The organism is Rubrobacter tropicus, from assembly GCF_011492945.1.
Lineage (GTDB): Bacteria > Actinomycetota > Rubrobacteria > Rubrobacterales > Rubrobacteraceae > Rubrobacter_D > Rubrobacter_D tropicus.
In genome coordinates, this window is record NZ_CP045119.1 from 3,585,180 (window position 1) to 3,642,850 (window position 57,671).

A 57,671-nucleotide genomic window follows, 5' to 3' on the forward strand; every position below is an offset into this window, starting at 1 on the left:
GATGGATGAGTACGGGCTGACGAAGCCCGCGGCGGACAGGTGGCAGGTATTGATCCAGTCCTTCTCGCCAGCGAGTCTCCAGAAGGTCCACGCCCTCGACCCGTCCCTCCCCCTCATCCAGCTCTTCTCCGGCGCCGAGACGAGCCAGACCATCCAGGCCCGCCTCGACGCGACCGCGGCCTACGCCGTCGGGATAGGCCCATCGAAGGGCGACGTGGACAAACCCCTCGTGGACGCCGCCCACGCCCGCTGCCTGGACGTCCACCCCTACACGGTCAACGAGACGCCCGAGATGGAGAAGCTTATCTCTATTGGCGTGGACGGCATGTTCACGAACTTTCCCGACCGCCTCGAAGCCGTGCTCGACAAGGAGGCCGCGAACGGCAAGTCAGGCGCCCGCCTCGCCGCCGACGCCTCCGAATCCTGCCGCGCCGGGATCGGGGTGTAAGGACGGATGAGGACGAAGGTACTACTCCTGGCCGCGCTCACGGCCGTCCTTCTGGCCCAGCCGGTCCTGGCCGGGACGAAGCAAAAAGAGCCGGAGACGACGCTGGAGGGACGGGCGATCTACCCGGCCGAACTCCGCGGCCAGGGGAGCCAGCCGGCCCCCAACCCCTTCCCCGACCAGCCGGTCGGAGGATACTCCGCCCTGCTCGACGCGAAGGGCGCCGACACCTACCTGGCGATGCCGGACAACGGCTACGGCTCGAAGGCAAACTCCCCCGACTTCATCCTGCGCGTGGACCGGGTGCGGGTGGATTACGAGACGGCGAGAGGCGGCAGCGGCGAGGTCGAGGTTCTCGATTACGTCCGGCTGCGCGACCCGGACGAGAAGATTCCATTCCCCATCGTGGACGAGAACGGCTCCGGGCAGCGTCTGCTGACCGGCTCGGACTTCGACCCCGAATCCATGAGGGTCGCGCGCGACGGAACCTGGTGGTTCGGCGACGAGTTCGGCCCGTTCCTGCTCCACACGGACAGCACGGGCAGGGTCCTCGAAGCGCCAATACCGCTCCCCGGCGTCAAGGCCCCGGAGGACCCGACACGTCCCGGACAGCCCGTGAACTTGCGCTCCTCTTCCGGCTTCGAGGGAGTGGCGATCTCCAAAGACCGCCGCTACCTGTACCCGAGCCTGGAGCGTTCCCTGAACGGCGAGGACATCCGTAAGCACCACATCTACGAGTTCGATCTGAGGGCCGGTGAGTACACGGACGAGCGGTGGACCTACCGCGCGGACCTTCCCATCCCGCCCGAGCAGGAGCACGTCATCGGGGACATGACGGCGCTAGACGCGAACCGCCTGCTCGTAATCGAGCGAGATTTCCTGCAGGGAGAGCGGGCGCAGTTCGAGAAGGTCTTCGTCGTAGACCTGAGAGAGACCGACGCCGAGGGCTTCCTCGTCAAGCGCGAGGTCGTAGACCTTCTGGACGTGAGGGACCCGGGGCTCATCTCGCTGCCGGGGCGCCCGGGCGACTACGGCCTCGGCGACCCGTTCGAGTTCCCCTACGTCACCACCGAGAGCGTCCTGCCCCTCGGGGGCCAGCGCCTCGCCATCGTCAACGACAACAACTTCGGCTCCGTCGGCGGGCGCAACCCGAGCCTCCCCGACTACACGGACTTCATAGTCGTGCGCGCCGAAGCCCTGCGCGGCGGGGTCTGAACCGCCCGCACGACGGCGTTTTCGGATTGCATGGAGGAGGCCCGCCCGGCACCGGGCGGGCCTCCTCCATCTCCGTGTAGAACCCCCTGTTGTTTAACGAGGGTTTTACCCGTGTGAAACAACGGGGGCGAACTTTGCTGGTACTTTATGCGGGGCCGGGGAACCGACCGGCTTCTTGAAAGTTTCCAACGAAGGTCGGAGGTTCGGGTTGTACGGTCTGCGTGTTCCGGCGGTCGTGTCAGGTGTCTTGCTCTCGTCGCTCGCGTTGCTCGTCTCGCTCGCGCCGGCGCTGGCGTCGCCCAACGGCGTCGTGATCTCCGAGCTTCGCGCCCGCGGGCCGGCAGGCGGCAACGACGAGTTCGTTGAGATCTTCAACACCTCTGCGGGCGACGTGGACGTATCCGGCTACAGGCTCCAGGGCTGCGCCGCCGCTTCGGGCAACCCCTCGGACCGGACCACGGTCCCGGCCGGCACGGTGCTCGACCCGGGCGACCATTACCTGTTCACCAACTCGGGCAGCGGCGGCTACTCCGGCGCCGTGCCGGGCGACCGGACCTACTCGACGGGCTTCACGGACTTCCAGGCGAACAACGCGAGCGGCGCCCGCCTCGTCGACGCCTCGGGCGCCGTCGTCGACGGCGTTGGTTCCCCGAACAGCCCGTGCCGCGAGGGGGCAGGCATCACGACGCCGGCCACGACCGGCGACAACTCCTTCGAGCGCAGGGACGGCGGCAGGCAGGACACCGAAGACAACGCGGCGGACTTCGTGGGACCGAAGGCGGGGGGGCCGCAGAACCTTTCGGGCGCCGGCGCTCCGGGGCCGGAGATCACGAAGATCCACGACGTCCAGGGCCCGGGAGCCGAATCGCCCATCACCGGCCGGACGGTCACCGTCGAGGGAGTGGTTACGGGGATAGACGACGAGATCGGGGCCAGCTTCGGCTCGGGCAACTCTATCCGCCGCTTCCCGGAGGACGCCGGTATCTTCGTCCAGGAGGAACCGGCCGACGCCGACCAAAACTCGGAGACTTCGGAGGGCGTCTTCGTCGGCTTCGTCCGGGACCGCGCGGCCTACACCTTGGGCGACGTGGTGCGCGTGAACGGCCGTGTGAACGAGAAGTTCGGGCACACGATCATCTCCGAAACCATAAACCGGGAACCGGAGAAGGTCGGCACCACCCCCGTCCCCGACCCGGTCGAGATCGACGCCGCGCGGGCGGAGGGCCAGGACCCGCAGGCCCGCCCGTACTACGAGAGCCTCGAAGGGATGCGCGTTCGCCTGGCGGTCGGCACCGCCAACTCGGGCGGCACCAACAAGTTCGGCGAGCTGTTCGTGACGCCTGGCACGGAGCAGGATCGCGTCTTCCGAACGGAGACCGAGCCGGCCCTCATCGCCACCGACGCCGACGCGGGCGCGGGCGACCCGGACAACCCCTTCCGCGACCCCGACGGCTCCACGACCGAGGTCGAGGCCGACCTCTTCGACACGGTGTCCGGCGCCACCGGCCCCTTGCTCTTCGCCTTCGAGAACTACCGCATCATGGTCCAGGAAGACGGGCTGCCGACCGTAACCGACACCGGTGTCACCTACCCCTACGAAGAGCTCTCCCCCTCCGGCCCGAAGCAGTTCCGCGTGGCCTCTTTCAACGTCGAGAACTACTTCCCCGTCGGCGGCGCGCTCGACGGCGGCAACGTTAGCCAAGAGGAGTTCGACGAGAAGACCGCCCGCCTCACGGACGCCACCAACGGCAGGCTGAAGCGCCCCGAGGTCGTCGCCGTGCAGGAGGTCTACGACCTCGCCACGCTCCGGGCGCTAGCCGCCTCGCTCGGCGGCTACACGGCCTACCTCGAAGAAGGCAACGACTCCCGCGGCATAGACGTAGGGTTCCTCGTCAAAGACGGGGTGAAGGTCGAGGGCGTCACGCAGTACGGCAAGACCGCGACCGCGCCGGACGGCCTCGACTGCTCCGACGTGCCGGGCGGGCTCTTCGACCGGCCGCCGCTCGCCATAGAGGTCCAGGCGAAGGGCTTCGGCGGGTTCACCGTCTTCTCGAACCACTTCGCCTCCAAGGCCGCCCCCGACGCGTGCCGCGAGGCCCAGGCCGCCTTCGTGCGCGACCGCGTCGCGGAGCTAGAAGACGCCGGGAGGCGGTCCATAGTCGCCGGCGACCTGAACGCCTTCGAGGACGAGTCGGCGCTACGGACGCTCGAAGACGGAGAGACGTCCCTGGACAACCTGTGGGACGCGGCGCCCGAGCAGGAGCGCTACAGCTTCGCCTTCCAGGGCAAGCTCCAGACCCTCGACCACGTCCTCGTAACCAGCGGCTTGAAGAACAGGATCGGCGACTTCCGCTACGCCCACTTCGACAACGACTACTTCGAGCGCGACGACCAGGCGGAGCCCGACGGCCACCACGTCTCCGACCACGACCCGCCCGTCCTCACCCTCTCGAAGTAACGAGGGCGGTGCAGAGGCTCTATGAGCCTCTGCACCGCGCGGTCAGCCATCAGCCCGCTCCGGCTTCGCCTCCGCTCTCAGCGGTCGGCTTTCTTGTTCTTGGCTGATGGCTGAATGCTGATAGCCGAAAGCTGATAGCCGAAGGTCCGACTTCTCGGAGGACCGCTTCGAGTTTTCCGGGCCGGTTCGTTTACGGAGAATTCATCCATATGAAACACTCTCCGCGGCGCGGGCTGCTATTCTGTTCGGGGCCGGGTATCTCCCGCCGCGTCACGAAGACCGGAAGAATCGGAGGGGTGGAATGGTAGTTACGTTGCGTGCGGCGCTGTTGCCGATAACGCTCGCGCTGGCCCTCATGCTTGCGCTTTTGGCGATACTGGCCTCGGGCGCGGAGTCAAAGCCGAAACCGACCAAGCCGGTGCCCGAGGACAGGACCAGCAACATCCAGCTCCTCGGCGTAAACGACTTCCACGGCCAGTTGGAGCCGACGACCCGCAGGGACGTTCCGGGCAGGACGCTCGGCGGCGCGGCCTACCTCGACGCCTACTTTGACCGCTACGAGGCCCGGAACCCCGAGCGGACCATCAGGGTCCACGCGGGCGACATGGTCGGCGCTTCGCCCCTGATCTCCTCCTACTTCCACGACGAACCTTCCGTCTACGCGATGAACGAGATGGAGATGGACGTCGGCACCCTGGGCAACCACGAGTTCGACGAGGGAGGCGAGGAGATGCTGCGCCTCATAAACGGCGGCCAGCGCTCCGACGGCAACCAGTTCAAGGACGGCCCCGACGGCGAGCCCATCAACACCTCCGACCCGGACTTCGACGGCGCAGACTTCCCCTACGTAGCCGCCAACACCGAGTACAAGGACTCGGGCGAAACGGTCCTGCCGCCGTACAAGATAGTCAAGAAGGACGGCATAAACGTAGGCTTCATCGGGGTGACGACGCTGGAGACGCCGAACATCGTGACCCCGGACGCGGTGGCGCCCTTCGACTACCTGGACATCTCGGAGACCGTCAACCGCTACGTCGCCGAGCTCAAGAGGAAGAAGGTGGAGACGGTCGTCGTGCTCGCCCACGCGGGCGGCGCGCAGACCACGGCGACGGAGGCCGTCGGCGAGATCGTCTCCGAGACCCAGCAGATGAGCGACGAGGTCGACGTCGTGGTCTCGGGGCACTCCCACTCGCAGCTCAACAACCGCGTCGGCAACAAGCTCATCGTGCAGGCCTTCTCGCTCGGCACCGCCTTCGACGCCGTCAACATGAAGATCGACCGCAGGACCAAGGACGTGGTCTCCTCCTCGGCCGAGATCGTCAACACCTTCAACGACGCCATCGCCCCGGACCCGGCGACGGCCGAGCTCGTCGCGGGCTACAAGGATCGGATCGACCCGATCGCCAACCGTGTCGTAGGTACCGCGGCCGAGAACGTGGTCCGCACGAACAACGCCGCGGGCGAGAGCCCGCTCGGCCAGCTCATCGCGGACGCGCAGAGGGACTTCGCGGGGACCCAATTGGCGTTCATGAACCCGGGCGGCATCAGGGCCGACATCGCGGCCGGGGAGGTAACGTACGCCGAGCTCTTCGCCGTGCAGCCCTTCGACAACCAGGTGGTGCGGCTGGAGATGACCGGGGATCAGGTCTACCGCGTCCTCGAGCAGCAGTTCCAGACGGACAACAACGGCAACCCGAGGACCCGCATCCTCCAGGTAAGCGGCCTCGAGTTCTCCTACAACTCGACGAACCCGGCGGGGCAGAGGATCACATCCGTCACCCTCCCGGGCGGGACCCCGCTCGACCGCGCCGCCACCTACACCGTCGCGGCCAACAGCTTTATCGCGACGGGCGGCGACGGCTTCACGGTCTTCAAGGAGGGCCAGAACCCCAACACCCTCGGCAGCGACCTCGACGCCCTCGAAGGGTACATCGACGGCCTGCCCTCGCCCTTTCCCGCCCCGGACCCGAACGCAGACCCGAGGATAACGAAGCAAGGGTAGGTTTCAGGCAACAGGCTTCAGGTATCAGCTTTTCGGGCGCGTCTTTCGGGACGCGCCTTTTTCGTGCCCGCGGCGGGGATATTTAACCGAGACTTTTCTGCGCGTTAACCCCGGCGCGTCCCGCCGCTCCTACACTTGTTACCGGCGTGAGAGACACGGCCAAGCCTACGAAGGGGGACTTTGGTGCAGGGTAGGGGAAGGTTGGGGGGGCACGTCGTCGTGGCGGTTCTGGCGGCGGCGATGGCCGTTGTCGCGGTCATGGTCGTGGCGACCGAGGGCGGGGCCCGGGGGTCGGAGCGGCGGGACGTGAGGGTGATGAGCTACAACATTCATCACGGAGAGGGGGCGGATGGCAGGCTCGACCTGGACAGGATAGCCGGTGTGATCCGGTCGGAGAAGGCGGAGGTCGTCGGCCTTCAGGAGGTCGACAGGTTCTGGCGCAGGAGCGACTTCGTTGACCAGGTAGATTACCTGGCCGAGGAACTCGACATGTACGCCGCCTACGGCGCGAACCTCGACCTCCCCCCGGATGACCCGTCACAGCCGCGCCGCCGGTACGGGACTGCGATCCTGAGCAAGTACCCCATCATCGAGAGCGGGAATACCTTTCTGCCCAGGCTCGGCACGAGCGAGCAGCGCGGCCTTCTGGAGGCCCTCATAAAGGTCAAGGGAGCCCCGGTCCGCTTCTACAACACCCACCTGCAGCACAACAGCAGCGAGGAGCGGGCGCTCCAGGTCCGCGCCATCATGGAGCACACGAAAGACGTCGAAGGGCCGCAAATCCTCGTCGGCGACCTGAACGCCCTCCCCGGGGCGCCGGAGCTCGCGCCCCTCTACGGGCGCTACGACGACGCCTGGACCCTCGGCGGCGAAGGCCCCGGCTACACCATAGGCGCCGAGAACCCCAACCGCCGCATCGACTACGTCTTCGTCACACCAGACGTGGCGGTGAGAAGCGCGTCCGTACCCCGGACCCTCGCCTCGGACCACCTGCCGGTCGTCGCGGAGCTCTCCGTGCCGAGGAAAGCCAGATAGAACGGCGGACTCGCCCGCAGCAGCCTTCGCGACCGGCCGCGGGCACATTTAACCCAGATTTTCGCGGGGATTAACCTACGAATCTCGGCCCTCCCTTATAGTTGCTGGCGTGCAGGCCGGGTGTCGCCGCGTGACGACTGGAAGGGGAGAGCCTTGAAGAGGAACCGCCTGTTGTTGGTCTTGATGGTGGCGGTTCTTATTGCCTCCTACTCGGCCGCGGCCGTTGCGAAGCCTCAGGGCTCAGGCAAACCTTTCGACGTCGCCCTGATCGGGGACATCCCCTACAACGCCCTGCAGGAAGTGCAGACAGCGAGGCTCTTCGAGGAGCTCGACCGCGAAAAGCTCGCCTTTATCTCCCACGACGGCGACATCAAGAGCGGCTCCTCGGCCTGCACGGACGACGTGTACCAGAAGGAACTCCGCCGCTTCGAGGACTCGAAGAACCCGCTCGTCTACACGCCGGGCGACAACGAGTGGACGGACTGCCACCGGCCTCCGAACCCGACGCCTGAAGAGGCCGACCCGCTGAACCGCCTCGACTACCTGCGCGGCGTCTTCTTCCCCGACGACGACTCGCTGGGCCGCAGGGAGATAGAACTCGAGCGCCAGAACCAGGACTACCCGGAGAACGCCCGCTGGCGGCGGGGCGGCGTGACCTTCGCCACCCTGCACGTCGTCGGCTCCAACAACAACCGCCCGACCACCCTCCCGGACGGGTCGGTTATCGGGAACGAGGAGGAGTACCAGGCGCGCAACGCGGCCAACCTGGAGTGGCTCGCGGAGACTTTCGACGAGGCGGAGGAGGACGGCAGCCCGGCGGTGATGCTCGTGATCCAGGCCAACCCTTTCGAAGAAGACACCGCCCGGCCATCCGGCTTCTCGGACTTCAAGGCCGCCCTCGAAGAAGAGGTCGTCGCCTTCGGCAAGCCGGTCGTCCTGGTCCTCGGCGACAGTCACACGTTCAGGATAGACAAGCCGGTCATCTCGGAGGAGCGCCCGCTCAACTTCACCCGCGTCGAGACCTTTGGCAACCCGGACGTTCACTGGGTAAGGGCCACGGTGGACCCGCGTGACGAGGAGGTCTTCTCCTTCGAACCGGAAATCATAGAAGAGAACGTCGCGCCGTAGAAGGCGCGGGGAGGAAGAGAGATGAAGCTTCAGAAAGGCCTGCTCTGCGTCCTGGCCGCCCTGATCCTGGGCACTCTAGGCCTGACTTCGGCCCTCGCAGCGGCCCCGAACGGCCCCGCCTACCGCGACGAGCTCCCGCTCGGCAACCCTGGCCTGAAGGAGACCCGGACGACCGAACAGGTGGCGCCCGGCGTCACCTACACGCGCGTCGTACGGGGGGAAGAGTCGAGGAAGGATTTCTATACCGTGGACGTGGCTTTCGAGGCCGGTCGAGCCGCGGCCGGGGACGTAGCGGACCAACTGCGCGCCGACGGCTACAAGGCCCGCGTCGAGAGGGTCTCGGACCGCGCCCCCGACGACCCGGCCGGCGGGCCTTCGGGCTACCTGGTCCGCGCCGGTAGGTTCGCCACCCAGGCCGGGGCCGACGCTTTCGGGGCCAGGCTGACGGCGGACGGCTACGCCGGAACGCGCACCGTCTACACCGGTGAGGACGGGGGGAAGACAACGGGGCCCTGGGTCGTGCACGTCCTGAAGGTCGACCCCGGCCTCTACGACGGCACGCTCGCGCCCGAGTTGGCAACGGAGGTCGTGCCGGAGCGCGAGCTCCTTACGGGCATCTCGGCGCGCACGGGGGCGCTTGCGGCCGTAAACGGCGGGTACTTCGTGATCGGCCCGAACGACGGCACGCCGAGGGACCTCGCCGGCATCTCCGTCCTGGGGGGCGGCGCCGTCAGCGAGGCCGTGGACGGCCGCACGAGCCTCGTCCTTCCCGAAGGCGACGGCGCCGGTTCGGACGTCGCGGCCCTCTCCGACAGCTATCTCGCCGCGTCCTCGGACGGGGCTTCGCTGCCCGTGGACGGTCTCAACCGCAAGCCCGGCCTGATCCGGGGCTGCGGCGGCGAGGGCGGCGACAACCCTACGGAAGAGCCCAAGCACGACTTCACCTGCACGGATTCGTCCGAGCTGATCCTGTTCACCCCCCTCTTCGGCGCGAACACGGAGCCGGGCGAAGGGGCCGAGGCCGTCCTCGACCCCTCGGGCCGCGTTACGGAGCTGCGCGAAGGTCGGGGCGGCCCCATCCCGCCCGGGGGCTCAGTCCTCTCCGGGACCGGCGCAGGCGCCGGCTGGCTCCGCGCCCACGCCGCACCAGGCGCGACCGTCAGCGTGAAGACCACCATCTCCGGCGAAGGCGCGCGCCTGGACGAAGGGACCGGCGTCGTCAACGGGGGCCCGAGGCTCCTGAGAGGCGGCGAGGAGGACATAACCGCGTTCGCCGAAGGCTTCGTCTACCCCGAGAACCCCGAGTTCTACTACCGCTTCGGCGAGCGCCGCAACCCGCGCACGCTCGCGGGGACGACGCCCGGCGGAGACCTGCTGCTCGTCGCCGTGGACGGCAGGCGTCCGGGCTACAGCGTGGGCGCCAGCTTCGAGGAAGGCGCGGGCATCATGGGCGCTCTAGGCTCCGACGAGGCCGTCAACCTCGACGGCGGCGGCTCGACGGGCATGACCGTGCGCCAGGGGCTGGTAACCCGCCCGTCCGACACGACCGGCGAGCGCCCGATAGGCGACGCGGTGGTGGTGCTTCCGTAGAGCGTTTCAGCCTGTCAGCACGCTGCGACCTGCTACGAGCAGGCCTCGATTTCGGCTTGTCAGCTCTGGGGTTCGGTGGGCGCGGGGGTTTCTGTGAGGCCGAGCTGGTGCAGAAGGCCCTCGGTGTCGGCCCGGCCCGAGTGTTCGACGAGCTTGCCGTCCGAGAAGCGGTCCACGAAGTCCGCGGTAAAGGTCGCGTGCCGTCCCGTGGGCGGGTACCAGAGGACGCCGCCCCTGTCGGTGCCGGAGAGGGTCAGGCGCGTCCTGACCAGGTTGCCCTCCGCCTCCTGCTCCTCGATGGAGACGGAAAGGTCGGGGTAGCTCTCCCACAAGGCAGAGAACACGCGTTTCATGCCGGGTTTACCGCAGCATGAAACGCGTCTGGGGTCGCGGAAGTCCTCCGAGACGAGGTCGTCTATGACGGAGGCGTCGTCAAGGCCCAAGCCCCGTTCGTAGAGGCGGCGGGCGGACTTGAGGTTCTCCCTCTCTCTGATGCGGAACGCCTCGCCGAGCGCGCTGCCGCGGGCGCGGCTCAAAAACACTAAGCCGAGCAGGACCCAGAGTGGCGCCTCGATCAGGCTGACACCCGCCGAATACCAGCCCACGAGGTAGAGAAAGATCTCAGTAGAAGGTTCGGCGTAGGTGCCGGTGTCGGGAGGGAACAACCAGAACCAGAGCGCCCCGAAGGGCAGGGAGAAAGAGAAGAGGCAGAGGAGCAGGACCCCGATCCTCTTCTCGCGGGCCACAAGCGCGAGCGCCGTGAAGGGCAGGAGAACGACGGGAGGAAGAAAGAAGATGGCGTAGAGAGCCGCGGCCTCCAGGCCCGGAAACGGGAACGCCGCGTAACCCTGCCACCTATCCCCCGTGCTCCAGTAAATAGAAGACGCGACGCCCACCGCTTCACCCATCAGCAGTAAGGCAAGCGACGCCATCCCCACAAAGGCCAGGCGTCTCCCCGTGCCGCCAAGGACGTTCCAGATCAGGTAGACGGCGCCAAGCAGAGACGCCATGGCAAACGCCTCCCCCACGAACCCCGGCACCTCCGCGAGCAGCAGCACCACCGGATCTACGTAGAACGAGTCCCCCAGGATAGCCCGCCGAATCGTGCCGAGAAGGCCGAGCCCGGCCCCCAAGAAAGCGGCCAGGGCGCCCCAGGAAAGCGGCTCTCTCAGCAGCTTCGCGCGGGGCCAGCCCGCTGCGGATACCCCGGCATGCACGACCCTGGTAACCTCCATTCCAAGAGTCTACCCGGGACGCGGACCACGTTCACCCCCGTCCGGGCGCCCCCGGCCAGAAGCGCATCCCCGGGATCGCCACGAGTTTCTCCACCAGTACGGTAGCGTGGTCTATCTCTCCGCCAGTACGACGAAGCGCGTGGGGAGGGGCTGTTCTGCCGCGCGAACGTTCGAGAACCCGGTCTCCACGAGCAAGCCGAGGAGCTGGCCCTTGGTGATCATGCCGCAGCCGACCACGGCCTCGTGCAACTGCACCCCGGCCAGCGCCTTGTAGACCGGCGACCTTCGGTATTCGTCGGGCGTATCCGGGTAGGGCAACTCAGAGACCGCCAGGGTCCCCCCCGGCTTGAGCGCGCGGCGCACCCGCCCCAGCACGTTCCGGTACTCCGGCGGACCGCCCGTCTCGTGCAGCGAGATGCTCATGGTGACCAGGTCGTAAGCGTCCTCCTCGGCAAGCTCGTTGGCATCGCCGTGGCGAACCTCGACCCTCCCACCCAGGCCGGCCTCCGAGATGGTGCGCCGGGCCAGATCCAGGCTCGGGCCGTCTATCTCCATGCCGACGATCCGGGCGTCGGGGAACCTCCCGGCGTAGTGCGCGAGGTGGTACCCGCCACCGGCACCGACGTCGAGCATCGTACCGCCCCGCTCCAGGCTCGCGAGCGCCTCGGGAGCCTGCGGCAGCACGTGCTCGGTGAGCACGACGCAATCGGGTTTCGTAAGGTTCTTGAGCGCCTCTATAAGGAAGGGATCGTGGTCGCCGCGCGGCCAGATCTCGCCCGCGCGCAAGAGCTCGGGGAAGGCCGCATAGTCTTCGAAGAGGGCGGCGTAGAACTGTATGCGGCCTCCCATGAAGTGCGGGTCCTCGGGATCCAGCAGCAGCGTTTCCATGTGCGGCGCCAGCCTGTAACCTGTCTGCTCGTCCCAGTCCAAGAACTCGAAGGCGTAGGCCCCCCGGCACCAGACCAGGACGTAGCGTTGGTCGAAGCCGAGTTTCTCCGACAACGCCCCCTCGGTAATTCCCCTTTCCCCGGCGTCGGCGATGGCGCGGAACAGCCCGGCTTTCAGGCCGATGTCCGCGATCCAGGTCGCCTGGTTGCCCAGGACGTGGTCGAAAAGCCTCTGCCACTGTTCTCGTTTGGCCGTGACCTCGGTGGACACGCTCTACCTCCTGACCGCGACTTCGGTGTTTGGCGATGACGCTCTGTTCCGGATCGGACGTCCCGGCGAAGCGCCCGTGGCGGCCCATCCGTCAGCTTGGGCCGGCATGACACGCCCCTAAAGCGTCTCGATGAACTTCAAGACCTCGCCGACGAACAACTCCGGCGCGGTGAGTATGGCCGCGTGCCCCTGGCCGGCCAGGATAGTGATGCTGGCATTCGGCAGGGTTCGGGCCAACGTCTCAGCATCCGCCCTCTCGTGGTCGGGGCTCTCACCGCCGACGAGCAGCAGGGTCGGCGACGCCAGCCCCTCGAAGCGAGGAGCTTCGAAGACGTAGTCGCGGTTGGCCCGAACCTCCCGGGGCACCGTGTGCGCGTTCGCCAGCCGTCTCTCCCAGGACGGTTGCGACCTCAGGTGCGAGATCTCCTCGGGGGACAGGCCCGCGAGCTCCAGAAGGGATGTTATTACCCCGTCCCGATCGTCCTCCGCAAGGAGGGCCTCCATCCTCTCCACGGCTTCGAGGGGGAGGATCCGGGCGTTGGGCGTGCTGATGTCGCCTTCGTAGAGAATCAGACCGCGAACTTTGTCGGTGAGGAGAGCGGCTTCGAGGGCACAAAGGGCCCCATACGAATGACCGAGCAGGTCGACCGCTCCGCCGATGGAGTCGACGACGGCGGCGATGTCTTCGAACTCGCGCTCGATCGAGTAGTTCGCGGAATCGGCGCTCTCCCCCCGCCCCCGGCGGTCGACCGCATAGACGGCGCAGCGCTCTTCGAGGGCGGGGAGGACGAAAGGCCAGGTGGTGGTATGGTCGGAGGAGGTTCCGTGCACGAGAACCAACGGCGTTCCCTCGCCGCCGCGCTCGTAGGCGATGGGGGTTCCGTCTTTGGAGGCTATCTTCTCCACGGAGGTTCTTCTCCCGTGATTGGCGAGGCCGAACGGCACAACCCGAGCAGCGGCGGCGCCCATGGAGTCTGTTGGACTACCGGGTACGCCCCAGCGCCCTCAGATATCGCCGCTCCTGGGACGTCTTACACTATATGTGTAGTAGTTGCTCGCGCCGAAAAACATGCCTTCGTCGGAGGCTTTGTGCAACGCGCCGGCCTCCGCCTCGGTCATCGCCCCGGACTTCGGCGCGAGCCCCTCGAACTCCGCAACACCACACGGGTCTCTTTTTGTTACATTCGTATCTTAACAAGGCAGTCTTCCCCCGATATCACGCAAATGAGTGATATCGGGCGGCGGTCGGCCGGGGGTGCGGGGTCTCCAAAAGCTGTAAGCTGACAGGCTGAAGTGCTGACCGGCTAGAAAACCGGAGGTTTTCGTGCAACAGACAAAGTTCCTTCTCGACGAGAAGCGCATCCCCGAGTCCTGGTACAACCTAGTGCCGGACCTGCCGTTCCAGTTGGAGCCGCCGCTCAACCCGGCGACCAGGGAGCCGGTGGGGCCCGAGGCCTTCGCGCCGATCTTCCCCGAGGAGATCATCCGCCAGGAAGTAACGGCCGAGCCCTACGTGCCGATCCCGGAAGAGGTGCGTGAGATCTACGCCCTCTGGCGCCCGACCCCCCTGTTCCGCGCCCGCCGCCTCGAAAAGCTCCTCGACACCCCCGCCCACATCTACTACAAGTACGAGGGTGTGAGCCCGTCCGGGAGCCACAAGCCGAACACGGCCGTCCCCCAGGCCTTCTACAACAAGCAGGAGGGCGTCCGCCGCCTGACGACGGAGACGGGCGCGGGCCAGTGGGGCTCCTCCCTCGCCTTCGCCTGCGAGACTTTGGGCCTCGACTGCACCGTGTACATGGTAAAGGTCTCGTACGGCCAGAAGCCCTACCGCCGGATCATGATGGAGACCTACGGCGCCGAGGTCCACGCGAGCCCGACGGACCTTACGCAGGCTGGCCGCGACATCCTCGAACAAGACCCCGACTCCCCGGGCTCCCTCGGCATCGCCATCTCGGAGGCCGTCGAGGACGCCGTAAAGAACGACGACGCGAAGTACTCCCTGGGCAGCGTGCTCAACCACGTCCTGCTCCACCAGACCGTGATCGGCCAGGAGGCCCTCGAACAGATGGAGCTGGCGGGCGAGTACCCCGACGTGGTGGTCGGCTGCGTCGGCGGCGGCTCGAACTTCGGCGGCATAGCCTTCCCCTTTATCCGGGAGAACCTCAAGGGCAACAAGGACACCCGCATCATCGGCGTCGAGCCCGCCTCGTGCCCGACGCTCACGAAGGGTCGCTACGTCTACGATTTCGGCGACACCGCGGGCACTACCCCAATGATGAAGATGTACACCCTCGGCCACTCCTTCGTGCCTAGCGGCATCCACGCGGGCGGCCTCCGCTACCACGGCGACTCGCCCATCGTCTCAGCGCTCGTCCACGAGGGCCTCGTCGAGGCGCGGGCCTACGCCCAGAACCCTACCTTCGAGGCCGGCGTCGCCTTCGCCCGGGCGGAGGGCATCGTGCCGGCGCCCGAGGTAACGCACGCCATAAAGGCGACCATGGACCTGGCCCTCGAAGCCAGGGAGGCCGGCGAGGAGAAGACCATCCTCTTCAACCTCTGCGGCCACGGCCACTTCGACTTCTCGGCCTACGAACAGTACCTGGCCGGCGGCCTCGTCAACCTGGAGCACTCGGACGAGGAGATAGAGAGGGCGGTCGCGGGGATACCGGGCTGAGGGAGAGGCTTCAGGTTACAGGTCGCCTCCTTCGGAGGCTCTCAGGCTTCAGGGGCGCGAAGTCGGGAGCCGCCGACCATCCCTGATGCCTGAAACCTCTTTTTAAACCCGAATTTACCCTCCCTAAACCATACGGTTCGGGCACGCTGCTATCCTCCGGCGCGGATGGAATCTGCACCCGTTTTCGGCGCAGAGAGAGGCCTTCCCGGAGACGGGCCGGGCCTGACCTACCCGGATCCGGAACACCCCGGCGCTCCGACCCCGGGCAGGCGCCTTGCGTAGGAGAACCGGCCCGGCGGCCGGAAGGGCCGCGAACCTCCGGAGGGACCCGCAGGCGCGGGTCCCTCTTTTTTTGGCCGGGCCGTTTTCGGGGAGACGGGCTTGAGGCGCGGGCGAAGGGCCGCGGCGGTCACGGCGCTTGTCCTCCTCGTTTCGTTGACGCCGCTCCTGATCTCCCTGACGGCCGAGGAATCTCGTCTGGAAGACCGCAAATCGGACGCGGTGCCGGCACGGGGGGAGCCCAGACCACGCGGCACAGCCGAGATACGGCTGCTCGGCGTCAACGATTTTCACGGATACCTCGAACGTTCCGCGGAGAGCGCCGGCGCGGCGTACCTCGCGGCACAGTTGGACCGACACGAGCGCGGGAGCACCATCAGGGTTCACGCGGGCGACATGGTAAGCGCCTCACCGCTCGTCTCGGCCCGCTTCCACGACGAGCCGACCGTGCTCGCCATGAACGAGATGGGCTTCGACGTCGGCACTTTGGGCAACCACGAGTTCGACGAGGGCAAAGAAGAGATGCTCCGTCTCATAGACGGCGGTCAACGGGCAGGGAGCGAAGACACCTCCGATGCGAGATTCCCGGGGGCGGGGTTTCCGTACGTGGCCGCCAACACGCTCGACCGAGAGACGGGCAGGCCAGTCCTGCCACCGTTCACCGTGGTCCGGCGGGCCGGGGTGAAGGTCGGCTTCATAGGGGTGACGACGCTCGAGACGCCGGAGATCGTAATCCCCGCCGCGGCCGACGATTTCCGGTTCGCGGACATCTCGGAGACAGTAAACCGCCACGCCGCCGAACTCGAAGCCAGGGGCGTTCGGGCCATAGTGGTGCTCGCCCACTCCGGGGCGCTGGACACCGACCGCGGGGGGACGGCGGACGAGATCGTCACGGAGACGAGGCAGATGAGCGGCAGCGTGGACGCCGTCTTCTCGGGCCACACCCACAACCGCCTGAACCTCGAAGTAGAGGACAGGCCCATCATCCAGGCTGAGGAGTACGGCAACGCCTTCGGGATCCTGGACCTCGAGGTCGCCCGCGCGAACGGCGAAGTCACAAGTTCGAAGGCCCGCGTGGTGACCACCAAGGACGACGGGGCAGGCCCGGACCCGGAGGTCGCCGCCCTGGTGAAGAGATACAGTAGACGGGTGGCGCCGCTCTCGGACCGCGTGGTCGGCAGGGCGTCCGAAGCCGTAACCCCGACGCCGACGGCGGCCGGGGAGAGCCCTCTGGGCGACTTCGTTGCCGACGGCCAGCGGGACCTCGCCGGCACGGATTTCGCCCTCGTTCCGACGGGCGGGCTCAGGACCGGCATCGCCGCGGGCCCCGTGACTTACGGTGAGCTCTTCTCAGTGCAACCGTCGGGCCGGGACCTCGTAAAGATGGAGTTGACCGGGGAGCAAGTCCGGCGCGCGCTCGAGGAGCAGTACAGGCAGGACGGCAGGGACCACCGGCTCGCCGTCAGCGGCCTCCGCTACGAGTACGACCCGTCAGGGCCCCTCGGAGGGCGGGTCACGGCCCTGACCTTCCCGGACGGAGATCCCCTGCAGGCCGGCGGGAGGTACTCCGTCGCGGTAAACGGTTTCCTTGCTGCGGGCGGCGGAGATTTCGAGGTCTTCACGGAGGGCGAGAGCAGGCGGACCGTCGGCACGGACATCGGGGCCCTCGCGAGGCACGCGGGAGAACTGGCCCAACCCTTCGTCGCCCCGGACCCGAGACGTCCGCGCGTCAGGCTGGAGCCCTGATCCCGTCAGTTTCACGTCCATTTAACCCGCGATTATCCCGCGTTTAACCCAAAAGTCGGACGGTGTCCCTAGAATCTTGGGGTCTGGATCTTTGCGCACGCCCCGGCCGTCCGGGGTGGAAAAGGAGCGTGTCATGGGAGAGAGAAACGTGTTCGATGAGTTTCACGTGAACCGGTTGGACTTCCTGAAGTACTCGTTCGCGACGAGCGTGGCCGTCTGGGCCGGTTCGGTGGTGCCCGGTGGGATCGGGATCGACGAGGCCGAGGCGCAGGAGCTCTTCACGGTGCGCCGCGTCAACCCACAGCGTTTCCCGCAGAGCGTGGCCTCGGGGGATCCGAGGCCGAACGGCATCGTGCTCTGGACCCGCGTCGCCTGGAACCGGCCGGAGCCCTTGCGGGTGGCGTACCAGATCTCCCCCGAGGCCGACACGGGGTTCCAGCGGCCCGTCTTGCAAGGGGTGGTCGAGACCAACGCGGAACGGGACTTCACCGTCAAGATCCAGCTAAACCGTCCGCAGCTCAGGCCCTTCACGAAATACCGCTACCGCTTCATCTTCAACGGCCAGGCGACCCGCACGGGCCACTTCAAGACGCTCCCGGCGGCGGGGGCGGACGTCTCGAAGGTCCGTTTCGGCTACATCTCCTGCCAGGACTACACAAACGGCTACTACAACGCCCTCTACCACCTCGCCCGCGAGGGCGAACTCGACTTCGTGGCGCACCTCGGCGACTACATGTACGAGACGGTCGCCTCCGACAGCTTCCAGGGGGGCGGTCCCGAGGAGCGGCAGTTCCGTTTCCCCGACGGCGGCGCGGAGTGCCTGACATACAAGGACTACCGCACGGCCTACAAAAAGTACAAGCAGGACAGGAACCTGCAGGCGCTGCACGAAAAATGCGCCTTCATCATGATCTGGGACGACCACGAGTTCGCCAACGACGCGTACCAGGTCTTCGCCCCGGATGAGGGCGGCACGGACGCGACGCCGGGCAACAACCCGTCCAGACGCCAGGCGGCGAGCCGGGCGTGGGCCCAGTTCAACCCGGTCGGCGTCCCGTTCGACGCGGCAAAGGGGCCGCTGGAGGAGATCCGGCTTTACCGCTCCTTCGAGTTCGGCAACCTGATGCAGCTCGTCATGACGGACCAGCGCCTCTACCGCGACGGCCCCCCCGCCGGCAACGAGACCCAGGACCGCTACGTCACCCCCGGCACGGGCGCCGAGGAGGCCCCAGGCCGCACGATGCTCGGCGACGGGACGGCGGGCGTGGGCAGCCTGCCCCGCCCCGACCAGCTCGGCTATTTCCTGGACAAGATGCTGAACTCCACGAGGACCTGGAAGATGTGGGGCAACGAGGTCACCTTCGGGCAGATCAAGGTGGCAAACAGCTTCCTGGGCCCCGGCAACGCGCTCCCGACCATCGACCCGTCCACGGCGCCCGAGGGCGTCTACATCACGCTGGATCAGTGGGACGGCTACCAGGCTGAGCGGCGCGAGATCACGCGCGCCATCAGGGACGCGAACGCCGGCCAGGGCATAGACAACTTCGTCACCCTCACGGGCGACATCCACTCCTACATAGCGGGATACATCAAGGACGACTACGACAACCCCGTGAGCACCGGCGAGAACCGCCCCGTCGGCGTCGAGCTCGTCTGCGGCTCCGTGACCTCCTCGAACCTCTCGGAGATAGCATCCTTAGGCTTCGGCGCGGCCCCGGCCCCCGACGCAGGTCAGTTCACCGCGGCCGTCACCGCGAGCAACCCGCACATAAAGTACTTCAACTCGAACGACCACGGCTACAACGTCGTAGAGGTAACGCCAGCTTCTGTCGTCTGCACCATGAAGCGCGTGGTCCCAACGACGGCGACCCCCCAGAACCGCGGCAGCGGCATAAGAGAGCCCCAGCCCACGAACACCCGCAAGGAGACGCTCAGAAAGTTCAGGATAAACGCCGGAGAGGTGCTCCTCTTCGACGAAACGAACGGCGCCCCGGTGCCTCTGCCGGCGTAGGCGGTGGGCTTTGCCCACCGCGCTTTCAGCTATCAGCTATCAGCTTTCTTATGGAACCCGGCTCGCGGAACGTGAGCCGGGTCGTGATCGCCCAGGGGACTGCCCGGACCGACGAGCTCGGACTACTGCTACGCCCTATAAAGGAAGGCTGACAGCTGAATGCTGATAGCTATCCTCGCGGGTTTCCCACGCCCAGAGTGCAGCGGTTGCCGGAGAGGGGGGCTATCTCGGAGTTGCGGAAACCGTCGACGAACTGGCGCAGCCTGGGTCGTTTGCGTCTTCGAGCTTCAGTTGGACGCGCCAGGAGGTTACGGTTACGGGGGCGTCCTGGCCCGGGTAGGGGCTGACTATCACGTTGTCTTCGGCGCCGTAGGAGCGGAGCTTCTCCGTCTGGTTCGCGGGGAGGTCCGGCTGGTGCGTGATCCAGACGACGCCGTGGTCCAGGCTGTGGACGGCGTGGCGGTCCTTTATGGGCTTCTCGTAGACGCCGCAGTTTTGCCACAGGGGATCGTGCCTGCCGTTTGTCGGCGGGCTCCGGTCGTACTTTATCGGCCCTTCCGAGAGCTCGTTGGTGGTTGGCGGGTAGACCTCTATGCCCTCGGGCGGGTCTTCTGGCAGCGGCCTCGCCGGGTCGGGCTTCTTGCCGTCGGCGGGGAGCATGTTCTGGATCTCCCGCGGGCTTGGTTTTGCTTTCGCGAGCTCCGCGGCCTCGCCCGAGGGAGCGCCGGCGGCGGTGGTCTCTTCCGGCGAAACGGTGGTCTGCTCCGATGCCGGCGTCCCCGTCGCGGCTTCTTCCCGCGCTTTTTCGTCCGATCCCCCCTGCGTGCCGCCGGACGTCTCCCCGCCGCACGCCGCCGGGAGGAACGCGAAAACGCAGGCGAGGATGAGGAGCCTCCACCCGCCGCCGCGCCTTGCTTTCGAACTTTCGATGCCCAATTCAACGACCTTCCGTCAGGTTCTCGCAAAGCTTCCTACGGGCCAGAAGGTACTACGGATGTACCCTGGGGCGCTGTGTGCGGCATCATGCCTCGCACCGCTCCCGGTCGGAAGGCCGCGTTCGTGCAGACCGTATCAGGCTTCGGGACGGGCACCGACACGCCCGACGGCCCGGGCGGCGGTCTCGGCGCCCCGGCGCATCGTCCCCGCGGGCTGTTCTTTGTCGAGCCAGGCCGCGAGAAAACCCGCGCTGAAGGCGTCCCCCGCGCCCGTGGTGTCCTCCGCCCGGTCCGCCGTCGCCGGCACCCGGAGAGACGCCCCGGTCCCGTCGGCGTACACGGCGCCCTCGGGGCCGAGCTTGAGCACGACGGCCGGGTAGAGGGAGAGCAGCTTCTTCAGGATGAGGTCGGGGTCTTGCTCCCCGGTAAGGGTCTCCCCCTCCGTCAGGTTCGGGAAGAGAAGGTCGGCGCCGCGGGTCCAATCCAGGAAGCGTTCGGGCCCGACGGACCGGAGCAGGGGCGCGGATGACGGGTCTACCGAGACGGTCATGCCGGCTTCACGGGCGAGGCGCAAGGCCTCCAGCGCGGTCCGTCGGCGGCTGCCGCCCGAGAGGGTGTAGCCCGAGAGGTGGAGGTGGCCTTCGGTGAAGAGGGTTCTCGGAAGGTCGTTCGGGTTCAGGGCCTCGCTGGCTCCCCTGTCCGTGATCATGGTCCTCTCCCCCGCCCCGTCCACGAGCACGAAGACCTTGCCGGTCGCAAGGGAAGCGTCTCGGGCGAGGTGCGAAGCCACGCCGGCCCGTTCCATCTCACCCTCCAGAAACGCGCCGAAGACGTCGTCGCCCACCCTGCCGACAAAATGGGTCTCGACACCGGAAGAGGCCAGCCAGGCGGCCGCGTTCGCGCCCGAGCCCCCGGCGGCGACCCGGATCGGGACGAAGGTGTCCGTCCCGAACACTATCTCGCCCTCGGCCTTCGCGAGCAGGTCGTAGAGAAGGTCCCCGACGACGAGGACGCGAGGGGCCCGCAAGGATCAGGGCTTCCCGGCGAGCGCGACCGCGATGCGGGCGGCGAGGCGGGCGTTGCCGAGTATGATCTTCTTGTTCACCCGCAGGCTCTCGCCTTTGGTCTCCGCCGCGAAGCGGTCGAGCAGGAAGGGCGTAACCTCCCCGCCCCGCACTCCCAGCCTCCCCATCTCCTCGAGGCCGGCGCGCAGGGCGCGGTCGTGCAGGCCCGGGTCGAGCTGATCCTCTTCCGCCAGAGGGTTGGCGATGACGAGCCCCGAGTCCCCGAGGCCGAGGTCCGTCACGGCCCGTACGAGGCGCGCGGCCTCCCCTTCGTTCTCCACCGACCAGCCGAGCGGGCTGCCCGAGTCGGCCAGGTAGAAGCCGGGGAACCGCGGGGTGCGAAACCCGACGACGGGGACGCCGAGGGTCTCCAGGTACTCGAGCGTGGCCGGCACGTCGAGGATGGACTTCACGCCGGAGCAGACGACGGCGACCGGCGTCCTGGTGAGGGCGGCCAGGTCGGCCGAGACGTCCCAGCTCTCCCGCGCCCCCCTGTGCACGCCCCCGAGGCCCCGGTAGCGAAGAGCCTTATCCCCGCGAGCGCCGCCAGGTGCGCCGTGGCGGCCACCGTCGTCGCCCCGTGGAGACCTTTGGCGGCCGCCACCGGAAGATCCCGGGAGGAGAGCTTCTCGATCCCCTCGGCGGTCGCCATGAGCTCCAGCCCGGCACCGTCGAGCCCGATCTTCGGCGTCCCGTCTATGACGCCTATCGTCGCGGGGACGGCGCCTTCTTCGCGGACCACACGTTCGGACTCGCGGGCCACTTCGAGGTTGTCGGGGTGGGGCAGGCCGTGTGAGATCAGGGTGGACTCCAACGCCACCACGGGACCTTTCCTTTCGATGGCCGCCCTTACCTCGGGCCCGACCTCCAGGCTCAAGCCGCGGGCTCTACGCAGCGTTCGTCGTTGTTGCGGGGGCTGTTGACGAAGCGGCTTACGGGGAAGGTCTCGAGGTCGTCCCCCTCGTATGGCCTGAGCAGCGAGACGAGCTCTTCCCTCTCGGCCTCCGGGTCGAGCCAGGCCTCGCGTTCTTCGGCCGGCAGGATCACGGGCATCCTCTCGTGGACCTCCCCGACGAGCGCGTTGGCCGAGGTCGTCAGGATGGTGCAGGACAGGATCTCACCGTCGTTCCAGCTCTCCCAGAGCCCGGCGAAGGCGAAGGGGCGCCCGTCGTTCATGTGTATGTAGAACGGCTGCTTGCCACCCTCCTCCCGCTTCCACTCGTAGAAGCCGTCGGCGGGTATGAGGCACCGGCGGTGGCGGAAGGCGCTGCGGAAGGACGGCTTCTCCGGGGCCGTCTCGCTGCGGGCGTTTATCATGCGGGCCCCGATCTCCGGATCCTTGGCCCACGAGGGGACTAGCCCCCACCTCAGCGTCTCCAGCCTGCGGCTTCCGTTCTCGGCCAGGATCGCCGCGACGCCCTGGGTCGGCGCGACGTTGAAGTTCGGCGAGAGCTCCGCCCGAACTTCATCGAGATCGAACTCAGCAGCCAGCCGGTCGACTGGAACCGTCAACGTATACCTGCCACACATGTTTCACCCCTTCGGGGAGCTTGTCAGCTAGTCAGCCTGTCAGCCCTTTTATTGTACCGGGTGAGGCGGTTCCTCCCACCGGTCTGTTGGCGGGTCAGGGGGCTTCCCGGCGGCGCCGGGAGGCTTCGAGCAGGCTGATGACTTCTTCGTCGGGGGTCTGGTCGAAGTCGCGGTACCAGAAGCCGATGGCGCCGAGGTCCGGCGGGCATTTGAGGCAGACGAGGTCGTCCACCTCGGACCGGAACATCCCCGCCGTCTGGGCGGCGCAGACGGGGGCGGCGAGCACTATGCGTGCAGGTACACGGAGGCGCAGCGCCTCGACGGCCGCGCTGGCCGTCACGCCGGTGGCGAGGCCGTCGTCGACGAGGATGGCGGTTTGGCCCGAGACGTCGGCCTCCGGTCTGCCCCCCCTGAAGTGGCGGAGGCGCCGCTCGACCTCGGCGGTCTCCTGGCGCGTGACCCCGTCGAGGTAGTCTTCCGGGATACCGAGCCGCCTGACGGCGTCCTCGTTGAGGACGCGTACCCCGCCGGGGCCACGGCCCCGATGCCGAACTCGGGCTGGTCGGGGCGCCGAGCTTTCGGGCGACGACCACGTCGAGCGGGGCGTCGAGGGCGAGCGCGACCTCGTAGGCGACGGGGACGCCCCCCCTGGGCAGGGCGAAGACGACGGAACGCGCTTCGCGGTAACGCATCAGGCGCGATGCCAGCTTCTTGCCCGCGTCCCTCCGGTCCTTGAAGGGCGGCCCCGCGCCGAGCATCCCGGCCAGCTTCCTCATAGCGGTCCTACCGGAGGCTCTTCCAGAAGGGGGCCAACGCCGCGCGGCCCTCGTCCACCTGCCGCACCCCGCCCTCGTACTCCCAGCCCGGCGGGTCTTCGTAGGCCCCGCGCACGGTCGCGGCGACGCATTGCGCGAGGGCGTCGAGGTCGTAGCCGCCCTCGAGCACGAACGCCGGCGGGGGCGCCCCCGACTCGCGGGCGACGGCGGAGACGAGGGCGGCGAAACGCCCGAACGAACCCGCGTCCAACCCCATGCCCCGAGCGGGTCGGCCGCGTGGGCGTCGTATCCTGCGGAGACGATCACGAGCCCGGGCTCGAACTCCCGCAACACCGGAACGAGAACCCCCGCGAACGCCGCGGCGTAGACGTCCTCCCCCGACCGCGCCGGGAGCGGGACGTTGGCCGTGAAGCCGCGTCCCAGGCCGTCCCCAACCTCATACACCTCGCCCGTACCGGGATAAAAGGGGCTCCTGTGGGCGGAGAGGTAGAGCACGGTTTCGTCGGAGAAAAAGATGTCCTGGGTGCCGTTGCCGTGGTGGACGTCCCAGTCGAGGACGGCGACCCTCTCGACACCGCTGGATCTTGCGTAAGCGGCGGCGACCGCCGCGTGGTTGAGGAGGCAGAAGCCCATCGCGTAACCCGCGCCCGCGTGGTGACCCGGCGGCCTGACGACGGCGAAGGACGGCTCCCCGCCGAGGGCGCTCTCGACGGCCCCGCAGGCCGCCCCGCTCGCGAGCTCCGCGACCTCGAAGGAGCCGGGCCCGAGCGCCGTGTCCGGGTCGAGGTAGCCGCCCCCGGAATCGGAAAGCTCCCGCAACCGGTCCACGTAATCCGCGGTGTGGACGCGCAGGAGTGCCTCTCTGCCGGCGGGTTCGCAGGGGCGTCGTTCCACGCGCGCGCCCGAACGTTCGGCGGCCTCGATCCCGGCCACGGCGGCCGGAAACCTCGGCGGGACCTCGACGCCCGAGAGGTCGTTGACGTGGCGTTCCAGGGCCGGGTCGCTGTATACGTGCAAACCTCACGCTCCATGACTTTTCGCCTCCGCTACGACGCCCATTATCCGGCGTGAGGCTCTCCGGGGGCAAGGCCATCCACGCCGCGCCCGTCGCACCGTCCCCTCCCCCTCTTCCAAAAAAGTTCCTTGAAGGCCCGCAGATCCCTGGTAACATCGCCCGCTTGAAGTAGCAAGTAGTTGCAAGCAAGGATATTGGAGGGGGATCTCCACATGCGCAAGTTTGTTGTTGCCCTGTTCTCGTGCGCCGTGCTTTCGGCGGTGATCGTCGCGAACTCGCCTTCCGAGGCGTCGGCGCAGACGCTCTCCGGCGAGGCGGTCGTCGCCGAGGCGCAGTCCTACATCGGCACGCCCTACGGAGCCGGCGGCCTCGACTGCTCGGGCTTTACCTCGGCCGTCTACGCCAACCTAGGCGTCTCGCTTCCGGACGACCCGGTCGCCCAGTACGGCTACGGCGTGCCGTCGGAAGGCGCCGCCGGCGACCTCGTCTTCTTCGACGAGGCCGGCTACGGCATCTCGCACGTCGGAATAGCCACGGGCTACGGCACCGTCATCCACGCCTCGACCTACTACGGGACGATAACCGAGACCCCGATCTCGCAGGTTCCCGGCTACGTGGGCGCTGTGGATCCGGCGTAGGAAAGGCTTCAGGTTACAGGCTTCAGCTTTTTGGTTGATCGCCGATAGCTTCTCGAATAGGGGGCCGGGACAAAAGCCCCGGCCCCCTATTCGCTGTTTGGCTCACGCCCGGAAGCCAAAAGCTCGCCGCCAACGTCGAGATCCTGATGCCCGTAACCTGAAGCCTATCTGGTAATGCTGGCGATCAGCGCTTTCCAGGCCGCGGTTGCCTTGCCGGTACGTGGGGCGTAGGCGATTACGAGGGCTACGGCGAGGGCCAGGAGTAGGACGCCGGGGACGAGGAAGGCGGACCAGAAGCCGAGGGACGCGGCGAGCAGGCCCCCGCCCACGGGGCCTAGGGCGAAGCCGGCGGATGTGGCCGAGGAGGCCACGCCGAAGGCCTCCCCCTGGCGACCGGCGGGGGCGGCGGACTTTATCGCTAGGTTCGCGACGGGGATGGCGCAACCTATGAAGAGGCTGGCGAGGAGGCGCAGGATCCAGAGCTGGGGTACGTTTTCGGAGAGGGCCTGGGGGAGCGCGGCGGCGCCCGCGAGGGCGAGGGAGACGACCATGACGCGGCGGGCGCCGAAGCGGGCGGCCAGGCGTCCACCGAGGAGGGAGCCGAGCGAGGCAACGAGGGCCCCGGTGCCGATGATCCAACCCGCCTGGCTCGCCACCCTGTCGGCCGCCCCGGCCAGCGCGCCGACGAAACCGGGCAACGCGACGGCGGCGCTGGTGATCGACACGTGTACCGCGAACAACGTGAGCAACCCGGGCAACAGCAGCTTGTAAGGAAGGGAAGCGCGCTCCGGCTCGCCTTCGTCTCCGGTGTTCTCCGCCTCTTCCACGACCGGCTTGTTCTCCCTCACGCCGAGGAGGACTACAACGGACGAGACCACCAGCAGGGCCGAGGCTATGAAGAAGGAGGCCCTGAGGCCCGCCGAGTCGGCGCTGATCCCACCGAGCGCGGGCCCAACCCCGGCCGCCACGAATATGACGGTCTGAAGCGCCCCGAGCCTCCATCCGGCTTTCTCCGCCGGCGCGGTCGCGGCAACCAGCGAGGTGGCCGCGGGCACGGTCCCCGTCAGCGTCCCCTGCAAGAGCCTCAACACGAGCAACTGCCACGGCCCCGTAACGAAGGCCATGGACCCGACGACCACCACCGCGGCGATCGTCGCCCGCAGCAGCATGAGCTTGCGCCCCATCCGATCCGAGAGCCTCCCCCACAATGGCGCCACCAGCGCCATCGTGGCCCCCGACGCGCCGTTTATTACCCCGGCCCACGCCGCGGCGTGCCCGACGTCCTCGACCCCCAACGCCTGCACGTACAACGGCATGAACGGCACCACGAACATGAAGGCCGTGGTCCCCAGAAGCTGCGAGAAAAGCAGCGCAAGAAAGGACGCGGTACCCTCCTCCTGAGAGTGGTCGCGCGAGCCCTCTGCTGTTTCCGTCCGCCGGAACCTCGCGCGCGCCACAGCGCCCACGCCCCGAAACCGTTCTCGTAACGCCATACCCTGTACAAACATACCGTACGTGTACGTACGAGTCCAGTTGAGGGCGTTAAAGCGTTCACCCGAGAGGCTACAGGCATCAGGTTGCGGGTCGCCTCCTTCGGAGGCTTTCAGGTTCTCAGGTTTTCAGGGGTGGAGGGCCGGGGCCTGCTCGTGGCTTTCGTAACGCGCCCTTCAAAACCTTATAGCCTAAATGCCTCAAGACCTACTTCCCCAGTTCGCGCATCCTGGCTTCGCAGAGGGAGATGTCGCGTTGGAGTTCCTGGCGCAGGGCTTCGGCGCCCTTGAGGTCTTCGCGGGTCTTGGCTATATATTCCGTCACTTCGCGTTCGCGGGAGCGCAGGTGTTCGGTCGTTTCGGCCAGCACGGCTTCGCGGGTTGCCTCCTGGGCCGCGTCACGGACGGAGAGGAACTCCCGGATGGCGGCGAGGGAGAAACCCATCCCCTTCAGGCGCAGGATGCGCTCCAGGCGCTCGACGTCCGAGGCGTTGTAGAGGCGGAAGCCGCCGGGGGATCGGTTCTCGGGGGAGACGAGGCCCAGCTCTTCGTAGTACTTGATGGTGCGCGTGCTCACGCCAAGCCGTTCCGCGACGCCGCCTATCTGGGAGAGATCTCCGGGCTCCTGCAAACGAACAGCCTTTCCGCGTTCTAGGAGCCGTCAGGCTAAACCCCGAACCCCGGGCCGTCAATCCGGGCGGGGACTCGGGCTATCGGCGGGGGCTTTCAAGCCCAGCTCTTCGGCCGAGACGTCCCCCGGGGTGCGGGATGCGGTCGCGAGGCCGAAGAACATTGTGCGGCGAGGACTCCCGCTCTACCGGGACGGCCCCCGTCATCGCGATGCCCGGCGCGTCGGCCGTGGGGGTCGCTATCAGGCCGTGTTTCTCGCCGGGCGGCCCGTTCGCGGGTTGGGGCGCGTAGCTTCGAACCATCCCCGTCCTCTACCCAGAAGGGAGTCGAGGAAGACCTGCCGGCCGACGCCGATCAGGCCCAGAAACGCCTCATCCATGGCCCCCGGCGGTGGGTCGAGTACCACGCGCTCGGCATCTCTGTAAGGGTCGGACAAGAGGGAGATCAGCTCGCCGACGCCGGTCTGCCTGACCTCCCACCCCCCGGCCGTGTAGGATCGGAGAAAAGACTCGGCCTTCTCCCTCGAACTGAAGATCGGCAACGCGTTGCCGCCGCCGACCTGGGCCGTGAGAACGTCGAGCCGGCTGTGCCGGTGGCGGGCGATCGCCCAGTACATCGTCCGGTAGCTCCGTACGCCACCCGGTCTCGTGTTGGGTCGGGTCGTGGTATCCATCTATGCCGCTCCTTCCGAAAACGCCTGGCAGATAGGGTTCACCGAGACCCCGCGCCGGGCCTCGAACCGGAACGCGGGGGCGTGAGGAGGCTCCCGCGCTGCTTCGGCATCCCTATCTGTCCTACCCGGCCCATCAGACAAGGCAACGGTCCATCCGCTCCACCAGGACGGGCCGGTTCTTGTGATGCTTCTCGTATTCCTCCAGTTTTTCGACCTCGCGGGCGGTCAGCCCTTCGAGCCTGCGAACTACCTCCTCGACGTCCAACTGGTCGTAGTCGGCGACCGGCAGGTCTCTACCCTTCTCGTCGCCTCCATCCGCGCCGCGAGGACCCGACCCCGAAGCGTAGTAGAACGGCGCCCAGGAGAGGGCGACGCACATCCGGACGGACTCTTCGACCATGGCCGAGGAGATCTCGGTCCAGTCCTGGTAGAGCTTCGCGTTCTGCCGCTGAACGGCCAACGCGCCGCCGGCGAGCGCGCGCAAAGACTCCTGGTTCGCCCTCGCCAACCTCTCAGCCGCGCGGTTCATCTCGAACTCCAGCATCGACCCGTACCCCTCCTCGACCTCACGGTTCATTTATCCCTTCCCCGTTCCGGGGTGGCAAGGGCCGCGACTCCCGTGGTGTGCAAACCGGCCCCGCCCGTTCCCCTCGAACCTATTCCCCAGCCTTATCCACAACGGTAAGGCAATGCCATGTTAACCGACGCCCGTAGGCCGGCGTATCGTCTGATTGTCCCAATTTCTTGTAGGACATTTCTCCCAGTTCCGGCCTTCCGGACGAGCCCCGGACCCGGTTTACCGGGCTTCGGCGACGAGGTCGTGGTCGCCTTCGGCTGCCCGGGGGGAACGGAGGTTGCCGCGGCGCATGTGGGTGGTTGCGGCGGTTCCCTCGGCCCTGCCTTCCAGCGCGCGGTTGACGGCGCGGATGTAGGCCTCGTGCTGGTGACCGGCGTCGCCGCCGGGTCTTGCTGAGGGCTAAAAGCCGACGGCTATCTGTTCTCCAGTACCCGGCGGGCCACGGCGAAGGCGGTGTTGGCGGCGGGGACGCCGCAGTAGATGGCCCCGTGCAGGAGGACTTCTTTGATCTCGTCTTCGGTGAGGCCGTTTCTGAGGGCGCCCTCGACGTGCGTGGCCAGCTCTTCGTGGTGGCCGCGGGCCATGAGGGCTGTGAGGGTAATGCAACTTCGGGTCTTGCGGTCGAGGGCGGGTCGCGTCCAGACCTCGCCCCACGCGTAGCGCGTTATGAAGTCCTGGAAGTCGGCGGTGAAAGGGGTGGTCTTCTCCACCGCCGCGTCCACGTACTCGTCGCCGAGGACTTCGCGGCGGACTTTCATGCCGTCGTCGTGGGTCTCGTTCGGTGTCACGTTGCCTCCAGGTGGGTCAGGATGAGTTGGGTGACGGTCTCCGGCTGCTCCACGTTGGCGATGTGGGCGGCTTCCGGGACTACCTCGAAGCGGGCGCCGGGTATGGCGCCCGCTATGAGCCTGCCGTGATCCGGCGGGGTCGCGGGGTCGTCGGCGCCGGAGACGACCAGGGTTGGGGACCGGATGGAGGGGAGCCGGTCGCGCAGGTCCATGTCCCTGATGGCGGCGCAGCAGCCGGCGTAGCCCTCGGGGTCCGTGCCGCGCAGGGTGCGGGCCATCGTCTCGACGGCCTCGGGGTTCTCCGAGCGGAAAGCGGGGGTGAACCAGCGTTCGATCACGCCGTCCACGAGGGCCGCCATGCCCTTTTCCGTGGCCGTCTGGATGCGCTCGTCCCAGACGCTCTTCGGGCCGAGCAGGGCCGAGGTGCAGCAGAGCACGAGACTTTCGACCCTTTCGGGCGCTTCGGACGCGAGCCACATCCCGGTCATGCCGCCGATGGAGAGGCCGCAGAACGAGGCGCGCTCTACGCCGATGTGGTCGAGGAGCGAGAGGACGTCCCGGCCAAGGTCTTCTATGGCGTACGGGCCGGGGGGCGCGGGGGATTCTCCGTGGCCCCTGGTGTCGTAGCGGAGCACCCTGAAACGCTCCCGCAACGCGGGTGCCTGGTCGTCCCACATCTCGAGCGCCGTCCCGAGAGAGTTGGAGAGCACGAGTACCGGCGCGTCCTCGGGTCCTTCGAGCCTGTAGTTCAGGTCGGTGGCGCCTCCCGTCGTCAAGAGGGTTCCTCCTCGCGGTAGAGTTCCAGGGCCCGGTCCACGAATGCCCCCGCGGATCCGAGGTAGCCGGCCGGGTCGAGCGCGGCGTCTATCTCCGCTTCGGTGAGCACCCGGCCGATTCGTTCGTCTTGTACCAGCTCTTCCCGCAGGTGCCTGTTCTCGGCGAGGGCCCTGCGGCAGGCGGCCTCGACGAGGCCGTGGGCTTCGAGGCGCCCGAGCCTCTCCGAGAGGACCGTGGCGGCGTTCTCCGCGAGGAGCATCCCCCTCGTCGCGCCGAGGTTCTCCCGCATCTTCTCCTGGTGGACCTCCAGGCCCTCTACCACCTCGCGGACGTTGGCGGCGGCACCCCCGGCGAGGGCGAGGGCTTCCGAGAGGGCCTCCCATTCCGAGTGCCAGGCGCCGGCGGCCCGCTCGTGCTCCTGGGCCATCGCGGCCTGGAGGGTGTGCGCCAGGTTCTGGACGCGGCAGGCGTTGGCGGCGGCGGTCACGGAGAGGACGGGATTGCGTTTGTGGGGAAGCGTCGAGGAGCCGCCGCGTCCCTCGCCGGCGGGTTCTGACACCTCGCCCACCTCCGTCTGGGCCATGAGGATGACGTCGTGCGAGATCTTCGCTAGCACGCCCGCCAAAAGCGATAAGGTGGTGCCGATCTCGGAGATCCTGGTCCGGTCAGTGTGCCAGGGTACGGGCGCCTCGGCGAGGCCAAGCTCCAGCGCGAACTCCCGCAACACGGGTAGTCCGGAGTCCCCGAGCGAGGCGAGCGTCCCGGCGGCCCCCCCGAGCTGCGCGGCGAGCCCGGAGGCGCGCAGCTCGCTGAGCCTCCGCCGCGCCTCGAGCACGGAGACGAGCCAGCCGGCCGCCTTGAGGCCGAAGGTCGTGGGGAGGGCCTGCTGCAGGAGCGTCCGACCCGCCATCAAGGTATCCCTGTGGTCCCTAGCGAGCGTGGCGCACGCGTCCGAGATCCCGTCCACCTCGCCGAGGATGAGGTCGAGCGCCCGGCGCGAGACGAGCATGGCCGCGGTGTCCGTGATGTCCTGGCTCGTGGCGCCCCTGTGAACGTGGCGGGCGGCGTCTTCGGAGACCTTCGAGACTTCTTCGGTCAGCGCCCGGACGAGGGCCGGGGCGGGGTTGCCGGCCGGGCGTCCTTCCCGCCCGAGCTTTGCGGGGTCGAAAAGGTCCGCGTCGCAGCAGCGAACTATGGCCTCCGCCGCTTCCGTGGGGATCAGGCCGGCGCGCGCCCCCGCGACCGCGAGCGCCGCCTCCGCGTCGAGCATCGCCCGCATCCAGGCCCTTCCACAGACGGCCGCCCGGAGGGCGTCGGGAACGAAAATCGGGCCGAACAGGTCCCCGCTCATCACTCGAACCCGAAGAAGGCCGTCTGCCCCTCGCCCTGGAGACGAACGTCGAAGCGGAGGGCCCCTCCCTCGTTGCGGGCGACGAGGGTCCGTCGAAGCACCGGGGTCGATATCGACGCGAGGACCGGATCCGCGGCGTTCGCCTCTTCTTCGTCCGGGAAGTACAGGCGGGTCGCGACCGGTTTGAGCAGGCCGCGGGCGAAGACCAGGACGTCGACGTGGGGGGCCTGACGTGTTCCATCGGGCGTGAGGACGGGATCTGGCTTCGAGGTGACGAACGAGAAGCGTCCGCCGTCCACGGTACCGGAGCGCCCCCAGCCGGAGAAACCACCGTCGGGGGAGTTGGGGTTAGCCCGGAATCCGGTTGGCGTGGAGTGCGAGATCTCGACCATCGCGTCGGTCACGGGCTCGCCCGCGCCGTCGTACACGACGCCCGTGATCCTTACGGCCCCCGGCTCGTCCGGTGGGACCAACTCCGTCAGGTCTCGCCCGAGAAGCGCGTCGTGGAAGAACGGGCCTATGGTCTGGGAGGGCGTGGGTTCGAGGCTCACGCGTGCGGCCTCTCGAACGGGGTCTTATTGTGGCCTTCGAGAACGATGTCGAAGCGGTAGCCGAGGGCCCACTCCGGCTCGGTGGTTTCGAGGTCGAAGCGGGAGATCAGGCGCCGCCTGGCTCCCGGGTCCCCCACGGACCGGAAGATGGGGTCGTGCTCGAAGAGCGGGTCGCCCGGGAAGTACATCTGGGTGATGAGCCTGCTCCTGAAGGCGGAACCGAAGACCGAGAAGTGTATGTGGGCCGGGCGCCAGGCGTTGTCGTGGTTCTTCCACGGGTAAGCCCCCGGCTTCACCGTGACGAAGCGGTAGCGGCCTTCCTCATCCGTCAGGCACCGGCCCGCGCCGGAGAAGTTCGGGTCGAGCGGCGCGGGGTGCTGGTCGTTGTGGTGGGTGTAGCGGCCCGCGGCGTTCGCCTGCCAGACCTCGACGAGGCTGTTCCGCACCGGGCGCCCGTCGCCGCTCAGGACGCGGCCGGTTACGATGATCCTCTCCCCGAGAGGCTCCCCGTCGTGCTGACGGGTAAGGTCGTCGTCCGCCTCCCCGATCCTGCCATGCCCGTAGACCGGCCCGGAGGCATCAGCCAGAGCCCCCGGCAGGATAACCAGCGGCTCCTTCGGCGCCCGCAGGCGCGTGGACCTGTAATCCGGGTAGGAGTAAGGCGGCTGCCCGGCGCCCTCACCCGTAGTCTGCTGCGTCATGTCTCCATCCCCTCGCTCCTCGACCGCGGCCCCTAATAGCTGAGAGCTGACGGCTGACAGCTAATAGCCCTACCCAACCTTCTCGACGACCATCGCGATCCCCTGCCCCACGCCGATGCACATGGTCGCGAGGCCTAGCCCGGTCCCTTCCCTCCGGCCCAACTCGTGTACCAGCGTGGTAAGTATCCTCGCCCCGGAACACCCGAGGGGATGACCGAGCGCGATGGCGCCCCCGTTCGGGTTCAGCCGTTCGTCCTCGGCCTCCATCCCCCACTCGTGCAGGACCGCGAGCGATTGCGCCGCGAACGCCTCGTTCAACTCGACGAGGTCGATATCCCCGAAGGACACCCCGGCTCTGGAGAGCGCTTTCTCCGTGGCCGGCACGGGGCCTATCCCCATTACCCGCGGCGGGACGCCTGCGGTCGCCATGCTCCTTATCCTGGCGAGGGGCGCCAGCCCGTGCGCCTCCGCGTACTCTTTCGAGACCACGAGCACAGCCGCGGCGCCGTCGTTGAGCGAGCTGGAGTTACCGGCCGTTACCGAGCCGTCACCCTTGAAGGCGGGACGGAGCTTGCCTAGCTTCTCGAGAGTGGTGTCGCGCCTCGGGCCCTCGTCGGCCTCGACGACGGTGTCCACCTTGCGCCCCGCGACTCTGACCGGCACGGTCTCGTCCCTAAACCGCTTACCGTCCTGGGCGGCGACGGCTTTCTCGTGGCTCAGGAGCGCGAAGCGGTCCTGTTTCCCGCGCGATATATCGTAAGTGCGGGCGAGTTCCTCTGGCTTTTGCTCCTCGGCGGTCGTCTCGAAGCGCTCCTGGGCGAGGTTCTCGGCCGTGACGCCCAGAGAGTCGGTGTGTCCCATCTCCTCCATCCTCGGGTTGACCATGCGCCAGCCAAGGGTGGTGTCGTACATGGTGGCTTGGCCCGTCGGGAAGGCGCGCTCCGGCTTCGGTACGGCCCACGGGGCGCGGCTCATGGACTCGACCCCGCCACCTATGTAGACGTCCGCCTCGCCGAGCATGACCGACCGGGCGGCCTGGGAGACGGCTTCCAGGCCAGATCCGCAGAGCCTGTTCACGGTGGCGCCCGCCACGGTCTCGGGGAGGCCGGCCAGGAGCAGGCTCATCCTGGCGACGTTGCGGTTGTCCTCGCCGGCCCCGTTGGCGCAGCCGAAGTACACGTCCTCAACCTCGGAGGCGGGGACACCGGTCCTCTCCATCAGGGCTTCGAGGACTAGCGCCCCGAGGTCGTCGGGACGGACGGGGCTCAAAGCGCCGCCGTGGCGGCCGATAGGGGTGCGGACGGCGCCCACGATCCAGGCCTCTGTCGCGCCTTCGTAGGGCATGGGGTTACGCGCTCCTTTCTTTGGCGAACTCGTGGTCATGCGACGTCATCTAGTACCTCGTACTCTGATTGCACCAGACCGTTCTCGAATTGCCGGGTCTCCACGTGGCGCAGCCGGACGTCGTGGGGAAGCGGTCCGAAGAGCGGGATTCCGGTGCCGATAAGGACGGGGATCCTCGTGATGATCAGGCGCTGGATCAAGCCTTCCCCGAGAAACCCCTGAATAGTCTTCCCACCATCCACGTATAGATGCCCGAATCCACGCTCCGCGAGACGCCGAACCACCTCCCGCGGCTCCGCGGGCATGGACTCGACGGTCTCCGCGATGGCGTCTGGAATGTCCACCCGCCGGCTACTAAGAACGACCACGGGCTTACCACCATACGGCCACGAACCGAAGGACGACGCCAACTCGTAGGTGTTCCGACCCATGACGATCGCGTCCACGGTATCTATGAACTCTTGATACCCGTAGTCCTCGCCTTCCTGCGCGTCTTCCTCACCGGGGAGCCAGTCGATGCCGCCGTCCTCCCGCGCTATGAAGCCATCGAGGCTCGTCGCGATGTACACGGTAGCTTTCATGCTTTCTTCGCCTCCTCTGTCCTGGCTCGCAGGTCGCGCAGGACGCGCAGCTCTTCTTCCGTGGGCTGGTCGGTGGTAGTCGTCTCGTCCGCCACCCTCAGGTCCCAGCCGGTCGCTTCGCGGGCCCGGTCGGCCGTCGCGCCGGGGTGGAGGGAGACGAGGGTGAGCTCTCTCGTCTCGGGGTCGGGGCGCAGGACGCCGAGGTCGGTGATGAGGGCGGTGGGGCCGGCGCCGGTGTAGCCGAGCTCTTTCCGGGAATCGCCGCCGGCGCCGTGGCCGACGGAGGTGACGAAGGAGAGTTCTTCGACGAAGGCGCGCGGTTTGTGTCGGAGCATGATGATGACCTCCTTCGCGGAGGCGGCGATCTCGGGCGCCCCGCCCGCGCCGGGCAGGCGCACCTTCGGGGAGTCGTACGGCCCCACCACCGTGGTGTTTATGTTGCCGAAGCGGTCGACCTGGGCGGCTCCGAGGAAGCCGACGTCCACGCGGCCGGCCTGGAGCCAGTAGTTGAAGATCTCCGGCACGGACACGACCGAGTCGGCGTGCTCGGCGAGCACCCCGTCGCCGATGGAGAGGGGCAGCACGTCCGGTTTCGCGCCCACGGTGCCCGACTCGTAGATCAGGACGCACCCCGGCGCGTGCGTGGCCCTCGCCAGGTTCGCGGCCTCGCTCGGAAGCCCGATACCCACGAAGCAGACGGACCCGTCTTTTAGCTCGCGGCTGGCGGCCACGGTCATCATCTCGTCCGTGGTGTAGGAGGCTCCCCCTCCGTCCGCCTTCACTTCGCGACCATCCCTTCTCGCCGGACGCCCTCCAGGTACTCGCCGAAACCCTCCGTCCCGAGGACGTGCCTCTCCATCCAGGAACGGAACTCCCCCCTGTCCCGGCTGATGGGGTCCCACGCCTCGTAGAAGACGTTGTCCCTGTCGTAGTAACCGTCGGCGTAGGAAGGGTGCGCCCCCTTGGGCTCGACCGCAATAGCGTCCACGGCCACCGCGGGCAGGACCACCTGGAAGGGGTGCGGCGTAAGCTCCTCCACGACCTCCTCCACGGTTACGATGGCCCGGCGGGCTGAGAGCACCGCCTCCTTCTGGATGCCCGAGATGCCCCAGATCGCGACGTTTCCCCGGCTATCCGCCTGCTGGGCGTGGATGATCGAGACGTCCGGGTTCAAAGCCGGCACCGCCATAAGCTCCTCGCCGGTAAAGGGACATTTTATGGGGGCGATGGTCTTCGTTACCTTGGGAAGGTCCGTGCCGACGTAGCCGCGGAGGGCGGCGAAGGGGAGGCCCGAGGCGCCCGCGACGTAGCGGTTCGCCATGCCCGCGTGGGAGTGCTCTTCGATCTCTAAAGGGTTGGGCCAGGCGTTCTCGACGGCGTCCCTGAAACGGTGCAACGACCCGACGCCCGGGTTGCCGCCCCAGGAGAAGACCAGTTTCGACGCTGCGCCCATGCCGATCATCTGGTCGTAGACGAGGTCCGGCGTCATCCTGATAAGGGTCAAATCTTTTCGCCCCTGGCGAATGATCTCGTGCGCCGCGGCCGTCGGTATGAGGTGCGTGAAGCCTTCGAGCGCGACGGCGTCTCCGTCCCGCACGAACTCCGCGACCGCCTCGCGCAGGCCTACCTCTCTCACCCGGTCCTCAAGACGGGCTTGAGGGTGCCGCCGCCCTCGGCGTCCTCGGCGGCCTCGTTGATCTCGTCCAGGTCGTAGTACCCGATCAGGCGGTCGAACGGGAACCGTCCCTGCCGGTGCAACTCTATGAGCAACGGGATGAACACGTCGGGGACCGAGTCGCCTTCTATAACGCCGCGCACGGTCTTGCCAGGTATCATGACGCCGTTCCAATCGAGCGAGACTTCCGTCCCGACGGGCGGCGCGCCGACGACGCCGCAGGTCCCAAGCGGCGCCAGCGCGTCGACCGCCTGCCGCAACACTCGTGGCACGCCCGTAGTCTCCAGCGCGTAGCGGGGCCCACCGGCGGTGATCCGGCCCACCTCCTCGACCGCGTCCACCTCGGCGCCGTTGATGACGTGCGTGGCGCCGAGCTCGCGGGCCAGCTCCAACCTCTCGGGCTTCACGTCCACGCCGACGATGGTCGTGCAACCCGCCGCCGCGGCCGCCATGATCGCGCTGATACCGACCGCGCCCGTCCCGAAGACGGCGATGCTGGAACCGGGCTCGGGCTTGAGGGAATTGAGCACGGCCCCGGCCCCCGTCTGAACCCCGCAACCCAGAGGCCCGAGCGACTCGAGAGGCGTGTCCTGTGGCACCTTGACCACGCTGTTCTGCGACGCGAGGGCGTGGGTCGCGAAAGAGGACTGGCCGAAGAAATGGCTGTGAAGCGTCTGCCCCTCCTTGCCAAGCGCGGTCGAGCCGTCCAGGCGCTGCCCACCAAAGTTCCTCTCGAAAAAGGTGGCGCAGTAGGAGGGCTTGCCCTTCAGGCAGTTGGCGCAGTGGCCGCAGTGGTCGAAGCTCAGGACCACGTGGTCGCCGGGCCCGACCTTTTCGACTCCCGGGCCCACCTTTTCCACGACGCCCGCGCCCTCGTGGCCCAGGACCGCCGGCAGGGGCACGGGGTACCACTGGTCGCGCACGATCAGGTCGGTGTGGCACACGCCAACGCCCACGATACGGACCAGCACCTCCCCGGCGCGTGGCTCTTCCACCTCCACCTCCTCTATCGAGAAGGCCTGCTCTTTCTCCCAGACGACCGCCGCCGTGGCTTTCATGCGTCCATCCCTTCCGTCGTTCGCGCTATTGCTTCCGGGTCTTCCCGCCACTCCATCGGCAGGCCCACGTAGTTCTCGGCGAGCGAGGTCGCGGCGGCCCGCGAGCCCGTGACGTAATCCAGCTCGGCCACCTGCATCCTGTACTGGAAGGCGTTGTCCCCATCGAAGCGGTGCAGCATCGAGGTCATCCACCACGAGAACCGGCTCGCCTTCCACACGCGTTTCAGGCAGATCTCGGAGTAGTTGTCGAGAACGCCGGTACTGCCGGACCGGTAGAACTCGGCCAACCCTCTGGAGAGGACGCGCACGTCGGCGACGGCTAGGTTCATGCCCTTGGCGCCTGTGGGGGGGACGATGTGGGCGGCGTCTCCGGCGAGGAAGAGGCGTCCGTGGCGCATGGGTTCGCAGACGAAGGAGCGCATCTGGACCACGTTTTTCTGGATGATCTTGCCCTCGTTCACCGTCCAGCCGTCGTCGGTATCCAGGCGGGCGTGCATCTCGGTCCAGATCCTGTCGTCCGACCAGTTGGAGGCGTCGTCGTCCGGGTCGCACTGAAAGTACAGGCGCTGTATCTCGGGCGAGCGCGTGCTGACGAGCGCGAAGCCCCGCTCGTGGAGCGCGTAGATGAGCTCCTCGGTAGAGGGCGGCCCCTCCACGAGGATTCCGAACCACCCGAACGGATACCGCCGCCCGTACTCGGCCCTTGCCCCCTCCGGGAACGCCTCGCGCGACACCCCGTGAAACCCGTCGGTCCCGACGACGAAGTCGCACCGCAGCTCGTATTCCTCGTCGCCTTTGACGAACCGGACCTTCGGTTCCTCGGATTCGAGATCCTGGAGTCCAAGGCCTTTCGCCCGGAAGAGAACCTCGCCGCCGGCGTCGAGGCGGGTCCGGATCAGGTCCTTCACCACCTCGTGTTGGCCGTAGAGGGTTATGGTCTTCCCGGTCAGCCCTTCGAGGTCTATGCGTTCGCGGCGGCCGTCGAACTGGAGGTTGACGCCGTGGTGGACGGCGCCTTCCTTCCGCATCCTGTCGCCCACGCCGGTCTCGACGAGCAGTTCAGTCGTGCCGTGCTCGAGCACGCCGGCCCGGATCTCCGCCTCCAGCTCCTCCCGTCCGCGGGCCTCGAGGACGACGGAGTCTATACCCTGCAGGTGCAGGAGGTGCGAGAGCAAGAGCCCCGCGGGTCCCCCGCCCACTATCCCTACCATCGTCCGCAAGAGCCCTCCTTCCGAGAGGCCGTCCCGGTCCAATCTAACGCGTCGCCGCCCCAGGGGAAACAGTGGTCCCCCTGGCATCCTCCGCGGGAGATCTGGGAACGGCGGATATAAACACCGCGCCGAGCAGGCCGACGAGGGCGAAGGCGTAGAAGCCCCAGGGCACGGCGAGGCCCGCGCCGAGGAGGAGGCCGCCGAGCAGCGGGCCGCAGATCGCGCCCACGCGACCGATCCCGGCCGCCCAGCCGAGCGCCGTCCCCCTCCCGCTCGTCGGGTAGTGCCGGCTGACGTAGGCGTAGAGCAAGACCTGCGCGCTAAAGACGAAGAACCCGGTGACGAAGACGGCCGCGTAGGTGAGCGCCAGCGGCATCTGCACGCTGAGGAGAAACAGGAAGACCGCGGCCAGCGCGAACCACCCGGCGCAGGCGGCCTTCGAGCCGTAGCGGTCGGCCACGGGTCCGGCGAGGAGCAGCCCCACGACGGCGCCGACGTTCAGGACCAGCAGGAAGGCGAGGGCGGCGCCCAGGGCGTATCCGGCGTCGCGCATGATGGTCGGCAGCCACTGGTTGAGCCCGTAGACGAGAAGCAGGCCCATAAACGAGGCGACGGAGAAAGCCAGCGTCCCGAGCAAGTACCCGCCGGAGAAGAGCGTCTTCACGGCGCCAAGGCCCGTACCCTCGGAGGTGCGCTCCTCGGCCGCTACCCCCCGCACCTCCTCGGGTTCCAGGGAGATCCCGTACCGCTCGGCAAGAACCTCCGCCTCGTCCCGCCGGCCGCGGGCCACGAGAAAGCTCGTGGATTCCGGCAGGTTCTTGAGCATCAAAGGCACCAGAACGAGCGCGGGCAGGGCGCCCACGACGAACATCGCCCGCCATCCGAGAACCGGCAAGACGGGTATGGCGAGAAGCGCCGTCAGGACGCCGCCGACGTGGTAGCCGGTCATCATGAAGGTTATGGAGGAACTGTTGCGCCGGGTGCCGGCGTACTCGGAGACGAGGGTCGCGGCCGTGGGTATGAGGCCGCCCAGACCAAGCCCGCCCAGGAAACGCAAGACCCCAAATATCTCGGGCGAGGGCGCCACCGCCAACAGCGCCGTAAAGACCGAGAAGCTCGTTACGCTCAGGAGGACGCACATGCGGCGCCCGACCACGTCGGCGAGAGTCCCTATCCCCAGGGCCCCGATCATCATCCCAACCAAACCATAAGAGGTGATCGCCCCAACCCGCGGCGCCGTAAGCCCCCACGCCTCGTACTCGAGCAACGCCGGCGTTACAGCCCCGAGCACTACCAGGTCGAAACCGTCCAGCGCAACCGCAACCCAGCAGAGCACCGCCACCCAACGCCCCGTCCCCGAAACCATCCCCAACCCCCTTCCCTGACCGACCTCTCCCTATCCGGCATTCTGACCACCACAGCCGCACATGTCCAATGCAGCACGCTCCGGCCTGCTACGAGCAGGCCTCGCTCTCAGCCTGTCAGCTTTCTTGCCGCCCATAGCCCGACCGGGCAGCGCATGGCGAAGAGGTCCGAGTCCCCGGAGGCGCAGCGTGTACAGACGACCGGCTGACAGCTGAAAGCGAGGGCCGCAAGGCCCCAAGCGGGCTGACGAGGCGCGAAGCGCCGGGCTGACAAGCGGAGGCGAAGCCGGAGCGTGCGCGACGACCGAAGGGAGGAGCCCAGCGTGCTTTGTTCACACTGGCGGCTTGCAGTACGCTCCGCAGGGTTTAGTCTCTAGGTGTATTTTGCATCTAGTGAGGCGGTGTTGTGTTTCCGACAAGAATACTGGTAGCCACTAATGGGTCGCGGGAGGCGGAGCGGGCGTTGGAGGCTGCGGTGGATCTGGCGACCGGCACGGGGTCGGAGTTGGAGATAGCGTACGTCGTCTCCACGGTGACCGGGCCGCCCCACCCCAGCGCCGGGGTCGGGGTGAGCAAGGAGGCCCACCTGGAGCGGAAGAGGCTGCTAGGCTTCAGGCTCCTCGAAGACCAGAAGCGGCGCGTGGAGGATCTCGGCGGAAGCGTGGCCGCTTCCCACTACAGGGAAGGAAAGCCCGAAAAAGAGGTGGTCGAGCTCGCCAGGGAGATCGAGGCGGGCCTGATCGTAACCGGCGGCAACCGCCGCCCCTGGTTCGCGCGCGTCTTCGGCGCCGGTTTTTCCACGACGGTCCTCCGCAAGGCAGACCGTCCGGTCCTCGTGGTCGGCAAGCGGGAGACGCAAGGTTCGACGGTACCGAAGTAGCTTGTCAGCCTGTCGGCACGCGTCGGCCCGCTTCGCGGGCCTCGCTTTCAGCTTGTCAGCTTCTTGCCGCCGAGGACCGACCGGGCAGCGCCGTTCGCCGCGTTTTGAGTAACGGATGGTGCGACGGATCGAGACGACTCGCTGACGGGCTGAGAGCGAGCTTTGCGGAGGCGAAGCCGGAGCAAGGCGAAGCGTGCCGACAGGCTGACAAGCTTCACAAGAGCGCCCTGTTCATGGCTTCCACGTTCGGCTGCTTTCCGGTCCACAGCTTCTGGGCGAGGACGCCCTGGTAGAGGAGCATCCGCTGGCCGGTGACGACGGTCGCGCCGCGCTCGCGGGCGTGACGGATCAGCGGCGTCTCAAGGCCGGGCCGGTAGACCGCGTCGATCACGGCCCGGCCTTCGTCGAGGTAAGCGGGGGGCAGCGGCAGAGGGTCGCCGTCCCTCATACCGAGGGGTGTGGTGTTGACGATCACCGCCGCGTCGAGCGCTTCTTCCTCCAGGGCGTCCGGGGCGTGGACCTCCACCTCGGCCCTCTTGCCCACTTCGCGCAGTTTCTCCGAGAGGTCTCTTGCCCGCTCGACGTTTCGGTTGACGATCCGCAACCGTTCTATCCCCGCGTCGCAGAAGGCGGCGGCGATGGAGGCCGCGGCGCCCCCGGCCCCGAGGAGCAGTACCCGTCGGCCAGCTAGACGGATACCGGCTTCCCGGCACGCCTCCACCAGGCCGGGGCCATCGGTGTTGAAACCGCACAGCCTTGAGTCCTCGATCACGACGGTGTTCACCGCGCCTGAGACCCGCGAACCCTCGTCGAGCTCGTCCATCAGCGGGAGCACGGCCCGCTTGTGGGGCATCGTAACGTTGAGGCCCCTGAAACCCAGGGCCGCGGCGCCCCGGACCGCGGCGGGCACGTCTTCGGCCTTGACCTCCAGGGCGACGTAGACGTAGTCCAGGCCCTCGGCGGCGAATGAGGCGTTGTGCATCGCCGGGCTCAGGCTGTGCCCGATGGGGTCCCCGATCACGGCCAAGAGCTTCGTCTTTCCGCCGATCATGCCCGCGCTTTCGTCGGATCGTACCTTTCGTCCGGCACGCGAGCCATCAACCACAGCCAAGGATGCGTTCGAGCATGGTCCTGACGTACGTGTACTTGTCTTCTTCCTGAAAGAGCACGTGGCGGTCCTCGAACTCTTCCTTGCTGTAGCCCCAGAAGGAGACTTCGCCGTATGAAGTGTTGGAGATGATGAAGGAGTTCAGGACGACCTCCGGGTCTCCGAGGCGCTTCTCTATGCCCTTGATGGTTTCGTGGAAGCGGATCTTGGGGTCGTCCGCGCCTTGCAGGTTGCGCACGCCTTTGGGGTCCACGAAAGTGACGTACTGGCGATCCCCGACCACGAGCCACAGCAGGAAGTCCGGGTAGAAGTTGCCGGCCTCGAAGAAGCCTATGCCCTTGCCCTTGCTCAGGTTGCGCAGCAGGAAGAGATCTACGCCCTCGAAAAAACCGGTATGCCCCTCGTAGAAGATCTTGAGGTCACGTACGAACCGTTGCTCGCCCTCATTGAGGGCGACGGGCTTGACAGTCAAGATGTCTTTGTTGCCCAAATGGACGAGCGGGTTATATAGGTGTCGGCCGAAGGGGAAAACGTCGAGGCCGTTCCAGCTTTCTTCCAGCGCCCCCCAGTCCACCGGCTTCAGACGTCCGTCTTCTATGACCGTCTTGAGGTCCCCGAGCTTCTTGAGAACGGTCTCGTTGGAGGAGACGAAGCTGTACTCCCGCAACACGTTGGGGTCCTCGTCGGTTAGCTCACGGTACTCCAGAAAGTCCGCCTCGTAGGCGGCTTTACTTGTCTCGACGTATTTCGTGGCGTAGGCCTTGAGCAGCGAGGCGGCTATCTCCTGCCAGACACGTGCCCGCTGCAAGGGGTCGCCGCCACCGAACTCCAGGTCTTCGGGCGGGATGGAGAGCTCGTACCAGGTAGGGTCCTCCAAGAGAGCGGGGATCACGGCTCTCGGTACTGTGAGGTTGTGCCAGCCGCGCTCTTCTTTGTGACGCACGACCTCGAAGTAGAGGGCGTCCCGGTCCAGGAACGCCAGGTGCCGCTCTTCCAGCTTGCCGGTCTTGCGCTGGGCCGCAAGCGTCCTGTCGCGGCTGCTCATTGCCTGGACCTTCGGATACCAGTCAAGCCTGACCTTGATCTTGCCGGAAGCCGGCCCGCCTAGAGATGCGGGAGGCCCGAGCACGGGCTTCGGGCCGTTCTCCTTGAAGTCGCCGCCCTTGCCGACGCGAACGGTCTTGAGCTTCTTGTTGGCGAGATCCGTGATGGTCGGCAGCACGACCTCTACCTTGTTGCCGGAGGGAAGGCCCTCTTCTTCGAGGTGCTCCTGGAACTGCTTCATGTAGTCGGCCTTCACGCCGAAGACGTCGAGGGTCTCGAGGATGCCGATGTGGCGGGGGTGCGGCGTGCCCGTGATAGCGGAGCTCCGTTTCAGGCTGCGGCCGAGGCCCTTCAGGCGGACGCCGCGGCCGAAGAGCTGGATGATCTGGGACCCCTCGCTCTTACCGACCCGCATCAAACCCACGCTGCTGACCCGCCAACTGCTCCAACCCTCGGCGAACTTCCTCGCCCCGACCAGCACGTTTACCGTCGAGTCCCTCCCGTTGAGCCCCTCGAAGAGCGAGGGCGAGAGGCTGTTCTCGGAGACTACTACGTCCTCCCGGTCCTCCAACGACTTCGCGAGCTCCGTGGCCTTGCCCACGTTAACGACGCCGAAGGGCTCGTTGTTCCCCAGCCGTAAAGAGATCTCGCCCTCGGCCCCCTTGAGGACCTCGGCCCGCATCACCGCCGGGCCTGGTGAGTTGAAGAAGCCGCGCAAGATGGAATCGTAAAGCTCGTCGGCCCCGAAACCCCTCTCCTGCAAATATCCGAACTCGTCGGCGAAGAGGTCGCGGGTCTTGTCCAAAAGGCCGGTATTGCCGCTGAGGAGGCGAGAGATGTTCTCGACGCTTTCGGCCCGGCGGTCCAAAAAGCGGGAGAAAAAGAGCAGGATCTCCGCGACGTCCGTCTTCTCGTCGCCCGCGACGCCGCCCGTCACCCGCGAGCCTACGAACATCCACAGCGGACGCTCGATACCGTAGGCCGCGAACGCGGGTCCGCCCTCCTCGAAGAGGAGCTGCTGCTGGTGGAAGGAGAGCAGCGCCGCCGTCAGGTAGCGGCGGCGGACGGACTCGTCCGCCCCGACGCCGTCCTGGAGGTTGAGGATCTGGTAGTCCTTGCCGTACCCGTCGTCGTAAAAGTACCTGTACGAGTAATCGAAGAGGACGCACTTCGCGTACTCGTCGGATAAACCCTTGTCCTTGGCGGACTTCATCGCCTGGCCGAAGGTGGCCGAGTACTCGAAGGAGAAGCCGCCCTCGCACAGACGGTCGCGCCGCTCCTTCCACTTCTTCGTCTCCTTGACGGTCTTCGCCGTGGACATCCCCCTGTGCCCCTCGTCCACCAGGACCAGGTTGTTGCCCTCGAAGGCTTCCACAGCCACCGTCGTTGCACCCGAGTCGTCGGCTAGCTTGGTCACCTCCAGGATCTCGATCCGGTCGCCCGTGAATAGGCCCTCCCCGCCCTTGGAGAAGAGCGCCGCGTCGAGGCCCGACCCCTCGAACTCCGCGAGGTGCTGGCGGGAGAGACCCTCGTTCGGGGTGAGGAGCAATATGCGGTCGAGCTCGCGCCTCCTGCCGTGTTTGTCCAGGTAGTGCAGGTACTGGAGGACGTTGACGTGCATGATGAGCGTCTTGCCCGAGCCGGTCGCCATCCAGAAAGCCAGCTTGCGCAGGTCGTCCGGGGCGTAGTCGGGGACCTGATCCGCCTCCCCCCTGCCCTCGTTGAAGCGGCGGACGTGGGCGCCCAGCGCGGCGAGTAGCCCATCGGGGTCGGCGAAGAAGCGGTCGAGGAAGACCTCGGCAAAGAGCAGCGAGAGGTACTGGAAGTACTTCCAGCGGATGCGTTCGTCGCGTCTGGCGCCGATCCTCGCGGTGTGCCGCACGATGTTCCCATCGTAGCGGAGCAGGTCGTCCACAGACGGTCCGCCGGTACGCCCCGGCAGGTCGTGGAAGCGTCCCGCGAGCAGGTGGTGGATGCCCGAGACGTTGTTCGCGTCCCACTCCTCGTACCTGGGGTCTTTGATCTCCTCGTCCGCCAACCCCTCGAAGCCCTCGACCCCGAACAGCCCGAGCATCCACTGGTTCAGCACGAGCCGCTGCTCGAACCGCAGCGCGGATTTCTGTCTCCGTCCCACTAGACGCCCTCCGCGCTCGAACCGAGCACCACCCGGATTATGTCGTCACCCGGCGCTCTCGTCTCATGGCGTGCAGTTCCTCGTTCGCCAGGCGTACCGCTTCGTCCTCGCGGAGCGGTTCCACGTTGTCGTCGCGACGGCGGCGTTCCAGGCATTCGAAGAACTCTTGGAGGCTGCCGTACCGGAGACCCGCCCCGCCGATCCGATGGCCTGCCCGATAGCCGACGCGCATGATGTGGAAGAGCCCCTCAGTGTTTCTTTCCTCCATGCGGCCCAACGCCTCGCCGTCGTCCGCTCCCACGGCGTAGTTGCCGGTGGTTACGTCCACCACCAGGAACTCGCCGTCGTGCTCGCGGTCGAACTCTTCGGAGCGGATGTACCACTCGTAGATCTCGCGCCCCTGCCAGGCTATCTCTTCCGCCTTCTGCTTCGCGTCCATACGCCTCCTGTTCCGGGCCCTCGGCTAACCCGCGGTGACCAACGGCTCCACCTGTTCGGCTATCTCGTCGCCGCGCTCCCACTCGGCCATCTGGAGGTCGTAGTCGGCCTGCAAGCCGAGCCAGAATCCCGGTCGCATCCCGGACCAGCGCCCGAGCCTGAGCGCCATATCCGCGCTCACCGCACGCCTGCCGTGTACGATCTCGTAGACGTTCTGACGGTCCACGCCCAGGGCCTTCGCCAGCCGGTTGGGGTTCATCTCCAGCGGCTCCAGCCACTCCTGCCTGAGCACCTCCCCCGGATGAACCGGAGGATAGACCCTCTCCTCCGCGCTTATCTCTTTTTCCCACTCGCCCAATGTTTCTCCTCTAATGGTAGTCGGTGACCTCGACGTCGTGCGCGTCCCCGTCCTCGAACAGGAAGCAGATCCTGTACCGAGCGTTGATGCTCACGGACCACTGACCCTCTCTGTCCCCGCTCAACTTGTGCAACCTGTTGCCCGGAGGCCTGGCAAGCTCCTCCACGCTCTCCACCCGGTTCAACTGCGCCAGCTTTACCTGCGCCCGCCGCCTGGCCTGCTCCGGAATTGCCCGCGATTTTCGTCCCATAAAGAGCCTCTCCGTATCCCGGTCCGCGAAGCTCTTTATCACAGCAAGATTATGTCACGCATCGGATGACACGTCAATGGTCGCATGACATAGTTCACACGCCTTCCACCTCGAACATGAGGCGCCGGAACTCCTCCTCGATGAGGTGAACCGAAGGTCCGCCCTCCCCCGTCCTTAGCGCCAGCGTGTTGTCCCCGTTGGCGTAGACGCGGTCGAAGGAGCGTCCGGCGAAGCCCTGGGCCTCGAAGAAGGCGTCGAGGTCGTCGTTGGACTTCTCCCTCGTGTTGCGCCAGATCACGAGCACTTCATCGCCAGCCGGGTCCGTCCCCTCCGCCACCCGGAAACCGTCAACTGCGTAGCGCCGGCGGACGGCGAGGCCAAGCAGGTAGCCGAAAGTCTCCACCAGGTCCACCGTCTCGGCGCATGTCTCGTCGCCGCGCGTAACGTCCAGCGTGTACGAGAACGGGTCCTCGAAGGCGTCCAGGTCAAGCAGCGACGGACTCCCCTTCGTCTCGAAGTCCATCATGTACGAGATCGTGTACCCCTCCCGCAGCGCACGGTTCGTCCGAATGAGGTCGTCCTGCACATCCGTCCGGCGCAGCGACAGGTTGTTAAGCGTGTCCTCATAGGACTCCAGCCTCACGTACTTGAAGATGTGACTTACGCCCTCGCGCGAGACGGGCTTCCCATCCTTCCAGTCCTTGGAGTAGACGATCTTCTGGATGCGCGGCTTCAGCACCGAGTCGAAGTACCCGCCCATCTCCACCAGCACGTACTTCCGGTTGCCGCCGTCCTCCCGGTTCAGGTTGATGACCGCGTGGCCTGTGGTGCCAGAGCCGGCGAAGAAGTCCATCACGCAACCGTCGTATGCAGACGTTGTCAATTCCATCATCCGTTTTACAAGCCTAGTCGGTTTCGGGTTGGCAAACGGGTTGCTTGGAAACAGCGATTTCAGTTCATCAGATGCTTCGTGATTGTGTCCAACTTCATCATAGGACCAGAGCGTAGTGGGAGTTACACCCGCCTTAACCTCAGATAAGAAGCTCTTGCGTGAAGGCGTGGATTTGCCATTCTTACCGAACCAAATTTCACCGTTCTCATCCATCCTGCGCAGACTCTCAGCACTGAATCGAGGATATGTTCCAGGAGGTGGATTCCAAGAAACTCCGTTCTGAAACGTATAGCCAAAGGCTCTTTCTGTACCGCTTTTTGCATGGAGAGGTGTCGCTTTCCACAATCCTTTCGGATGATTATCGGGGTTGCCATACGCTGCTGTCTGTTCCTCAGAGCGCGGAATCAGATTGAATTCGACCGCCTCTTTCGTCCGCGCAGCTACGAGTATATGATCGTGGTTATCGGAAAAGTATCTGGCATCGTTCGCGCGAGTATACTTCTTCTGCCACACGACATTCGCAATGAAATTTTCTGCCTGGAACACCTTGCTCGTCAACATCCTCAGGTTGTGCACTTCATCATCATCGATGCTAACGAAGAACACTCCGCTATCAGACAACATCTCTCGACCCAGGTTCATCCTGTCTTGCACCATCGCAAGCCAGCTAGAGTGCTGATACTGGTCCTTGTATAGAAACCCATCCCCACCCGTGTTGTACGGCGGGTCTATGTAGATGCACTTGACGCGCTCGCGGTAGCGGGCCTGGAGCAGGTTGAGGGCCTGGAAGTTCTCGCTCTCGACGAGGAGGCCGTCGGTCTTCTCGTCCAGGTCCTCGATGCTCGCCAGCAGCCGATCCTTGAAATCGCCGCCGAAGAACTTTGTGTCGAGGACGAGGTGGGGGTTTGCCTTGATCCAATCGGCGCTGCGATTATCGCCGCCGTTCTCCAGGTTGGCTTCGATGGCGCTTATAGAGAAGAGCTTCTCCCACTCGTCGTACTGGGCGTCGTTGGCGGAGATTTCTTCGTACATCTCCTCCGGCACGTGGTCGAGGGTGAGGCAGTAGTCGGAGGAGACTACGAACTTCTTTTTGAGGAAGAGCTTTTTCTGGAAGTCTTCGATCTGGGCGAGGAAGGCTATGATCTTGCGCCCGATCCGCTTTATGACCCTCAGCCTGGACAGGTACTGCCCCACCCGCCGCTCGTCGTCGGTGTCCAGGTCGTCCACGTGCAGGACCTCGTTTTTGAGGAAGAAGTCGAGCTCCCGGTTCAGGAACCGTCCCAGGTCCTTGTGTACGAAGTAGTCGAAGGTGTTGCGCGCCGTGTACTCGTCCAGGTGCTTCTCCAGCACCGTCCTCTCCGGCCGGCTCTCCGTCGGCGCGGGCTCCGCCAGCCGCGTCTTCCAGCCGCCCGGCGCGTGGCCGAGGATCTTCGCGACGGCGCTCCTGTTCAGGTCGGCCTGCTTGTCCGGGTGCGGGCGGTACTCGAAGGAGACGCGAAGCTCGCCGTCAATCCCCTCTACGGGATCTTCCTCGCGCGGCACGAAGCGGCGCTCCCTGCCGCTCGCGGCCTTGTTGTTGTCCCGCTCGGTGGCGGCGGAGACGAGTTCAAAGCCGACGCGCCCGCCGTCTTTCAGCCCGAAGCGGTAGCGGCGGAAGTTCTCCGCGGTCTTGACGTAGTACTGGTCCGCGTTGGCCCAGTGCAGCTTCACCTCCTCGCCCTCGTAGGGGAGCGCGTAGACGCCCTCCTTGTAGCGGCGCAGGCTCAGGAAGTCCCCGTTCTTGTAGTAGCGGCGAAAGAACGTGTACAGGTCCGAGTACACCTCGTTCTCCAGCGCGGCCACGCTCTCAGACGCCGCGAGCTTCTCCTTCAAGGCGACGTACTTGGGCGAAGACTCGGCCGTAACCCCCGCGTCCCCGAGGGTCTTCTCCAGGCTCGCCAGCTCCCGGCGCGCGCCCTCCTCGTCCTCGTTCCGGTACTCCCTGAAAGCCTCCCGCACCTGTGGCAGCAAGTCTTCGTTCAGAAACGTCGAGACCTCGTCCCGCTTCTGGTTCATGATCCGGTAGATGCCGAAATCCAGGTCCTCGCGGTCGAACTGGAAAAGTTCCGCGAGAAGGGCCTTCAACCTGTCGTATGCCTGCGTCACCCCGGCTCCTCCCCAAATTCCAAGCGTTCCACCGATGTCTCAAGTATAGCGACCGTAACCGGCGGCACCACACCTGAAGAGTTTCACCACGCGCGCCTTCGTGTTCCGTTTCCTGGTAGCTACTTCAGGATCAGGCCGGAGAGCCAGAAGGTGCCGCGCACCACCGCCCCGGGCTCAAGAGGGGCTTCGGTGGGGGCGTCGGGGAAGATCACGACGTCTACCTCGCCGCCGAGCGTCTTGATCTTCGCGTGCTCGAAGTCCAAGGCCGTGTCGGCGTTGGTGATCCTGCTCATCTCCCGGACGAGGCCGCTGAAGATGGCCTCCGCGACGGGCGGCTCTATGCTCTCTCCTCCCGGCCTGAAGGTGCCCGATGGGATGAACGACTCGACGGCCATGAGGGGGCCGTCTTCCTGGGAAGCCAGGTACTCGTCTTCGGAGGGGTAGACCTCCATGTGGTGCGGGAAGGCCGCGATCTGGACGTCGCAGACCCGCGGAAGTTCCAACCCGTCGAGCATGGCGTAGTTGGGCGCATCGAAGACGACGGGGCACCAGCCGCTCTCCGGGTTCTCGTCCGACTCTGGATCGAGCCACCCGTAGAAAGCGCCGTCGAGTGACCCCTCGTATGGCGGCGGAATCCTCCTCGTGATGCCGACGCGCATCCGCGCCCTGCCGAAGAAGTGGGGGTTCAGCCCGAGGATGCTCTCCCCCTCCGGCGCGACCTGGCTCCACAGTTCTACGCCGTTCCCGACCCGCCAGACGAAGAGGTAGCAACCGTCTCTCGCCCGGTACGCCTTCCCGTGTTCGAGGACGGCACGCCGGGCGAGCTCCAGAAACTCCTCCTGCGCCTGAACGTCGAACCCGATACATCTCATATGATTGGGCATTCTTGATTCTCTCCGTGGCAGTGAATCCGTATCGCACCGACTGTCCGCGCTTTGTCGCTACTCTCACTCGCGTAAACGAGGCCGACACTCATTAACGAAAGGCTGGCAATCCGTCAGTAGTGTATCCCGGTGTTTTCGAGGGCGGCAGCCGCCAAGCATCCATCATCCTGGCGGCTGCAGCACAACTCTAGTTGTATCTGTAGGGGATCGTGACCTTCGGGTCGTTGCGCCAGAGCCATCCGTAGACGGTCTTCTCGGCGACAGAGAAGGGACCGCTCGGCTGCTCGGGCGGCGCGGTCTGGCCGGGGAGCGGCGTGATCACCGGCGTACCGATGCTCATGCCGGCTTCCCACTGCGGCGGGAACGTCACCGTGACGCTCATCGGGGACTGACCAGGCGCGAGAACGAAACCTGCCAGTGGAGCGAAGAACTCGACCTCGAATGAGCGAGGGTCTCCAGCCACGGGACGGAGGATCTGGCGAGCGTGAAACCTCAGCACCTGCGTGCCGGCCGGGATCTCGACCTCCGCCACCCGGTAGTATTTGATGAGGTCCAAGAGCGTGCGGAGCATGGGCTCCTGATCCACCGGGATCTCTCCAATGGTCTTCAGAAATTCCTCGCACTGCGACGCCTTGCCATCGCGCTTGCGAAAGTCGGTCCGCTCGCCGGTCGAGACAACGCGCACCTCGGCGCTGGACTCCTCCGTCGGGAATGGGAGGAAGGCCCAGCGTGTTCGGCGGTGCGATCGCCGGTTCGATCTCGACCAGTTTTGGATTGCGAAACTTCGTCAGCTCAAGCCGCCCGTGCCCATCTGGGGTCCGCATCATAACGATGTCGACTTGGACACTTTCGAGCCCGTTGACGCGGTCCACCCACGGGCCCTCGACCGGAATCTCGCCTTCGAGCGTCATGTCTCTGACCGTAGCATTCCCAACACATTCCGGTCGTAATGCTGGCGAGAAGGGCGGCGAGGTCCGGTGTGGCGGACCCTACTCATCCTTCCGCCAGGGCCGGGCTCGGCGATGAGCGGGGATAGTTTGCATTCATTTATCTGCTTCGCTTTGACGAACGATTTCGTCAACGACGCGCGCGACCGATGCGGTGGCGTCGATTGAAATGCCGTTCTTCGGAATGTCTTCTTTCGTCTGATGCAATCGCGCAATGAGCTCCCGTTCCGTTGGCTTTCCGCCGCCCCACTCAGAGTCCGGTCGCTCGTCAAGCCGCCGATTCAATGTGTCAAGGTCGACTTCAAGGACAAAAACGCCGTCGAATAAATCTATAAACTTTGCGAAATTTCTTGAACCACCGCAGAAGAATGTCACCGCTTCATCCTGGTTGGCGACCAAGGCTCTTACTTTATCCACATGCCAAATGTGGTGCTCGTGAGCGGAGCCATCCGTCGGTTCACCAGTTTCCGGATCGCCTTGATAAGCCAATTCGCGGTCACCATGAATGGCATGGTAGCCGCGCCGCTGCAATTCATTGCAGACCGAAGTTTTGCCGGTGCCGGAAACGCCTTCAATCAGATAATTTCTGATGCCCATTGCTAGATGATAAAGAACAATACGTGAGACGAGATGCTGTCTCTCACGGCTGTCGTGGCGGCGCCTGCGACAAGCCCCTTTGCCCGTCCTCTTGTCGCCAGTGTCACGACACGTATGTGCCGGGTATGTTGTGGCTAGGTGTGACCGTCATGTCCCTAGTAAAGCAGAGGCAGTGCGCGGCGGTCCAGGCCGACCGTTCTCGCGAGTTGGACGTGGTTAGCCGAGGGAACGCAGGGAGATGAGGGCGCAGCCAAGCTACAAGAAGGCCAGATGGATGTCAGCCCGGAGCTCGTAGCGGATCTTCAGGCGCCGGAAGCGGTTGAGCCAGGAGAGCGTCCGTTCGACCACCCACCGGTAGCGTCCCAGGCGGTTCTTGGGCTCGACACCACAGCGGGCGATGCGGGGGATGACGCGGCGCTTGCGCAGGGCCAGAAGGGAGGTGACGGTAGTCGTAACCCTTGTCGGCATGGAGCTTGTGCGGTCGGCGACGGGGCCTGCCGCGCGTCTTGGCGCGGATGGGCTCGATGGCGTCGACGGTAGCGAGCATCATCTTTGAATCGTGCACGTTCGCGGCGCTCACCAGGACCGCGAGCGGGATGCCGTGGGCGTCGACCACAAGATGGCGCTTCGTGCCCTGTTTGCCGCGATCCGTTGGTTTCTTACCCGTTTCTTGGCCCCCCCGGGGCCGGCACCGCGGCGGAGTCCAGCGCGACCCGGTCCCAGTCGATGCGATCGGCCTGGGCCAGCTCTTCGAGATGCACCTGGTGCAGCCTGCGCCAGACGCCCGCTTGGTACCAGTCTCGCAGCCTGCGCCAGCACGTCATCCCGCTCCCACGCCCCATCTCAGCAGGCAAGTACTCCCAGGGGATGCCCGTCTTCACCACGAACAGGATCTCCCTCAGCGCCGCCCGGTCCGACACCCGGGGCCGTCCGTCCTTGGGCTTCGGCGGCTCCGGCGGGAGCAGCGGCGCGATCCGCGCCCACAGCGCATCAGGCAACAGTTCCTTCGCCATGGCACCCTCCTCGATGGCTCCTATTCTGCTTCCTTGGCTGCTTACGCGACGGTTTTGTTAGGCGTACTAAACCGTCCCTGCATAGCCGACACGAGCCTGCTCAACAATTTCGTCCACAGCAGCGCGTACATGCTGGAACGCATCCTTCGAAGACCGATCCGTCTCTCCCCCACAGTGCTGGACGCGCGCGAGACGCGGTTACCCGAGTTTCCACGCGTTCAGCCCTCCTTCTACATGTCGAGATCGACCGAGCACGCGGCTTACGGGGAGATAGCTCCGTTCATACAGTCCTTCGCCCTTGGCGTCGGAGACAGGTGGGAGCCGGTCGAGCCCGACAGCAACGAGTTGGCCCTGGCATCACGGTTGAGTAGCAGGGAGATACGTGAAGAAGTGCGGACTGTTTGTCCCGGGATCAGCCGCAAGAAGGTGGAGCTAGATTCCGGGGAGGCCGAGGCCGCCGCCATCGCCGCGACTCGCGGTTGGACCTTCCTGACAGACGATCAAGCCTCGGTAGAATTTCTGCGTTGTCTCTATCCGAACATTCCCATCCAAAGAACCTGCACACTCCTGCTCTACGCTGTCGAGCGGGAAGTTCTCTCCTGCGAAGAAGCCGCGGATCGCTTCAATCGCCGCATCGTAGAAGAACTCGGCTTCTGGGCTTTCCGCAGATTGGCCAAGTGAGACAGCGCCTCTGGCTCCGCTGCGATCCTCCAAAATGGACCTGGGAACCATAGACTCTCGACCTCAACGCGTCGTCTTCGGGATCAGTAAACTCAAGGACCGAGAAGCACCCCGCGCTGCACATCGAACATCTCCTGGTACAGACCATGGCAGTTCAGCAACTCTTCGTGCGTGCCGCGCTCTACGATTCGCCCTCCATCGAGGACCAGGATCTCGTCCATCTCCTCCATCCGAACGAGCCGGTGGGTGATGACGAGCGTGGCCCGCTCACGCATGAGGTCGTAGGTGGCGTCGAGCACGCCGACTTCCGTCTCGGGGTCGAGGTTGGCCGTGGGCTCGTCGAGGACGAGGATGGGCGCGTCTTTGAGGAGAGCGCGGGCTATCGAGAGGCGCTGGCGCTCGCCGCCGGAAAGCCTGAGCCCCTGCTCACCGAGGGGGGTGTCTAGTCCGTTCGGGAGGTGTTCGACGAGGTCGGAGAGCCGGGCGCGGGCCAGGGCGCCGTGCAGGTCTTTGTCGGTTGCTTGCGGTTTCGCCACGAGCAGGTTGCCGCGCAGGGTGTCGGTGAAGACGTGGGTGTCCTGGGAGACGACGCCGACGAGGGCCCGCAGGTCTTGCTGGGCGAGATCTCGGAGGTCGCGGCCGCCGAGGGTTACGCGGCCCGAGGTCGGGTCCCAGAAGCGGAGGGCGAGGTCGGCGAGCGTGCTCTTTCCCGCGCCGCTCGGGCCGACCACAGCCACGCGTCTGCCCGGTTCGAGCGCGAGGGAGACGTCCTTGAGGACGGGCGAGCCTCCGGGCTCGTAGCGGAAGGTCACGTCGTCGAAGCGGAGGGCGTGGTTCGTGGGAAGGGGAGCAGGGTTTGCGGAGTCCGTAACCTCCGGTCTTGCATCCACTATTTCGAAGAGGCGCTCGCCGGCGTTTACGGAGCGGCCGAGGAACTGGAACGCCCTGCCCAGAGGTTGGACGGCCTCGAAGGAGCCGAGCATGACGAGCGCCAGGAAGGCAAGATAGACGCCCCGGATCTCCCCCGCCGAGACGAGCGGTACGGCGAGGGCGAGGACGGAAATGACGGCGAGGTTCATCATCAAATCGGAGAGCGAATCCTGAAGCCCCGTGATAAACGCCATCTTCTTCTGCACGCGCCCGAGCCTCCGGTCGAGTTCGGCGACCTCGCGCCGCTCGTCCCCCTCCCGGCCGAAGGCGAGCAAATCCTGCACGCCCCGCACGCCGTCCACGATCTTCGCGTTGAGCTCGGCCCGAATCTCCAGTTGCCGCCGACCGAGGCCGCGCGCCAGCCGCGCAACCAGGAGCGGGACGCCCACGCCCGTCGCCACGAGAAAGGCCAGGGCGACGAGGGCCAGCGTCGGGTCGAAGGCGTAGAAGATGAGGGAGGTGAAGAGGGTCACGAGCGCGGCGACCGCGATGGGGGACGAGATCCTCAGGTACAGGTTTTCGAGCTCCTCGACGTCCTTGATGACGCGCGAGAGGAGATCCCCCGAGCGGTGGCGCAGGAGGCGGGCTGGGGCCAGCGGTTCGAGGCGTTCGTAGAACCGGGTCCTCACGTTGGAGAGCAGGCGGAAGGTCAAATCGTGGGAGACCATGCGCTCGGCGTAGCGGGCGCCGGCGCGCGAGATGCCGAGTAGCCTGACGAAGTAGCTCGGCAGGACCAGGTAGCCTAAAAGCGGCACTATCGCGGCGGCGGAGATCACGTACGCCGCCACCGCGAGCAGCCCGACGTTCGAGGCGACCGTCGCCACCCCGAGCAACACGGCGAGCCCCACCCGCGGCAGATACGGCCTCAAGAAACCGAGCAGGCGCCCGAAGGTCCTCACACCGTCACGCCCCGGTCGGCCCGTACCAGCCGGGCGTAGGGTCCATCCTCGCGGACGAGCTCCTCGTGCGTGCCGGCCTCCACCAGCCGGCCTTCGTCGAGGACGGCTATGCGGTCGGCGCCGCGGGCGGTGTTCAGGCGGTGGGCGACGACGAGCACCGTCCGGCCGCGGGCCAGGCGACCCAGGGCGGCCCGGATCTCACGCTCGCTCTCCGGGTCCAGGCTCGACGTCGGCTCGTCCATGACGAGGATCGGGGCGTCCTTCAAGAACGCCCGCGCGATGGCGACCCGCTGGGCCTCCCCACCACTCAGACGCGCTCCCCGCTCCCCGACGGGCGTCTCGTATCCTTGCGGAAGGTTCCGGATAAAGGCGTCGGCCCCCGCCATCTCGGCCGCCCGACCGACCTCCTCGCGCGTGGCGTCCGGGCGGGCGAGACGGATGTTCTCGAGCACGCTCCCGTAGAACAGGTGCGGACGCTGCGGCACCAGCGCCAGGTTTTCGCGCCACTTCTCCACGGGCAGGTCGGCTATGGGGACGCCGTTCGCCAGGATCTCCCCTTGCTGCGGCTCCACGAAGCGCAGGAGCAGGTTGACGAGCGTGCTCTTGCCGGCCCCGCTCTTTCCGACGAGCGCGGTGATGGTCCCTGCTTCGAGCGTCAGCGTGAGGTCCGAGAGCGCCGGACGGCCGCCCCCGGGGTACGAATAACCGACGCCGGAGAACCCGACGTCCGGGCCGCCGGGGGCCATCTCTTGCGTGCCTCCGTCTACTGGCGCGGGCGTGTTCAGCACCTCGAAGATCCTGTCGGCCGCGGCCTTCCCCTCCATCCCGGCGTGCCTGTGGACGCCCAACTCGCGCAGGGGCTTGTAGAACTCGGGCGCGAGCAGGAGAACCAGGAACGCTTCCTCGAAAGGCATGCTGCCCGAGACGACCCGCACCCCAAGCGTCACCGCGACGAGGGCTATCGCCATCGCGGTCATGAACTCGAGCACCAACCCCGACAGGAAGGCGTAGCGCAGCACCTTCATCGTGCGCACCCGGAACCCCTCGCTCGCCGCCGCGACCTTCTCCGCTTCCGCCGCGCTGCGCCCGAACATCTTGAGCGTCGGCAGACCCTGAACCGCGTCCAGAAAGCCGGCCCCGAGCCGCGAGAGCGCCGTCCACTGGCGCTTCATGTGGTCCTCGGCGTAGCTTCCGACCAGGATCATCATCACCGGAATAACCGGCGCCGTAAGGAGAAGCAGCACCGCGCTGGACCGGTCCAGAGGAAAGACGCAGACCAGGATCAGCACCGGAACCAGGACGCTCAACGAGACCTGCGGCAAATACCGCGCAAAGTAAGCGTCAAGCTTCTCTACGCCCTCCGTCGCCGTCGTCGCGAGCTCCCCCGTCCGCTCCCCCTTGGCGTAAGCCGGCCCCAGCCCCAAAACGTGCCCAACGAGCCGCCCCCGCAACTCGGACTTCACCCGCACCGCCCCCGCTGCGCCGTGACCTCCCGCCCCCACAACAACCCCGACCGCAAAACAGAAGCCCCGACCAACAGCAACAGGAGCCTCCCAACCTCGGAGAGCCCCGCGCCCCCCACAAAGACCCGGTCGACCACCCCGGCAAGAAGCACCATCTGCGCGATCGTCGCCCCCGCGACCAGAACCCCGAGCCCAACCGTCGCCCCGAGAAAAACCCGCGCCGACCCAACGCACCGAAACAGGTCCCTATTCACGCACCGACCCCGTAGGGACGGGTTTCAAACCCGCCCGCGCGCCCACACGGACCCCAAAAAAGCCGAAAGGCGCGAAGCGCCGTGCTGAGAGCGAGGACTGCGGAGCAGGCCGAAGCGTGCTGAGAGCGGAGCCCCCAGGGCGGAGCGTGCTGAGAGCCCCCGAAGGGGGCGTGCTACTCAATACCCCTCGTCTTCGAGCCGCACCTTCCCGCGGAACATGCGGTAGATGAGGACGAAGTAGAAGGTGGCGAACACGATGCCGATGCTCCACCAGATCAGGCCGACCGCCTGGCCGTAGTCCGAGGCGGCGGCGTTCTGGATGGTGAGGCTGTTCTCGGGGTTCACGGCGGGCAGGACCCGCGGGTAAACGCCGAAGACCGTGCTCGTGAGCATGCCGAGGATAAAGGCGCCCGAGGAGAGGAAGGCCGGCCGGTCGCGCTCGGTGAAGCTGAAGAAGATCATACCGGCCAGGCCCACGATGGCGATCAGGGGCAACACGAACCCATAGGGCCTCTGCAGAAAGCTCTCGAACATCCACGGGCTAACCCAGAAGGTGAACGGGGTGGCGATCAAGGTGAGGACGAGGGTGGCTATGGAGAAGGTGCGAGAGATCCTGTGCGACCGCGAGTTCAGCACGCCCTCGGTCTTCAACGCTATCCAGTTCGCGCCGTGCGTGATCAGGGTGACGAACGCGAGAAGACCCACGATGATGGTGTAGGGATCGAGAATTCCGGGGGTCTGGGAGAACGGGCTGAAGTCCGTCCACAGGGGCTGGAAGAAGTACCCGTCCTCGTTTAGCGGGACGCCGCGCACGACGTTTCCCAAAGCCGCGCCGTAGAAGATGATGAGCAGCGAGCTCCCGAAAAAGAACATCCCGTCCCAGAAGGAGGCCCACATCGGGTCGTCTATGTGGGCGCGCAGCTCTATGGAGAGGCCCCTGGCCACGAGCAGCCACAGCACGATGATGAGTGGCAGGTAGAAGCCGGAGAACCCGGCGGCGTAGAGCAGGGGGAAGGCGAAGAACAGCGTGCCGCCGGCGGCGATGA

49 protein-coding genes and 5 pseudogenes (2 of these 54 cut by a window edge) are annotated in these 57,671 nt (G+C 66.5%); 13 read left to right on the top strand and 41 right to left on the bottom strand.

The window, feature by feature from the left end:
• The 7 genes from GBA63_RS18035 to GBA63_RS18065 all read left to right on the top strand — a co-directional run.
• Positions 1-448: the 3' end of a glycerophosphodiester phosphodiesterase gene (locus tag GBA63_RS18035; protein WP_228282161.1), read on the top strand. The gene continues 569 nt to the left of window position 1, outside the view; the window shows 448 of its 1,017 coding nt (coding positions 570-1,017); its start codon lies beyond the left edge, outside the window; its stop codon occupies positions 446-448.
• 6 nt (positions 449-454) lie between these two features.
• Positions 455-1,660 carry an esterase-like activity of phytase family protein gene (locus GBA63_RS18040; RefSeq protein ID WP_166178335.1) on the top strand — a complete coding sequence of 402 codons (1,206 nt, stop codon included), beginning with the start codon at positions 455-457 and terminating at the stop codon, positions 1,658-1,660.
• A gap of 208 nt (positions 1,661-1,868) precedes the next feature.
• Positions 1,869-4,118 carry a lamin tail domain-containing protein gene (locus GBA63_RS18045; protein WP_166178337.1) on the top strand — a complete coding sequence of 750 codons (2,250 nt, stop codon included), beginning with the start codon at positions 1,869-1,871 and terminating at the stop codon, positions 4,116-4,118.
• 301 nt (positions 4,119-4,419) lie between these two features.
• Entirely contained in the window at positions 4,420-6,120 is a 1,701-nt protein-coding gene (locus GBA63_RS18050; protein WP_166178339.1) for a bifunctional metallophosphatase/5'-nucleotidase, read from the top strand.
• 183 nt (positions 6,121-6,303) lie between these two features.
• Positions 6,304-7,155, top strand: a complete 852-nt coding sequence (locus GBA63_RS18055; protein ID WP_207956892.1) for an endonuclease/exonuclease/phosphatase family protein — start codon at positions 6,304-6,306, stop codon at positions 7,153-7,155.
• Between the two features lie 153 nt (positions 7,156-7,308).
• A complete protein-coding gene (locus GBA63_RS18060) occupies positions 7,309-8,283 on the top strand; it encodes a metallophosphoesterase family protein (RefSeq protein ID WP_166178341.1) in 975 nt (324 codons plus the stop codon).
• A 21-nt stretch (positions 8,284-8,304) separates the two neighbouring features.
• Positions 8,305-9,873, top strand: coding sequence for a phosphodiester glycosidase family protein (locus GBA63_RS18065; protein ID WP_166178343.1), 1,569 nt, complete (start codon positions 8,305-8,307; stop codon positions 9,871-9,873).
• Positions 9,874-9,932: 59 nt separating this feature from the next.
• On the opposite strand, the gene GBA63_RS18070 is transcribed toward GBA63_RS18065, so the two are convergent.
• The 3 genes from GBA63_RS18070 to GBA63_RS18080 all read right to left on the bottom strand — a co-directional run bounded on the left by GBA63_RS18070 (position 9,933) and on the right by GBA63_RS18080 (position 13,172).
• Positions 9,933-11,108: an ester cyclase gene (locus GBA63_RS18070; RefSeq protein ID WP_166178345.1), complete on the bottom strand. Its 1,176-nt coding sequence runs from the start codon at positions 11,106-11,108 to the stop codon at positions 9,933-9,935.
• A 111-nt stretch (positions 11,109-11,219) separates the two neighbouring features.
• Positions 11,220-12,266: a class I SAM-dependent methyltransferase gene (locus tag GBA63_RS18075; RefSeq protein WP_166178347.1), complete on the bottom strand. Its 1,047-nt coding sequence runs from the start codon at positions 12,264-12,266 to the stop codon at positions 11,220-11,222.
• Between the two features lie 117 nt (positions 12,267-12,383).
• Positions 12,384-13,172 (bottom strand): alpha/beta fold hydrolase, encoded by a 789-nt coding sequence (locus tag GBA63_RS18080; RefSeq protein WP_166178349.1) that lies wholly within the window; start codon positions 13,170-13,172, stop codon positions 12,384-12,386.
• Between the two features lie 418 nt (positions 13,173-13,590).
• On the opposite strand from GBA63_RS18080, the gene GBA63_RS18085 reads away from it, so the two are divergent.
• The 3 genes from GBA63_RS18085 to GBA63_RS18095 all read left to right on the top strand — a co-directional run bounded on the left by GBA63_RS18085 (position 13,591) and on the right by GBA63_RS18095 (position 18,979).
• Positions 13,591-14,943, top strand: a complete 1,353-nt coding sequence (locus GBA63_RS18085) for a TrpB-like pyridoxal phosphate-dependent enzyme (RefSeq protein WP_166178351.1) — start codon at positions 13,591-13,593, stop codon at positions 14,941-14,943.
• Positions 14,944-15,324: 381 nt separating this feature from the next.
• Positions 15,325-16,968, top strand: coding sequence for a bifunctional metallophosphatase/5'-nucleotidase (locus GBA63_RS18090; protein WP_166178353.1), 1,644 nt, complete (start codon positions 15,325-15,327; stop codon positions 16,966-16,968).
• A gap of 133 nt (positions 16,969-17,101) precedes the next feature.
• Positions 17,102-18,979 carry an alkaline phosphatase D family protein gene (locus GBA63_RS18095; RefSeq protein ID WP_166178355.1) on the top strand — a complete coding sequence of 626 codons (1,878 nt, stop codon included), beginning with the start codon at positions 17,102-17,104 and terminating at the stop codon, positions 18,977-18,979.
• A 222-nt stretch (positions 18,980-19,201) separates the two neighbouring features.
• Here GBA63_RS18095 and GBA63_RS18100 read toward each other — a convergent pair whose 3' ends face one another.
• The 7 genes and pseudogenes from GBA63_RS18100 to GBA63_RS24505 all read right to left on the bottom strand — a co-directional run.
• Entirely contained in the window at positions 19,202-19,915 is a 714-nt protein-coding gene (locus GBA63_RS18100) for a DUF3105 domain-containing protein (RefSeq protein ID WP_166178357.1), read from the bottom strand.
• Between the two features lie 135 nt (positions 19,916-20,050).
• The gene (locus GBA63_RS18105; RefSeq protein WP_166178359.1) at positions 20,051-20,941 is read right to left on the bottom strand and encodes a carbohydrate kinase family protein; all 891 of its coding nucleotides are present in this window, start codon (positions 20,939-20,941) and stop codon (positions 20,051-20,053) included.
• A 3-nt stretch (positions 20,942-20,944) separates the two neighbouring features.
• Positions 20,945-21,855: pseudogene (locus GBA63_RS24500) on the bottom strand (pseudouridine-5'-phosphate glycosidase).
• The gene (locus GBA63_RS18115) at positions 21,852-22,490 is read right to left on the bottom strand and encodes an SOS response-associated peptidase (protein ID WP_407690819.1); all 639 of its coding nucleotides are present in this window, start codon (positions 22,488-22,490) and stop codon (positions 21,852-21,854) included. The pseudogene GBA63_RS24500 and the gene GBA63_RS18115 overlap by 4 nt, the downstream one beginning before the upstream one ends.
• 112 nt (positions 22,491-22,602) lie before the next feature.
• Positions 22,603-22,992, bottom strand: coding sequence for a phosphoribosyltransferase (locus GBA63_RS24090; protein ID WP_266096326.1), 390 nt, complete (start codon positions 22,990-22,992; stop codon positions 22,603-22,605).
• Between the two features lie 299 nt (positions 22,993-23,291).
• A complete protein-coding gene (locus GBA63_RS23765) occupies positions 23,292-23,534 on the bottom strand; it encodes a hypothetical protein (RefSeq protein WP_166172283.1) in 243 nt (80 codons plus the stop codon).
• Between the two features lie 53 nt (positions 23,535-23,587).
• Positions 23,588-24,217 (bottom strand): annotated as a pseudogene (locus GBA63_RS24505) (histone deacetylase family protein); the annotation flags it as partial.
• Positions 24,218-24,478: 261 nt separating this feature from the next.
• Between GBA63_RS24505 and GBA63_RS18135 the strand changes: the two are divergent.
• Entirely contained in the window at positions 24,479-24,937 is a 459-nt protein-coding gene (locus tag GBA63_RS18135; RefSeq protein WP_166178363.1) for a C40 family peptidase, read from the top strand.
• Positions 24,938-25,101: 164 nt separating this feature from the next.
• Here GBA63_RS18135 and GBA63_RS18140 read toward each other — a convergent pair whose 3' ends face one another.
• The 16 genes and pseudogenes from GBA63_RS18140 to GBA63_RS18215 form a co-directional block, all read right to left on the bottom strand.
• Positions 25,102-26,394 (bottom strand): MFS transporter, encoded by a 1,293-nt coding sequence (locus GBA63_RS18140; protein WP_207956894.1) that lies wholly within the window; start codon positions 26,392-26,394, stop codon positions 25,102-25,104.
• Between the two features lie 412 nt (positions 26,395-26,806).
• A pseudogene (locus tag GBA63_RS24590) lies at positions 26,807-27,058 on the bottom strand (MerR family transcriptional regulator); the annotation flags it as partial.
• Between the two features lie 240 nt (positions 27,059-27,298).
• On the bottom strand, positions 27,299-27,730 hold the full coding sequence (locus GBA63_RS18150) for a hypothetical protein (protein WP_166178369.1): 432 nt from the start codon (positions 27,728-27,730) through the stop codon (positions 27,299-27,301).
• A 133-nt stretch (positions 27,731-27,863) separates the two neighbouring features.
• Entirely contained in the window at positions 27,864-28,307 is a 444-nt protein-coding gene (locus GBA63_RS18155) for a hypothetical protein (RefSeq protein WP_166178370.1), read from the bottom strand.
• A gap of 413 nt (positions 28,308-28,720) precedes the next feature.
• The gene (gene pcaC, locus GBA63_RS18160) at positions 28,721-29,095 is read right to left on the bottom strand and encodes a 4-carboxymuconolactone decarboxylase (protein WP_228282162.1); all 375 of its coding nucleotides are present in this window, start codon (positions 29,093-29,095) and stop codon (positions 28,721-28,723) included.
• Entirely contained in the window at positions 29,092-29,871 is a 780-nt protein-coding gene (pcaD, locus tag GBA63_RS18165) for a 3-oxoadipate enol-lactonase (protein ID WP_166178372.1), read from the bottom strand. The genes pcaC and pcaD overlap by 4 nt, the downstream gene beginning before the upstream one ends.
• Entirely contained in the window at positions 29,868-31,151 is a 1,284-nt protein-coding gene (gene pcaB / locus GBA63_RS18170) for a 3-carboxy-cis,cis-muconate cycloisomerase (protein WP_407690820.1), read from the bottom strand. Before pcaB ends, pcaD begins: the two co-directional genes overlap by 4 nt.
• A 71-nt stretch (positions 31,152-31,222) precedes the next feature.
• Positions 31,223-31,774: a protocatechuate 3,4-dioxygenase subunit alpha gene (gene pcaG / locus GBA63_RS18175; RefSeq protein ID WP_166178374.1), complete on the bottom strand. Its 552-nt coding sequence runs from the start codon at positions 31,772-31,774 to the stop codon at positions 31,223-31,225.
• Positions 31,771-32,475, bottom strand: coding sequence for a protocatechuate 3,4-dioxygenase subunit beta (gene pcaH / locus GBA63_RS18180; RefSeq protein WP_166178376.1), 705 nt, complete (start codon positions 32,473-32,475; stop codon positions 31,771-31,773). The genes pcaG and pcaH overlap by 4 nt, the downstream gene beginning before the upstream one ends.
• A gap of 69 nt (positions 32,476-32,544) precedes the next feature.
• A complete protein-coding gene (locus tag GBA63_RS18185) occupies positions 32,545-33,819 on the bottom strand; it encodes a thiolase family protein (RefSeq protein WP_166178378.1) in 1,275 nt (424 codons plus the stop codon).
• Between the two features lie 35 nt (positions 33,820-33,854).
• The gene (locus GBA63_RS18190; protein WP_166178380.1) at positions 33,855-34,400 is read right to left on the bottom strand and encodes a dihydrofolate reductase family protein; all 546 of its coding nucleotides are present in this window, start codon (positions 34,398-34,400) and stop codon (positions 33,855-33,857) included.
• Positions 34,397-35,140 carry a CoA-transferase subunit beta gene (locus tag GBA63_RS18195; RefSeq protein WP_166180372.1) on the bottom strand — a complete coding sequence of 248 codons (744 nt, stop codon included), beginning with the start codon at positions 35,138-35,140 and terminating at the stop codon, positions 34,397-34,399. The genes GBA63_RS18190 and GBA63_RS18195 overlap by 4 nt, the downstream gene beginning before the upstream one ends.
• A gap of 38 nt (positions 35,141-35,178) precedes the next feature.
• Positions 35,179-36,036: a CoA transferase subunit A gene (locus GBA63_RS18200; protein WP_166178382.1), complete on the bottom strand. Its 858-nt coding sequence runs from the start codon at positions 36,034-36,036 to the stop codon at positions 35,179-35,181.
• Complete coding sequence (locus GBA63_RS18205; RefSeq protein ID WP_166178384.1) at positions 36,033-37,133, bottom strand: NAD(P)-dependent alcohol dehydrogenase; 1,101 nt, start codon at positions 37,131-37,133, stop codon at positions 36,033-36,035. The genes GBA63_RS18200 and GBA63_RS18205 overlap by 4 nt, the downstream gene beginning before the upstream one ends.
• Entirely contained in the window at positions 37,130-38,353 is a 1,224-nt protein-coding gene (locus tag GBA63_RS18210) for a 4-hydroxybenzoate 3-monooxygenase (protein ID WP_166178386.1), read from the bottom strand. Before GBA63_RS18210 ends, GBA63_RS18205 begins: the two co-directional genes overlap by 4 nt.
• Positions 38,354-38,387: 34 nt before the next feature.
• Entirely contained in the window at positions 38,388-39,710 is a 1,323-nt protein-coding gene (locus GBA63_RS18215) for an MFS transporter (RefSeq protein WP_166178388.1), read from the bottom strand.
• A 404-nt stretch (positions 39,711-40,114) separates the two neighbouring features.
• On the opposite strand from GBA63_RS18215, the gene GBA63_RS18220 reads away from it, so the two are divergent.
• Complete coding sequence (locus tag GBA63_RS18220; RefSeq protein ID WP_166178390.1) at positions 40,115-40,588, top strand: universal stress protein; 474 nt, start codon at positions 40,115-40,117, stop codon at positions 40,586-40,588.
• Positions 40,589-40,802: 214 nt separating this feature from the next.
• Here the strand turns inward: GBA63_RS18220 and GBA63_RS18225 are convergent, their stop codons facing one another.
• The 11 genes and pseudogenes from GBA63_RS18225 to GBA63_RS18270 all read right to left on the bottom strand — a co-directional run bounded on the left by GBA63_RS18225 (position 40,803) and on the right by GBA63_RS18270 (position 52,398).
• A complete protein-coding gene (locus GBA63_RS18225; protein ID WP_166178392.1) occupies positions 40,803-41,639 on the bottom strand; it encodes a shikimate dehydrogenase in 837 nt (278 codons plus the stop codon).
• Between the two features lie 46 nt (positions 41,640-41,685).
• Positions 41,686-44,874, bottom strand: a complete 3,189-nt coding sequence (locus GBA63_RS18230; protein WP_207956896.1) for a DEAD/DEAH box helicase family protein — start codon at positions 44,872-44,874, stop codon at positions 41,686-41,688.
• Between the two features lie 37 nt (positions 44,875-44,911).
• Positions 44,912-45,313: a hypothetical protein gene (locus GBA63_RS18235; RefSeq protein WP_166178394.1), complete on the bottom strand. Its 402-nt coding sequence runs from the start codon at positions 45,311-45,313 to the stop codon at positions 44,912-44,914.
• Between the two features lie 24 nt (positions 45,314-45,337).
• Positions 45,338-45,571, bottom strand: a complete 234-nt coding sequence (locus GBA63_RS18240; protein WP_407690856.1) for a HigA family addiction module antitoxin — start codon at positions 45,569-45,571, stop codon at positions 45,338-45,340.
• A 109-nt stretch (positions 45,572-45,680) separates the two neighbouring features.
• On the bottom strand, positions 45,681-45,962 hold the full coding sequence (locus GBA63_RS18245) for a type II toxin-antitoxin system RelE/ParE family toxin (RefSeq protein ID WP_166178396.1): 282 nt from the start codon (positions 45,960-45,962) through the stop codon (positions 45,681-45,683).
• A 52-nt stretch (positions 45,963-46,014) separates the two neighbouring features.
• On the bottom strand, positions 46,015-48,957 hold the full coding sequence (locus GBA63_RS18250) for a site-specific DNA-methyltransferase (protein WP_166178398.1): 2,943 nt from the start codon (positions 48,955-48,957) through the stop codon (positions 46,015-46,017).
• A gap of 119 nt (positions 48,958-49,076) precedes the next feature.
• Complete coding sequence (locus tag GBA63_RS18255; RefSeq protein WP_166178400.1) at positions 49,077-49,829, bottom strand: hypothetical protein; 753 nt, start codon at positions 49,827-49,829, stop codon at positions 49,077-49,079.
• A gap of 199 nt (positions 49,830-50,028) precedes the next feature.
• On the bottom strand, positions 50,029-50,526 hold the full coding sequence (locus tag GBA63_RS18260; protein WP_166178402.1) for a hypothetical protein: 498 nt from the start codon (positions 50,524-50,526) through the stop codon (positions 50,029-50,031).
• Positions 50,527-50,560: 34 nt separating this feature from the next.
• A pseudogene (locus tag GBA63_RS24510) lies at positions 50,561-50,752 on the bottom strand (VOC family protein); the annotation flags it as partial.
• A 132-nt stretch (positions 50,753-50,884) separates the two neighbouring features.
• Positions 50,885-51,385, bottom strand: a complete 501-nt coding sequence (locus GBA63_RS18265; RefSeq protein WP_166178404.1) for an AAA family ATPase — start codon at positions 51,383-51,385, stop codon at positions 50,885-50,887.
• Between the two features lie 255 nt (positions 51,386-51,640).
• A pseudogene (locus GBA63_RS18270) lies at positions 51,641-52,398 on the bottom strand (IS5 family transposase).
• A gap of 33 nt (positions 52,399-52,431) precedes the next feature.
• Here GBA63_RS18270 and GBA63_RS18275 point away from each other — a divergent pair.
• Entirely contained in the window at positions 52,432-53,079 is a 648-nt protein-coding gene (locus tag GBA63_RS18275) for a hypothetical protein (protein WP_166178406.1), read from the top strand.
• Positions 53,080-53,171: 92 nt separating this feature from the next.
• Here the strand turns inward: GBA63_RS18275 and cydC are convergent, their stop codons facing one another.
• The 4 genes from cydC to cydB all read right to left on the bottom strand — a co-directional run.
• Positions 53,172-54,908, bottom strand: a complete 1,737-nt coding sequence (cydC, locus tag GBA63_RS18280) for a thiol reductant ABC exporter subunit CydC (protein ID WP_166178408.1) — start codon at positions 54,906-54,908, stop codon at positions 53,172-53,174.
• Positions 54,905-56,371: a thiol reductant ABC exporter subunit CydD gene (gene cydD, locus GBA63_RS18285; protein ID WP_207956899.1), complete on the bottom strand. Its 1,467-nt coding sequence runs from the start codon at positions 56,369-56,371 to the stop codon at positions 54,905-54,907. Before cydD ends, cydC begins: the two co-directional genes overlap by 4 nt.
• The gene (locus tag GBA63_RS23365; RefSeq protein ID WP_207956900.1) at positions 56,368-56,625 is read right to left on the bottom strand and encodes a 6TM ABC transporter family protein; all 258 of its coding nucleotides are present in this window, start codon (positions 56,623-56,625) and stop codon (positions 56,368-56,370) included. The genes cydD and GBA63_RS23365 overlap by 4 nt, the downstream gene beginning before the upstream one ends.
• Before the next feature lie 177 nt (positions 56,626-56,802).
• Positions 56,803-57,671: the 3' portion of a cytochrome d ubiquinol oxidase subunit II gene (gene cydB, locus GBA63_RS18290; protein WP_207956901.1), read on the bottom strand. It continues 172 nt past the right edge of the window; only the last 869 of its 1,041 coding nucleotides appear in the window; its start codon lies beyond the right edge, outside the window; the stop codon is at positions 56,803-56,805.

Coding starts and splice junctions, on each gene's coding strand:
- GBA63_RS18225 (WP_166178392.1), bottom strand. CDS start 41,639: ATGATCGGCGGAAAGACGAAGCTCTTGGCCGTGATCGGGGACCCCATC.
- GBA63_RS18150 (WP_166178369.1), bottom strand. CDS start 27,730: ATGGATACCACGACCCGACCCAACACGAGACCGGGTGGCGTACGGAGC.
- GBA63_RS18235 (WP_166178394.1), bottom strand. CDS start 45,313: ATGGACGCGAAGCAGAAGGCGGAAGAGATAGCCTGGCAGGGGCGCGAG.
- GBA63_RS18195 (WP_166180372.1), bottom strand. CDS start 35,140: ATGATGACCGTGGCCGCCAGCCGCGAGCTAAAAGACGGGTCCGTCTGC.
- GBA63_RS18070 (WP_166178345.1), bottom strand. CDS start 11,108: ATGGAGGTTACCAGGGTCGTGCATGCCGGGGTATCCGCAGCGGGCTGG.
- GBA63_RS18215 (WP_166178388.1), bottom strand. CDS start 39,710: ATGGTTTCGGGGACGGGGCGTTGGGTGGCGGTGCTCTGCTGGGTTGCG.
- GBA63_RS18065 (WP_166178343.1), top strand. CDS start 8,305: ATGAAGCTTCAGAAAGGCCTGCTCTGCGTCCTGGCCGCCCTGATCCTG.
- pcaB (WP_407690820.1), bottom strand. CDS start 31,151: ATGCGGGCGATGCTCGACGCGGAGGCGGCGCTCGCGGTCGCGGGGGCG.
- GBA63_RS18185 (WP_166178378.1), bottom strand. CDS start 33,819: ATGCCCTACGAAGGCGCGACAGAGGCCTGGATCGTGGGCGCCGTCCGC.
- GBA63_RS18155 (WP_166178370.1), bottom strand. CDS start 28,307: ATGAACCGTGAGGTCGAGGAGGGGTACGGGTCGATGCTGGAGTTCGAG.
- GBA63_RS18040 (WP_166178335.1), top strand. CDS start 455: ATGAGGACGAAGGTACTACTCCTGGCCGCGCTCACGGCCGTCCTTCTG.
- GBA63_RS18190 (WP_166178380.1), bottom strand. CDS start 34,400: ATGAAAGCTACCGTGTACATCGCGACGAGCCTCGATGGCTTCATAGCG.
- GBA63_RS18255 (WP_166178400.1), bottom strand. CDS start 49,829: ATGAGATGTATCGGGTTCGACGTTCAGGCGCAGGAGGAGTTTCTGGAG.
- GBA63_RS18205 (WP_166178384.1), bottom strand. CDS start 37,133: ATGAAAGCCACGGCGGCGGTCGTCTGGGAGAAAGAGCAGGCCTTCTCG.
- GBA63_RS18050 (WP_166178339.1), top strand. CDS start 4,420: ATGGTAGTTACGTTGCGTGCGGCGCTGTTGCCGATAACGCTCGCGCTG.
- pcaH (WP_166178376.1), bottom strand. CDS start 32,475: ATGACGCAGCAGACTACGGGTGAGGGCGCCGGGCAGCCGCCTTACTCC.
- GBA63_RS18265 (WP_166178404.1), bottom strand. CDS start 51,385: ATGGGCATCAGAAATTATCTGATTGAAGGCGTTTCCGGCACCGGCAAA.
- GBA63_RS18095 (WP_166178355.1), top strand. CDS start 17,102: ATGGGAGAGAGAAACGTGTTCGATGAGTTTCACGTGAACCGGTTGGAC.
- GBA63_RS18240 (WP_407690856.1), bottom strand. CDS start 45,571: ATGAACCCCAACCGGCTGGCGAAGGCCCTGGGCGTGGACCGTCAGAAC.